General features: G+C 71.8%; 49 protein-coding genes and 1 pseudogene (1 of these 50 running past the window's edge). 25 read left to right on the top strand and 25 right to left on the bottom strand.

Annotated elements, in window-relative coordinates; translation table 11 throughout:
* The 5 genes from AB0J69_RS16970 to AB0J69_RS16950 form a co-directional block, all read right to left on the bottom strand.
* Positions 1-647, bottom strand: partial view of a M55 family metallopeptidase gene (locus tag AB0J69_RS16970; protein WP_364117806.1) — the 5' portion only. 196 nt of this gene lie to the left of the window's left edge; 647 of the gene's 843 nt are visible here — the first part of the coding sequence; it begins with the start codon at positions 645-647; the stop codon falls past the left edge of the window.
* Between the two features lie 31 nt (positions 648-678).
* Entirely contained in the window at positions 679-1,887 is a 1,209-nt protein-coding gene (locus AB0J69_RS16965) for a DUF6395 domain-containing protein (RefSeq protein WP_364117804.1), read from the bottom strand.
* Positions 1,878-2,240 (bottom strand): hypothetical protein, encoded by a 363-nt coding sequence (locus AB0J69_RS16960; protein ID WP_364117803.1) that lies wholly within the window; start codon positions 2,238-2,240, stop codon positions 1,878-1,880. Before AB0J69_RS16960 ends, AB0J69_RS16965 begins: the two co-directional genes overlap by 10 nt.
* A 99-nt stretch (positions 2,241-2,339) precedes the next feature.
* On the bottom strand, positions 2,340-3,113 hold the full coding sequence (locus AB0J69_RS16955; RefSeq protein WP_364117801.1) for an enoyl-CoA hydratase-related protein: 774 nt from the start codon (positions 3,111-3,113) through the stop codon (positions 2,340-2,342).
* Positions 3,114-3,146: 33 nt separating this feature from the next.
* Positions 3,147-3,803, bottom strand: coding sequence for an endonuclease (locus AB0J69_RS16950; protein WP_364117800.1), 657 nt, complete (start codon positions 3,801-3,803; stop codon positions 3,147-3,149).
* Positions 3,804-3,989: 186 nt separating this feature from the next.
* On the opposite strand from AB0J69_RS16950, the gene AB0J69_RS16945 reads away from it, so the two are divergent.
* Complete coding sequence (locus AB0J69_RS16945; protein ID WP_364117798.1) at positions 3,990-4,274, top strand: Fe-S cluster assembly protein HesB; 285 nt, start codon at positions 3,990-3,992, stop codon at positions 4,272-4,274.
* Between the two features lie 93 nt (positions 4,275-4,367).
* Here the strand turns inward: AB0J69_RS16945 and AB0J69_RS16940 are convergent, their stop codons facing one another.
* Positions 4,368-5,057 carry a rhodanese-like domain-containing protein gene (locus AB0J69_RS16940; protein WP_364117796.1) on the bottom strand — a complete coding sequence of 230 codons (690 nt, stop codon included), beginning with the start codon at positions 5,055-5,057 and terminating at the stop codon, positions 4,368-4,370.
* 82 nt (positions 5,058-5,139) lie between these two features.
* Here AB0J69_RS16940 and AB0J69_RS16935 point away from each other — a divergent pair, with 82 nt between their 5' ends.
* Complete coding sequence (locus tag AB0J69_RS16935; RefSeq protein ID WP_364117794.1) at positions 5,140-7,161, top strand: CehA/McbA family metallohydrolase; 2,022 nt, start codon at positions 5,140-5,142, stop codon at positions 7,159-7,161.
* Between the two features lie 360 nt (positions 7,162-7,521).
* Here the strand turns inward: AB0J69_RS16935 and AB0J69_RS16930 are convergent, their stop codons facing one another.
* The gene (locus AB0J69_RS16930) at positions 7,522-7,956 is read right to left on the bottom strand and encodes a PaaI family thioesterase (protein WP_364117792.1); all 435 of its coding nucleotides are present in this window, start codon (positions 7,954-7,956) and stop codon (positions 7,522-7,524) included.
* A gap of 191 nt (positions 7,957-8,147) precedes the next feature.
* Between AB0J69_RS16930 and AB0J69_RS16925 the strand changes: the two genes are divergently transcribed.
* Together AB0J69_RS16925 and AB0J69_RS16920 are read left to right on the top strand one after the other, a co-directional pair.
* Complete coding sequence (locus tag AB0J69_RS16925) at positions 8,148-8,363, top strand: hypothetical protein (RefSeq protein ID WP_364117790.1); 216 nt, start codon at positions 8,148-8,150, stop codon at positions 8,361-8,363.
* 303 nt (positions 8,364-8,666) lie between these two features.
* Complete coding sequence (locus AB0J69_RS16920) at positions 8,667-9,323, top strand: TetR/AcrR family transcriptional regulator (protein ID WP_364117788.1); 657 nt, start codon at positions 8,667-8,669, stop codon at positions 9,321-9,323.
* Positions 9,324-9,418: 95 nt separating this feature from the next.
* On the opposite strand, the gene AB0J69_RS16915 is transcribed toward AB0J69_RS16920, so the two are convergent.
* From AB0J69_RS16915 to AB0J69_RS16900, 4 genes are all read right to left on the bottom strand, one after another.
* Entirely contained in the window at positions 9,419-9,703 is a 285-nt protein-coding gene (locus AB0J69_RS16915; protein WP_364117786.1) for a hypothetical protein, read from the bottom strand.
* The gene (locus tag AB0J69_RS16910) at positions 9,700-10,365 is read right to left on the bottom strand and encodes an HNH endonuclease family protein (RefSeq protein WP_364117785.1); all 666 of its coding nucleotides are present in this window, start codon (positions 10,363-10,365) and stop codon (positions 9,700-9,702) included. The genes AB0J69_RS16915 and AB0J69_RS16910 overlap by 4 nt, the downstream gene beginning before the upstream one ends.
* A gap of 74 nt (positions 10,366-10,439) precedes the next feature.
* On the bottom strand, positions 10,440-11,318 hold the full coding sequence (locus AB0J69_RS16905; RefSeq protein ID WP_364117783.1) for a 2-hydroxy-3-oxopropionate reductase: 879 nt from the start codon (positions 11,316-11,318) through the stop codon (positions 10,440-10,442).
* Positions 11,315-12,121, bottom strand: coding sequence for a TIM barrel protein (locus AB0J69_RS16900; protein ID WP_364117781.1), 807 nt, complete (start codon positions 12,119-12,121; stop codon positions 11,315-11,317). The genes AB0J69_RS16905 and AB0J69_RS16900 overlap by 4 nt, the downstream gene beginning before the upstream one ends.
* 162 nt (positions 12,122-12,283) lie before the next feature.
* Between AB0J69_RS16900 and AB0J69_RS16895 the strand changes: the two genes are divergently transcribed.
* Positions 12,284-13,039, top strand: a complete 756-nt coding sequence (locus AB0J69_RS16895; protein ID WP_364117779.1) for a hypothetical protein — start codon at positions 12,284-12,286, stop codon at positions 13,037-13,039.
* Entirely contained in the window at positions 13,032-14,174 is a 1,143-nt protein-coding gene (locus AB0J69_RS16890) for an XRE family transcriptional regulator (RefSeq protein WP_364117777.1), read from the top strand. The genes AB0J69_RS16895 and AB0J69_RS16890 overlap by 8 nt, the downstream gene beginning before the upstream one ends.
* Positions 14,175-14,198: 24 nt before the next feature.
* On the opposite strand, the gene AB0J69_RS16885 is transcribed toward AB0J69_RS16890, so the two are convergent.
* Together AB0J69_RS16885 and AB0J69_RS16880 are read right to left on the bottom strand one after the other, a co-directional pair.
* Positions 14,199-14,666 (bottom strand): Rrf2 family transcriptional regulator, encoded by a 468-nt coding sequence (locus AB0J69_RS16885; RefSeq protein WP_364117775.1) that lies wholly within the window; start codon positions 14,664-14,666, stop codon positions 14,199-14,201.
* Between the two features lie 25 nt (positions 14,667-14,691).
* Positions 14,692-15,756, bottom strand: coding sequence for a serine hydrolase domain-containing protein (locus AB0J69_RS16880; RefSeq protein WP_364117774.1), 1,065 nt, complete (start codon positions 15,754-15,756; stop codon positions 14,692-14,694).
* A 230-nt stretch (positions 15,757-15,986) separates the two neighbouring features.
* Between AB0J69_RS16880 and AB0J69_RS16875 the strand changes: the two genes are divergently transcribed.
* From AB0J69_RS16875 to AB0J69_RS16855, 5 genes are all read left to right on the top strand, one after another.
* Positions 15,987-16,709 (top strand): helix-turn-helix domain-containing protein, encoded by a 723-nt coding sequence (locus tag AB0J69_RS16875; protein WP_364118028.1) that lies wholly within the window; start codon positions 15,987-15,989, stop codon positions 16,707-16,709.
* Between the two features lie 104 nt (positions 16,710-16,813).
* Complete coding sequence (locus AB0J69_RS16870) at positions 16,814-17,791, top strand: zinc-binding dehydrogenase (protein ID WP_364117772.1); 978 nt, start codon at positions 16,814-16,816, stop codon at positions 17,789-17,791.
* 47 nt (positions 17,792-17,838) lie between these two features.
* Complete coding sequence (locus AB0J69_RS16865; RefSeq protein ID WP_364117770.1) at positions 17,839-19,584, top strand: ABC transporter ATP-binding protein; 1,746 nt, start codon at positions 17,839-17,841, stop codon at positions 19,582-19,584.
* Positions 19,581-21,371 carry an ABC transporter ATP-binding protein gene (locus AB0J69_RS16860; RefSeq protein WP_364117768.1) on the top strand — a complete coding sequence of 597 codons (1,791 nt, stop codon included), beginning with the start codon at positions 19,581-19,583 and terminating at the stop codon, positions 21,369-21,371. Before AB0J69_RS16865 ends, AB0J69_RS16860 begins: the two co-directional genes overlap by 4 nt.
* A gap of 88 nt (positions 21,372-21,459) precedes the next feature.
* Positions 21,460-23,373, top strand: a complete 1,914-nt coding sequence (locus AB0J69_RS16855) for a peptidoglycan recognition family protein (protein ID WP_364117766.1) — start codon at positions 21,460-21,462, stop codon at positions 23,371-23,373.
* On the opposite strand, the gene AB0J69_RS16850 is transcribed toward AB0J69_RS16855, so the two are convergent.
* Both AB0J69_RS16850 and glgP read right to left on the bottom strand, forming a co-directional pair.
* Positions 23,336-24,232 carry a MurR/RpiR family transcriptional regulator gene (locus AB0J69_RS16850; RefSeq protein WP_364117764.1) on the bottom strand — a complete coding sequence of 299 codons (897 nt, stop codon included), beginning with the start codon at positions 24,230-24,232 and terminating at the stop codon, positions 23,336-23,338. The genes AB0J69_RS16855 and AB0J69_RS16850 overlap by 38 nt on opposite strands.
* A gap of 21 nt (positions 24,233-24,253) precedes the next feature.
* Positions 24,254-26,836 carry an alpha-glucan family phosphorylase gene (gene glgP / locus AB0J69_RS16845; protein ID WP_364117762.1) on the bottom strand — a complete coding sequence of 861 codons (2,583 nt, stop codon included), beginning with the start codon at positions 26,834-26,836 and terminating at the stop codon, positions 24,254-24,256.
* A 244-nt stretch (positions 26,837-27,080) separates the two neighbouring features.
* On the opposite strand from glgP, the gene AB0J69_RS16840 reads away from it, so the two are divergent.
* From AB0J69_RS16840 to AB0J69_RS16830, 3 genes are all read left to right on the top strand, one after another.
* A complete protein-coding gene (locus tag AB0J69_RS16840; RefSeq protein ID WP_364117760.1) occupies positions 27,081-29,177 on the top strand; it encodes an alpha-1,4-glucan--maltose-1-phosphate maltosyltransferase in 2,097 nt (698 codons plus the stop codon).
* Positions 29,178-29,248: 71 nt separating this feature from the next.
* Positions 29,249-30,949, top strand: coding sequence for a maltose alpha-D-glucosyltransferase (gene treS / locus AB0J69_RS16835; protein WP_364117758.1), 1,701 nt, complete (start codon positions 29,249-29,251; stop codon positions 30,947-30,949).
* A 3-nt stretch (positions 30,950-30,952) separates the two neighbouring features.
* Positions 30,953-32,284, top strand: a complete 1,332-nt coding sequence (locus tag AB0J69_RS16830; protein WP_364117756.1) for an aminoglycoside phosphotransferase — start codon at positions 30,953-30,955, stop codon at positions 32,282-32,284.
* A gap of 27 nt (positions 32,285-32,311) precedes the next feature.
* On the opposite strand, the gene AB0J69_RS16825 is transcribed toward AB0J69_RS16830, so the two are convergent.
* On the bottom strand, positions 32,312-33,178 hold the full coding sequence (locus AB0J69_RS16825; RefSeq protein WP_364117755.1) for an NAD(P)-binding domain-containing protein: 867 nt from the start codon (positions 33,176-33,178) through the stop codon (positions 32,312-32,314).
* Positions 33,179-33,273: 95 nt separating this feature from the next.
* Here AB0J69_RS16825 and AB0J69_RS16820 point away from each other — a divergent pair, with 95 nt between their 5' ends.
* A complete protein-coding gene (locus tag AB0J69_RS16820) occupies positions 33,274-36,390 on the top strand; it encodes a BTAD domain-containing putative transcriptional regulator (RefSeq protein ID WP_364117753.1) in 3,117 nt (1,038 codons plus the stop codon).
* A 17-nt stretch (positions 36,391-36,407) separates the two neighbouring features.
* On the opposite strand, the gene AB0J69_RS16815 is transcribed toward AB0J69_RS16820, so the two are convergent.
* Entirely contained in the window at positions 36,408-37,115 is a 708-nt protein-coding gene (locus tag AB0J69_RS16815; protein WP_364117751.1) for a DUF4328 domain-containing protein, read from the bottom strand.
* 194 nt (positions 37,116-37,309) lie between these two features.
* Here AB0J69_RS16815 and glgB point away from each other — a divergent pair, with 194 nt between their 5' ends.
* From glgB to AB0J69_RS16795, 4 genes are all read left to right on the top strand, one after another.
* On the top strand, positions 37,310-39,472 hold the full coding sequence (gene glgB / locus AB0J69_RS16810) for a 1,4-alpha-glucan branching protein GlgB (RefSeq protein WP_364117749.1): 2,163 nt from the start codon (positions 37,310-37,312) through the stop codon (positions 39,470-39,472).
* Positions 39,473-39,571: 99 nt separating this feature from the next.
* A complete protein-coding gene (locus AB0J69_RS16805; protein WP_364117747.1) occupies positions 39,572-41,566 on the top strand; it encodes a S8 family serine peptidase in 1,995 nt (664 codons plus the stop codon).
* Positions 41,567-41,760: 194 nt separating this feature from the next.
* Positions 41,761-43,152, top strand: coding sequence for a S8 family serine peptidase (locus tag AB0J69_RS16800; protein WP_364117746.1), 1,392 nt, complete (start codon positions 41,761-41,763; stop codon positions 43,150-43,152).
* Positions 43,153-43,316: 164 nt separating this feature from the next.
* Positions 43,317-44,672 carry a S8 family serine peptidase gene (locus AB0J69_RS16795; protein WP_364117744.1) on the top strand — a complete coding sequence of 452 codons (1,356 nt, stop codon included), beginning with the start codon at positions 43,317-43,319 and terminating at the stop codon, positions 44,670-44,672.
* Positions 44,673-44,856: 184 nt separating this feature from the next.
* On the opposite strand, the gene AB0J69_RS16790 is transcribed toward AB0J69_RS16795, so the two are convergent.
* Complete coding sequence (locus AB0J69_RS16790; RefSeq protein ID WP_364117742.1) at positions 44,857-45,582, bottom strand: dienelactone hydrolase family protein; 726 nt, start codon at positions 45,580-45,582, stop codon at positions 44,857-44,859.
* Positions 45,583-45,795: 213 nt separating this feature from the next.
* On the opposite strand from AB0J69_RS16790, the pseudogene AB0J69_RS16785 reads away from it, so the two are divergent.
* The 3 genes and pseudogenes from AB0J69_RS16785 to AB0J69_RS16775 all read left to right on the top strand — a co-directional run.
* Positions 45,796-46,023: pseudogene (locus tag AB0J69_RS16785) on the top strand (DUF664 domain-containing protein); the annotation flags it as partial.
* A 121-nt stretch (positions 46,024-46,144) separates the two neighbouring features.
* Positions 46,145-47,293, top strand: coding sequence for a histidine kinase (locus AB0J69_RS16780; RefSeq protein WP_364117740.1), 1,149 nt, complete (start codon positions 46,145-46,147; stop codon positions 47,291-47,293).
* 119 nt (positions 47,294-47,412) lie between these two features.
* Complete coding sequence (locus AB0J69_RS16775) at positions 47,413-48,057, top strand: response regulator transcription factor (RefSeq protein ID WP_364118026.1); 645 nt, start codon at positions 47,413-47,415, stop codon at positions 48,055-48,057.
* Here AB0J69_RS16775 and AB0J69_RS16770 read toward each other — a convergent pair.
* Entirely contained in the window at positions 47,947-48,798 is an 852-nt protein-coding gene (locus AB0J69_RS16770) for a DUF2306 domain-containing protein (RefSeq protein WP_364117738.1), read from the bottom strand. The two genes, AB0J69_RS16775 and AB0J69_RS16770, sit on opposite strands and share 111 nt — an antisense overlap.
* A 180-nt stretch (positions 48,799-48,978) precedes the next feature.
* On the opposite strand from AB0J69_RS16770, the gene AB0J69_RS16765 reads away from it, so the two are divergent.
* The gene (locus AB0J69_RS16765; RefSeq protein ID WP_364117737.1) at positions 48,979-49,968 is read left to right on the top strand and encodes an NAD(P)-dependent alcohol dehydrogenase; all 990 of its coding nucleotides are present in this window, start codon (positions 48,979-48,981) and stop codon (positions 49,966-49,968) included.
* Here the strand turns inward: AB0J69_RS16765 and AB0J69_RS16760 are convergent.
* Positions 49,958-50,116 (bottom strand): hypothetical protein, encoded by a 159-nt coding sequence (locus AB0J69_RS16760; RefSeq protein WP_364117735.1) that lies wholly within the window; start codon positions 50,114-50,116, stop codon positions 49,958-49,960. The two genes, AB0J69_RS16765 and AB0J69_RS16760, sit on opposite strands and share 11 nt — an antisense overlap.
* A 29-nt stretch (positions 50,117-50,145) precedes the next feature.
* Here AB0J69_RS16760 and sppA point away from each other — a divergent pair, with 29 nt between their 5' ends.
* Complete coding sequence (gene sppA, locus AB0J69_RS16755) at positions 50,146-51,843, top strand: signal peptide peptidase SppA (RefSeq protein ID WP_364117734.1); 1,698 nt, start codon at positions 50,146-50,148, stop codon at positions 51,841-51,843.
* A gap of 21 nt (positions 51,844-51,864) precedes the next feature.
* Here sppA and AB0J69_RS16750 read toward each other — a convergent pair whose 3' ends face one another.
* From AB0J69_RS16750 to AB0J69_RS16730, 5 genes are all read right to left on the bottom strand, one after another.
* Positions 51,865-52,353, bottom strand: a complete 489-nt coding sequence (locus AB0J69_RS16750; RefSeq protein ID WP_364117732.1) for a flavin reductase family protein — start codon at positions 52,351-52,353, stop codon at positions 51,865-51,867.
* Positions 52,354-52,428: 75 nt separating this feature from the next.
* On the bottom strand, positions 52,429-53,358 hold the full coding sequence (locus AB0J69_RS16745) for an ABC transporter substrate-binding protein (RefSeq protein WP_364117730.1): 930 nt from the start codon (positions 53,356-53,358) through the stop codon (positions 52,429-52,431).
* Between the two features lie 38 nt (positions 53,359-53,396).
* The gene (locus AB0J69_RS16740) at positions 53,397-54,089 is read right to left on the bottom strand and encodes an ABC transporter permease (protein WP_364117729.1); all 693 of its coding nucleotides are present in this window, start codon (positions 54,087-54,089) and stop codon (positions 53,397-53,399) included.
* Complete coding sequence (locus tag AB0J69_RS16735; RefSeq protein ID WP_364117727.1) at positions 54,086-54,766, bottom strand: ABC transporter permease subunit; 681 nt, start codon at positions 54,764-54,766, stop codon at positions 54,086-54,088. The genes AB0J69_RS16740 and AB0J69_RS16735 overlap by 4 nt, the downstream gene beginning before the upstream one ends.
* Positions 54,759-55,817, bottom strand: a complete 1,059-nt coding sequence (locus AB0J69_RS16730) for an ATP-binding cassette domain-containing protein (RefSeq protein WP_364117725.1) — start codon at positions 55,815-55,817, stop codon at positions 54,759-54,761. Before AB0J69_RS16730 ends, AB0J69_RS16735 begins: the two co-directional genes overlap by 8 nt.
* Positions 55,818-56,122: 305 nt before the next feature.
* Between AB0J69_RS16730 and AB0J69_RS16725 the strand changes: the two genes are divergently transcribed.
* Complete coding sequence (locus AB0J69_RS16725) at positions 56,123-57,625, top strand: hypothetical protein (protein WP_364117723.1); 1,503 nt, start codon at positions 56,123-56,125, stop codon at positions 57,623-57,625.
* The last annotated feature ends 46 nt before the right edge of the window (positions 57,626-57,671 follow it).

Genomic DNA, 57,671 nt, shown 5'->3' with positions numbered 1-57,671 from the left:
GGCACCACGTAGGGCGTGAAGTCGGTCAACCGGCCGAGCCCTCGCTGCATGGCCTCACGGATGCGGGCCTGGGCCACGATCGGCGGCAGCAGCTCGGCCGAGAACTTGTCGATGCCCTTCTTGACCGCCACCGTCTCCACGTCCCCGAGCAACTCCCGGGCCTCGTCGCCGACGGCCTCGTCCCCGGTGACCACCACGACCGGCACCCCGTGGAACCCGGCGCACGCGGCGACGAGCCGGGTCTCGCCGCACAGCTCGCCGTTGAGGTAGACGTTCTGGATCTCCTTGCCCATCCAGGTGTGGTTGAGCACGCCGTGCGGCACGCCGGCGCGGGCGTGGTAGCCGACGAAGCACGCCGCCTGGAACGACCCGTCGAGCCCCTGGGCCATCCGCTGCGCCTTGCCGGGGCCCCTGATCAGGCTCGCCCGGGGGTCCAGCAGGTCGATCCGGAGGTTCTTGGTGGACCCGTGGGCGTCGTTGACCAGCACGCCGCTCGCCCCGGCCGCGAACGCGCCCTCGATCGCGGCGTTGGCGTCGGCGGTCATCAGCTCGCAGCCGCGCTCGTAACCCCGCTTGCCGGCGTGCATCTCCTCGGGGTCCGTCAGCCCCGTCACGCCCTCCATGTCCACCGACAGATAGACCTTCACGCCGCCACTCCATTCCTCGCCCGTCGGCAGATCAGGCGCCCCACGACTCCACCTTGCGCACCTCGTCCCCGGTCATCAGCCCGACGTTCGCCTCGACGAACGCGCGCGCCTCGGCCCGCCACCGCTCGGGGATCTCCTCCAGGGCCGGCGGGTAACAGTGTTCCAGCCAGCTCGTCGACTCCTCCGTGACGTCGAAGTAGTCGAGCACCGGGGCGAACAGCGTGTTCTCGATCCCCGGGACGCGCGCCAGCCCGTACTGGATCATCTCCTGGCCCCCGTACGGCGGCTTCTTGAGGTATTTGCGGGCCACGGCGCGGTCGGCGGTGATCGGGGTGTCGAGCGGGCGGCGCTCCACGGCCGCCTGGATGAGCTCCTTGTACAGGCACTTGCCGCAGTTGCGGCACGGGCCGTCGGTGCCGCGCAGGCACCAGCGGACCTGCTCCTTCAGGGGCGAGCTCAGGGCCAGGCGCATGGTGACCGCCTCGCTCACCCCGCCGACGGGCAGCACGATGTGCACGCCGGCGGCCGCGAACAGGCGGCCCCACCTGCCGTGCGGCGACCACATCGGGTTGTCGGGGGTGAAGCGCCACAGGTAGCGGCCGCCGCCCAGCCAGCGGGAGCCCAGCTCGTAGCCGAAGCCCAGGCCGCCCAGGTCGAGCTGGTCGGCGAGGAGCAGCGCGCCCGCGGCCACCGCGTGGTGCTCGGGGTAGCCGGGGCGGGGCTCGGCGAGCGTGTACTCCAGGTCGGAGGTGACCGTGCTCAGCTCGCGGCCGGTCTTGGCGGCCAGCTTGGCCAGGACGTCGGAGCGGTAGTGGGGCCAGCGGTTGGGCACGCGCGGGTGGGCGACCCGGCGGAAGTGCACGAACGGGGCCTCGGGGAAGATCGTGGCCGCCGCCACCGAGTCCGCCCCGCCGCTGTACGAGATCGCGAGCCTGGCTCCGGGCCGTCGCGGCTCGGCCCCCACCGGGCCGGCGTCGACGCCCCAGCCCGCGTGCAGTGCCTGGGCCACCTCCGCCGAGATGGCCCGGTCGAACGTGATCCGCTTCCTGGTCCACGGGGCCACGACCGTCCAGGCGGCCACGGCGTACAGGTCGGGGTGGGCGTCGCCCGGAACCCCGCCGACGGAGCAGGAGTTGATCGCCAGCTTGATCGGGTGCTCGTCGGACGCCTTGCCGGTGATCCCGTCCTCCGGGTCGAGGCGGAAGGCCAGGTTCGCGCCGCCGGTCCAGGTCACGCGCACGGCTGCTCCTCGGGACGGCCCGGCTCGCCGCGACCGGCGCGCAGCTCGTCGATGGCCTGCCAGACCAGGACCTCGTTCTGCAGGACCCCGTCCAGGGCCTTGGCCGTCTCCTGCGCGAGCCGGTGGGTGTCGTCGATCTTCGCCTTGTCGATCACGGGTCCGGGCGCCGGCGGCCGGGCCTTCCGCAGCCGCTCCACCTCGCTCTGCAGGGTCGCCACCTCGCGCCTCAGGGTCTGGACCTCCCAGAGCGCGTCCCTGATGTCCTGGCGGTGGTCGGCGATGGAGATGTAACGGGAGTCGAACCACGTGCGCACGGCCGTGCGGAGCCGCGCGGGGACCAGGACGCGCATCATGAAACGCCACCATAGTGGCAAACCAACATCGGTAAGGACGAGCCTTACCGAATGTGTTGACTTCTCGTTGCAGGTTGCCGGCGCCGCCCGGACGTGGTCCTACCGGCCGGTGAACTTGGCCTTGGACTTCTCCGCGAACGCCCGCATTCCGATCTTGGCGTCGTCCGTGGCGAACAGGCCGGCGAACTGCAGCCGCTCGATCTCCAGCCCCGTGTCGAGATCGGTCTCCAGGCCCTGGTCCACGGCCTGCTTGGCGGCCCGCAGGGCGACCGTCGGGCCGCCCACGAAGGTGGCCGCCCATTCGAGGGCGGCGGTGTAGACCTGCTCGTCGGGCACCACCCGGTCCACCAGGCCCATCGCGAGGGCCTCCGGGGCGGGGACGTGGCGGCCGGTGAAGATGAGGTCCTTGGCGCGGGCCGGGCCGATCAGGCGGGGCAGCCGCTGGGTGCCGCCCGCGCCGGGGATGAGGCCGAGCAGGATCTCCGGCTGCCCCAGCTTGGCCGACTCCCCCGCGACCCTGAAGTCGGCGCAGAGGGCGAGCTCGCAGCCGCCGCCCAGGGCGTAGCCGGTGATGGCGGCGATGACGGGCTTGCCGATGCGGGCGATCGCGGCGAAGCAGTCCTGGAGGGTGCGGGAGTGGGCGGACATGTCGGCGTACGACATGTCGGCCATCTCCTTGATGTCCACGCCGGCGGCGAACACCCGCTCCCCGCCGTACAGGATCACCGCCTGCACCTGCGGATCCGCGTCCACTATGGCGCCGGCCTCGGCGATCTCCAGCTGTACCTGCCCGTTGAGGGCGTTCATCTTCGGACGGTCAAGACGGATCGTGGCAATCTGGTCGGCCACCTCGACGCTCACAAACTCACCCATGTGCCCGAACCTAACAGCCCGTCCGTTTCATGGTCAGCGCGCCGCAGCCGACTTGACCTCGTCCACGGATTTCTTGCTGCGCGAGACCCGGACGAGAGCGGCGGACAGGCGTGCCAGCTCGTCGCCGGAGTGGGTCAGCTTCGCCAGCGGGCCGGCCTGGCGCGGCAGCCCGAGCTTGCCCGCGCCGTCCAGCACCCGCTTGTCCAGGTGCGGCGCGACCTGCGGCCAGACGGCCTGGACCTCGCGCAGGAAGATGTCGGCCCCCGTCGGCCCGATGCCCGGGAACTCCATCAGCAGCGACGCGATCCGCCGGTCGTCGCCCTTGGCCTCGTCGCGCAGGCGGCGCAGGTCGCCCTTCCACCGGTCGATGAGCAGGTCGGCGCCGTCGCCGAGCATCGTGGCGGTGCGCTCGTCGTAGCGGCGGTAGTGGCCGCGGCCCAGCGCGTCCACCCGGTCCTGCCAGCTCGCCTCGCGCATGCCCTTGGGCGTGGCGTACCCGGCGGCGAACAGCTCCCTGGCCGCGGCGACGGCGACCTCCGCCGAGATGCGCGCGCTGAGCAGGGTGGCCAGGACGAGCAGCTGGTAGAGCGGTTTCGGCTGGTCGGACAGCTTGATGCCCGCCTCGCGGGCGAATGTGCGGCCGTAGCGGTCGAGCAGGGCGTCCAGTACGGCTCCCTCGGTCTTACCCATGCCGCCTCCGCTACCCGGGAGTCATCCCGGCATTCCGGCCGATGATCGGGCCGATGATCGGGCCGATGATCGGGCCAGTGATCGGGCCAGCGGTCGGGCCAGCGGTCGGGCCAGCGGTCGGGCAGGTGTTTGGGCCATGAGGCCGGGGGGAGGCGGAGGGTTCCGAACAGGACAAAGGAGCAGGTCGTGCTGACATTGACCGACAACGCCGTCGTCGCCATCCGTGACCTCATGGTCGGTGAGGACGTACCCGCCGACGCGGGGCTGCGCATCGCCCCGAAGGCGGACGAGGCCGGGACTCTGGAGGTCTCCCTGGCGAGCACGCCGCAGGCGGGAGACCAGGTGGTCGAGAAGGAGGACGTGCGCGTGTTCGTCGCCGAGGACGCGGTGCCGATCCTCGACGACAAGTCGCTGGACGCCCAGCCGGGCAGCCCTGGGCACCCGATGTTCCGGCTCGACCGGCGAGGCTGAGCGCGCCTGCCGGCCGTTCCGTCCCGATCGGGACCGGGCCTGAGCGTGCTCGCCACGCTGACGTCCCCGATCGGGACCGGGCCTGAGCGGGCCTCAGCCCCGGTCGGACTCGTTCTCGGGCGGGCGGGAGTCGCCGAGGCCGAACACACCCACCAGCGTCCCGTCCGCCTGGGTCACCACGACGTGGTCCACCTTCGCCCGGTCCATGCGCTGGACCAGCGGTTCGAGCTCCTCGCTCGGGCGTACGGTGGTGGTGCCGAGCCGCATGGCGCTCTCGGCGGTGTCGTCGAGGTCGGCGCCCTTGAGCTCGCGCGAGCCGATGATCCCCTGGACGACGTCGTCCTCGTCCACCACGACGGCCAGCCCGGCCGGGTCGGCGATGATGCGCTCGGTGAGCGAGCCCAGCGGGTCGTCCAGCACGGCGGTCACCGGGTCGCGGCGCACGTTCTGGGACACCAGGGCGGCGTGGCCGTCGTACGGCAGGTCGGCGGACAGCCAGTCCATCTTGCCCACGCCGTAGTCGTACACCTCGCCGAACCCCAGCCGTTCGAGGCGGTGGGCGGCGCGCGGGCTCAGGTCGCAGAGCCAGTCGTGGCAGTAGACGATGACCGGGCGCTCCCGGTCCAGCGTGCCGGCGGACTGGTCGAGGCCGCGCAACGGCAGGTTGATCGCCTGTGGCAGGTGTGCCCAGGCGTATTCACGCTCGGGCAGCACCTCGACGAGCTGCGCGTCGCGGGTGGCGAGCAGGTCCTGTACGGCTTCGCGATCGATGATGTGCGTCATGACCTCCCCGTACCCCGAGATGGGGGACGCAGCGGACGATTCGTGTCACGATGACGGCGCGTCCAATTCCAGGGAGTGTCCGATGTGTGACGATCCGCTGCTTCCCGCGCCCGTGGCCGCCGCGCTGGCCGAGTACCGCGCGTTGCGTGACGCGCACGACGCCCGCTGGGGTGAGCCGCCCCTGTCGTACGTCGTCCAGGCCTGGGCCACCGTCTTCCTGTCCGGCCACCACGGTTACTGGGCCACTGCCCTGCGTCAGGTCGCCGAGTCCCACCCCGACCTGCCCGCGGCCGAGCTCGAGGACCACCTCGGCGAGGTGGATCCCGATCGGGTCGTGCGCGACGCGCTCGGCGGCGACGTGCCGGACAACCTGCCCGCGCTGCGGCTCACCCCCGAGGGGTGCGCCCTGGAGGCCGCCACGCGGGTGGTGCTGGGCGACGGCCCGTTCCGTACGGCGTTGCTGCTGGATTCGAGCCGGGACGAGCCGGTGACGGTGGTCGTGGACGGCACGCCGTACGTGGTGGCGCCGCGCGGGGCCAAGGTCGTCGAGGTGGCCGAGTCCGTCCTGGTGGGCGGGGAGCCGGTCGATCTGTCCCCGCTGAGCAGGCGGGCCCCGGCGGCCACGGTCCGGGTGCGGGCCGGGTTCCCGTGCCGGTGGAGCGTCACGGGCGCCAACGGGCAGGGCTGGTACCCGGAGGACGCGCCGCCGAAGATCGACGGGCTCCGGCGGCCGTACTTCCACGGGGACGACCTCGTGGTCGCCGTACCCGCGGAGCCGGTCACCGTGGCCGTGACCAGGGGAATGGAGTACACCTTCGCCGAGGTGACCGTGACCCCGGAGGCCGGTGCCGAGACGCTGGTCGAGCTGGCGCCCGAGCGGCTCTACGACGCGGCCGCCCGCGGCTGGTACGGCGGCGACCTGCACGTCCACCTCAACTGGATGGGCGAGGAGCCGGCCGCGCCCGCCCTGGCCGCCGCCGCGCAGCACGGCGAGGACCTGCACGTGCTCAACCTGGTGGCGGGCAACGTGGCGAGCGAGCGCGTCTACGACGTGGAGGCGCTGAGGCACTGGGCGGGCAAGGACCTGCCGTGGTCCGACGACCGGCACCTGGCCAGGCTCGGCGTCGAATATCGCAACGACCTGATCGGGCACCTGACCGCGTTCGGGCTGCGCGAGCCGCCGCGGCGCTACCACACGGGCTTCCAGGGGACGGCGGACTGGCCGCCCAACTCCGTGGCGCTGGAGGAGTTGCGGGCGCTGGGCGGGATCACCGGTTACGGGCATCCGTTCCACACGCCGTTCGGCGACGACGACCCGCCGGACGTGGTGCTCGACCGCGGGCGCTCGTGCTCGGCCAGGGAGATCGTGGCCGACGCCGCGCTGGGCCTGATCGACACCCTCGACGTGCTCAACCACTCCTCCATCGCGGCCACCGCCGCCGTCTACCGCCGCCTGATCGGCGCCGGGAACCGGCTCGCCGTCACCGCCGGGACCGACGCCGTGCTGTCGTTCTGCCGCCGCGGCACCGCCTCCGGCCCGCCCGGCTGGGAGCGGGTGTACGCGAACGTCGCGGGCCCGCTGACGGCCGAGTCCTACGCCGAGGCGATCCTGCTCGGGCGCACGTTCGCCACCACCGGGCCGTGGCTGGAGCTCACGGTCAACGGGTACGGGCCGGGCGACACGCTGGAGCTGGCCCCGGGGCAGCGGGTGGAGATCGTCGTCTCCTCGATCGGGCCGGAGGTGGAGTCGCTGGAGATCCGCACCGCGGACGGCGTCCTGGCGCAGGGGCCTCCCGGGCGGCTGGTGGCCACGACTGTGGCGGGCGAGCCGACGTACGTGGTGGCCGTGGCCACCGGCGGGCCGCACCCGCGCACCATGCACCGCGGCGCCTACGCCCACACCAGCCCGGTGTACGTGAACGTCGCCGGCGGGCACGTGGCCAGGCAGGCGGACGTGCGGTGGTGCCTGGCGTGGCTGGACCGGCTGGAGGTGGTGCTGCGGGAGTTCGGCACGTTCGAGACGGGCGAGCAGCTCGGCGACCACCTCGACCTGTACGAGCGGGCCAGGAAGGTCTACCGGGGGCGCCTGACGTCCTGGTCATGAGGTGAGGCCGGCCCTCGTGCCGGGCGCGGTCTTACCCGGGCGGCGGCTGCCGCCCGGGCCGGCCGCGTCGCTGGCGGTGCCGGTGGGGGTGCTCGCGGGGCTGGTGCAGGTGCTCGGGCTGCTGCGCTGGCCGTACGCCGTGCCCGCCCTCGCGCACGCGGCCGACCCGCGCGCGGCCGAGACGACGTTCGCCGCCCTGCACGGCTATCTCGGCACGGGGGTCGGCGAGACGCTCGGCTATCTGCTCACCGCCGCCTGGACGGTGCTCGTGCTGTCGGCGCTCTCGTGGCGGCCGCGCTGGTTCGGGGTGCCGCTTGATTGTTCCCCGCCCGCGCTACTTGATCGCCCTCCCTCCCGCGCTCAGCCCTGCTTGATCGGCTGGATGTGTGCCGTCGCGGTCGCCACGGCCACCGGCTCGCCGTCGGGTCCGAGCAGCTCGCCGGACATGAAGCACACCTGGCGGCCCCGGCGCACGACCCGGCCCCGGCCCACGAGCCTGCCGGGACGGGCCGGGCGCAGGAACTGGACGTGCAGGTCGAGCGTCGGCGCGAACTGGCCCGGCGGCAGCGTGGCGACCAGCGCCGGGCCGAGCGTGTCGTCGAGCATCGCGGCCAGGAACCCGCCCTGGATCGCGCCGACGGGGTTGGTGAAGCTCTCGCCCGCCTCGAAGGCCACCTCGATCGTCCCCCGGTCGGGGTCGATGCCGAGCAACTCCCAGCCCAGCGTCGTGGCGGCCGGGGGCTGCGGGGCCCTTCCGGCGAGCACGTCCCAGAACGGGCCTTGTCGTGTTTCCATGAGGGCGATTCAACGCCACGCCACCGACAAACCCGGGCCGTGCTCCCAGGCCGGCAGGTGCACGTCGGGTGGCAGCAGCTCCACCGGGCCCATCGCGAGGCCTCGGTGGCGGGGGGCATGGGAGTCGGCGAAGACGGGGGCCGTGGCGCGGGCCGGTCAGGCGACCGCCAGCCGATCCGCGCGAGGCCCCGGTGCGGACCGGGCGGGACGCCGCCATCGGGCCCGCACTCCCCTCCCTCCCCAGGAACCGCTTCCCCGGCTGGAACGTGCCGTCCTCGATCGCCGCGGCAGCCGTCATGCCGGTGCTCGCCAGCGCCGCCGCCGTCTCCGGGGCGGGCCCGTCCGGTCCGCGGGCCACGGAAGGGGCCGTCGGCCCGGAACGTCGCGCGTTCGGCCGGGGCGCCTGAGGCGACGGCGGGCAGGGCGAAGCGTGCGGCGTACGACGGGGGCGCGCCGAAGCCGAACAACCCACGGCGTACGTCGTGATGCCGGGGCCGAGCCCGGCACGTACGGGAAGGCGGTCGCGAACGCGTGCCTGACAGGTCGCGGCAGGTCTTCGGCGCTGAAATTCCCGGACGGTCCGTACGCCCGCGTGACCAGGGTTTTCGTGTCGATCACACTTCCGCCCATCCAGAACAGGAGAAAAATCCTCCGCTTTCTGACGTTAGGCTGCAGCGAGAAGTGAAGTCAAGCGAGAGGCGGCTGACCGCATGGGCGCGCCGGGCCAACTGAGAGCGGACGCCAGAAGGAATCGGGAGCTGATCGTCGACACGGCCCGGGGGGTGTTCGCCGAGCAGGGCCCCGGCGCGACGATGGACGAGATAGCGCGGCTGGCCGGCGTGGGCGCCGGCACGCTCTACCGGCACTTCCCCGACCGCGACAGCCTGATCCACGCCGTACTCGCCGACGGCCTGGACCGCATGATCGCCCTGGCCGAGGAGGCGCGGGCGGAGGAGACGTGGGCCTGGGACGCGCTCAGCCGGTTCGTGCGCGGCTGCGCTGGACTGCGGCTGGACCTGCTCGTGTCGGTCGCCGGCGCGCAGGTGCACGACGTGGCCGCCACGCCCGAGATCGACGCGGGCCGGACGCGCCTGCTGGAGGCCCTCGACCGGGTCGTGAACGCCGCCCACGCCGAGGGGGCGCTGCGTCCCGACGTCGGAGCGGGAGACGTCATGGGGGTGGTCGGGCTTCTAATCCGTGGCCTGCCCGCGCTGCCCGCCGACCTGGGCGAGGAGCTGCGGGAGCGGGCGGTGCGGCTGGTGCTGGCCGGCATGCGCGCCCATCCGGCGCCGGTGCCGCCCGGCGAGGCGATGACCGCCGAGGAGCTGATCCGGCGCCTCTCGGAGAAGGAGAAGGCCGGGAGCTGAGCTGCGGGGCCCCGGCGACACGGGGTCGCCGGGGCCGTCTTCAGCCGGCCGGGCCGTCCTCGGGCGACCGGGGCCGTCTTCCAGTGCTGGGCCGTTCAGGTGGCCGGGCGGAGGTCGGCGAGGCCGTTGGGCATGCCGCGCTCGACGGCCTGGACGATCTCCTTGTGGAGGTGCGGTCCGGGATCGGCGGCCGGGCCCAGGAGGCTGCCCTCGATCTCGTACCACTCGTCGGCGTCCAGGTACTGGATGCGCACCGTCACCTGATCCCCGGCCACCTCCGTGCGCACGGTCACCTCGCCGGTGATGACGCCGACCTCATCCGTCATCACCCCGCCGGGACCGGCGAGGACGGTGCTCTCGTACGTTTCGGCGCCACTCACGCGCCTCCATCCTCGTGGCAGGTCGACACCATCTCCAGGAGCGCGTCCCGCTCGGCGTCGGTGATGGTGAGCTGGTACCGGGCCTTGATGTCGATCCAGGCCCGGCTGTACGTGCACCAGTAGCTGCGCAGCGGTGGCCGCCACTGGTCGGGGGACTGGTCGCCCTTGGACCGGTTCGAGGCGGCTGAGACCGCGATGAGCTGGGGCCCGTCCAGGTCGTTGGCGAAATGCCTGCGCTGCGCGTCGGTCCAGGCGTTCGCGCCCGAGCGCCACGCCTGGGCCAGCGGCACCATGTGGTCGATGTCGAGGGCGGAGGAGCTGGTGAACTCCTTGCCGTCGTACTCGCTGTACCAGGTGCCCGAGATGGCGCGGCAGCTCTCGTCCTGCTTGACGTCCACGCCGTCGCGGGCGAGCACCGTCTCGCGGGTGTCGCAGGAGTAGCCCTGCCGTGCCCAGTGCGGGAAGCGGGCGCGGCTGTAGCCGGCCATCGAGCGCGGCTCGGCGACGACGAGCTGCTGGAGCTCCGCGTACGCGGCCGGAACAGACAGGGGAGGCGGGAGTTCGGCGGGAGCGGCGCTCGCGCCGGCGGCCGGAACCAGTGCCAGGAAGGCCGCGGTCGCGGCGGTCGCCGCCCGGGAGGGCCATGATCCAAATGAGAACATGGCCAACAACTAACAGCGATGATTACTCTAAGTAGTCACTCTTGTCACTTAGAGTGATGGATCTGGGACTCCTTTTACTCGGCCCCCGAGAGCCGCTCCACACCGCGCAGCAGCGCCGAATGGTCCAGCGCGCCGTCGCCGGTGGCGTTCGCCGAGGCCACGAGCTGGGCCACCAGCGCCGCCAGCGGCAGCACCACGCCGGCCTCGCGGGCCGCCGAGGTGACGATGCCCATGTCCTTGTGGTGCAGGGCGATGCGGAAGCCGGGCTCGAAGGAGTGGGCGACCATGTTGGCGCCCTTCTGCGCCAGCACGGCGGACCCGGCCAGGCCGCCCCCGAGCACCTCCAGCGCCGCCTCCAGGTCCACCCCGTACGCCCGCAGGAACACCACGGCCTCGGCCAGCGCCTCGATGTTGGCGGCGACGATCAGCTGGTTGGCGGCCTTGACCGTCTGGCCCGAGCCGCTCGGCCCGACGTGCACGACGGTCTTTCCGACCGCGTCGAAGATCGGCCTGGCGGCCTCGAAGGCGTCGGCCTCGCCACCCACCATGATCGACAGGGCCGCGTTCCTGGCGCCCGCCTCGCCGCCCGAGACCGGGGCGTCGAGATGGCGCAGGCCCCGCTCCCCTGCCTGCTCGGCCAGCTCGCGCGTGACGTCGGGGCGGATCGAGGAGAAGTCGATGATCAGCGTGCCCGGCGCGGCGTGCGCGAAGACGCCGTCCGCACCGGTCAGCACGTCCTGGACGTCGGCCGAGTCGGGCACCATGAGCGCGACGACCTCCGCGCCGGTCACGGCGTCGGCGATCGACCCCGCCACCCGCCCGCCGGCCTCGGCCAGCGGTGCGGCCTTGGCCGGCGTGCGGTTGTAGCCGGCCACGGCGTGCCCGGCCCTGACCAGGTGCACGGCCATGGGGCTGCCCATGATGCCGAGGCCGATGAAGGCGATGGCGGTCACGTCGATGATCCTTCCGGGTCTGCGGCGCGGTCCTGGCGGGGGAGCCAGGCGAACGCGTCCGGGCCCTCCGAGCGGTATTCGAGGCCGACGTACCCGTCATATCCGGCGGCGCGCACGTCGTCGATCCACCGCCGGAGCGGCAGCTCGCCCTCGCCAGGGGCACCCCTTCCCGGGGCGTCGGCGATCTGGACGTGGGCGATGCGCCCGGCGTACCGCTCGATGGCGGCGGGCACGTCGTCGCCGTTGACGGCCAGGTGGTAGAAGTCGGCGAGCAGGCCCACGTTGGGCACCTCGCCCAGCCGGTCGAGCACGGCGACGGCGTCGGCGGCGGTCAGCAGGGGGTAACGGGGCGCGCCACTGACCGGTTCGAGCAGCACGGTGCCCCGTACGCCCCGCGCGCAGGCCGTCAGCAGCTCCACCGCCTGGTCGTCCTGCTCCTTGGGGTCGGCCCCGTCGATCCGGTTGCCGTAGAGGGCGTTGAACGCGCGGCAGCCGAGCCGCTCGCCGATGGCCGCCACCACCGGGATGTTGTCGAGCAGCTCGCGCGAGCGGCCGGGCCACGACACCAGGCCGCGGTCGCCGGCGGGCATGTCGCCGGCGAAGAAGTTGAGGCCCGTGAGCCGTACGCCCGCGTCCTCGACGGCGCGGACGAACCCCTCCACCTCCCGGTCACCGGGCACCGCCACCGGCCATGGCCACCAGAACTCGACCGCCGTGAACCCGTCGGCCGCCGCCGCGGCCGGCCGCTCCAGCAGCGGCAGGTCCGTGTAGAGGATGGAGCAGTTGACGGTCCACCTGGTCACGCGCGGGCCTCTTCCGATCGTTCGCGCAGGCACCCTGGGCCTGGTCGAGGCGCATTGTCATACAGATGTGCGAGACGGACAAGTCACGGGTGTGTCGCACGGGCATCATGAAGCCGGAGCGGGTCTATGATGTTGGAAAATAAAGCGGCGGGAGGGTCGGGCATGCGGGTGTCCCAGTGGGCTCACGAGACGTTCGGGCAGCGCGTCCCCCTGATCAGGCAGGGCGTCGCGGAGGCGCTGTCGGTCGCGCTGGAAAACGCCCGCGACGCCCAGAAGGTCGCGCAGACCGACCACCTGCACCCGTTCGGGTTCACGCTCATGTCGCGCAAGTTCGAGGCGCTGGCCGAGGCGTTCGGCGACCAGGGCGACGTGCGGATCGTCAAGCCCGGCGGCTCCCAGCACGAGCTGGTGGTGGTGAACGGCAAGCTGCTGTTCCCGTTCCGCTACGCCAAGGACCGCTCGGTGAGCGTGATGAGCGCCCGCATCGGCGACGGGCGGCCGTCGGCGCTGGTGCAGGCGCTGTTCAACCGGTTCGGGCCGGAGCCGCGGATGCGGCAGCTGGCCCTCCACGACGTCGCGCCGCACGCGGTCCCGGTCGCCGAGGCGCTGGGCGACCTGCCCGAGGACACCAGGCTGGTGCTGATCGCCTATGCCTGCAACGCGCACGCCGGGCTGCTGGACGCCTGGTGGGGCGAGGCCGAGTTGCTCGACCGCCTCGGCAGCCTGCGCTGGCACCACTGCGAGGAGATCCCGCTGCTGCAGGAGGCCCACTCGCCCGCCCACGGCGACAGCGCGGCGGCGTTCGACCAGGGCGTCCTGCCCGCGCCCGAGCTCAATCCGCGCACCGGCGCCGCCCGGCTCGCGGCGCCCGTCAGCGAGGCCACCCCGATCAGGCCAGAAGCCGCAAGCGGTGCGTGATTCCCGGCCGGGCGGGCTGACTCCGCAGGCCGTCGCCGACGCCTTCGACGCCACGCGCCTCACCCAGGCCCGCCATCTGGCCGCGCTCACCAAGAAGGAGGTCGCCGAGCACCTCGGCGTCTCCCCCGCGGCGGTCGGGCAGTACGAGGCCGGTGTCACCCGGCCGCGGCCCGACCTGATCCCGCTGCTGTCCGAGGTGCTGTCGGTGCCGATGGCGTTCTTCCTGCCGGGGCGCCCGCACGGCAAGCTCGACGGCTCCATGGCCCATTTCCGCAGCCTGCGCTCCACCCGCGCCTACCAGCGGGCCAAGGCCGTGGCCTTCGTCGAGCAGGTGTGGGAGCTGGCCTACGCCCTGGAGAAGCGGGTCCAGCTCCCCGCCGTCGACCTGCCCGGCTTCGCGGGCGGCGAGATGCACTCGGCGCTGCCGCGCGACCCGGCGGGCGCGGCCCGCGCGCTGCGCGCCCACTGGGGGCTGGGCACCGGCCCGATCAGCCATCTGGTGCGCCGCATGGAGGCGCACGGCATCGTGGTGGCCTTCCCCCGCCACGACCCCGACGCGGTCACCGTCGACGCCTTCTCCACCTCCAGCCTGCCCCGGCCGATCGTGGTGCTGACCCCCAACAGGTTCGACGACATCTACCGCCACCGCTTCACCGCCGCCCACGAGCTGGGCCACCTCGTCCTGCACGGCGACACCGCCGCGGGCGACACCCAGCAGGAGCGCGAGGCCGACGCCTTCGCCGCCGAGTTCCTCACGCCCCGCGACAGCATCCTGCCCCAGCTCCCGCCGCGCGCCGACCTGCGCAGGCTGGCGGAGCTGCGGCAGACCTGGGGGGTGTCGGTCGACTCGTTGCTCTACCGCTGCCGGGAGACGGGGTTGCTGTCCGACTCGGCCGCCGGCCGGGCCTACCAGCGCCTCAACGCGCTGCGTGAGCAGCCCGGCTTCACCAACGAGCCGGTCTCCGGCTATCCGGGCGAGCAACCCGTCCTGCTGGCGCACGCCTTCGAGCTGGCGAGCGGCGGGAGCGGCCTGAGCGCCGCGACGCTGGCCCAGGAGCTGGCCTGGCCCATCGCCCGGGTGCGCGAGCTCATCGGCCTGCCCGACCAGCGGCCCTCCCTGAAGCTCGTCCCCTAGCTCCGTTCGACCCGTCCGACCGCGTCACCGAGGCCCGGGTCCTGCGGCGGATCCCACGCGACCGGGTGGACCGGCGTCGGCCGTAACGCCAGACAGCCCACCACCAGCGCCAGTGCCCCGGTGGAGGTCGGCGATGGTGGTCGCGGCCAGGCCGGCCTTCATGGCGCCCTCGGCCTGCCGCAGGTTGTCCGCGACGCGCCGGCGGATCACGTCGGGCCGCCCGCCGGTCAGCGCGTGGTCGATGTCCGTCCTGAACAGCTGGCGTTCCTGCTCGCTCGCCTGGAGCACGTCCGGCAGCGTGATCTTCTCGGACGGCCTGGCCAGCCTGATGCCACCCTTGGCACCCTCGCGGGTCTCGATGAGCCCCGCCCTGGCCAGGCTCTGCACGATCTTGGTCGCCGTCGGCGACGCTATGCCGAGCGCCGCCGCCGGCTCCCTGGTGGAGATGAAGTCGGTGCAACCCTCCTCCACCTTCACGGCGACGTAGACCACGACGGCGATCGCCTGCTAGCGCTCGTCAGCGGGTGTCGCCGGGGCAGAACTCGGCCTGGAGCAGCTCGGCGAACGTGCCGATCAAGTTGCCCCAGTCGCCGTTGACGTTGCTGACGACCAGGTGCTCGCCGTCGCGGCTGCCCATCGCGTACGTCCAGGAGCCGTTGATCGCGCCGCCGCCGCCCCAGACGGTCACCCCGCCGGGCAGCTCCTGCCAGAAGACGCCCAGCCCGTACGTGGTGTTCGGGATCCACTCGGAGCCCTCGGTGGAGACGCCGGTGAACATCTCCTCCTGCTGCGCGGGCGGGAGCAGCCGGCCGCCCAGGAGGGCGCCGAGGAACCGGTGCAGGTCGTCGGCCGTCGACACCATGCCGCCGGCGGCCCAGGCGCCGGAGGCGTTCAGCTCGGTGACGTCGTGGATCTCGGCGTCGGGCTCGGTGAGCAGGAGCTTGGAGTAGTGGCGGGAGTGGGGGCCGCGCAGCTCGGTGTCGTCGCCGGGGACGTACGTGCCGGCCAGGTCGAGCGGGCGGGCGATGCGCCGCTCGACCTCCTCCGCGTACGTCCGGCCGGCGACCCGCTCGATGATCAGCCCGGCGAGCACGAAGTTGGTGTTGGAGTAGCCCCAGCCCGCACCCGGCGCGAACGCGGGAGCGTGGCTCACTGCGATCTTGACCAGCTCCTCGGGCCGCATGCGATCGAAGCGGCGCTCCAGGACGGCCGGGCCGACGTACTGGCCCATGATCTTCTCGTCCATGGTGTAGTTGAAGATCCCGCTGGTCTGGTTGAGCAGCCGCCTGATCGCGATCTCGCCCCCGTTGGGGATCGCGCCGGGCAGCCATCGTTCCACGGTGTCGTCGAGGCTCAGCGCGCCATCGGCGGCGAGTTGCAGCACCACGGTCGCGGTGAACGCCTTGGTGAGGCTGCCGATCCTGAACCGGTCCTGCGGGCGGCGCTCGCGGCCGGTCTCGAGGTCGGCCACGCCCGCCGTACCGAACCAGCTCTCGCGCCCGTCGCGCACGTCCGCGAGGATCCCCGGCACCCCGCCGTCGGCCACGGCCCCGTCGAGCACCTTCTGCACTGCGTTACTCATTCGCGTCTCCCCTGATTCGCGATACTACGTGTTCGGACAAGTACAAAAGCTACGTTGCATTCATACTTTCCGTCAATCCGCCTTTGGCGGCATGAGCGGCATATCAGCAGGTTGAACGGGGTGAAGATTGCAATGGGGCTGCGCCCGAACGCAATGGAGAAAGTTGCAATGGAGTGGGTTCGAACGCAATACTGGCCGGGAACGATCGAGCGAGTGGGAGGCGGGTGACGATGCCGGGAGGCAGGCTGACCCACGAGGACCGGCGGCAGATAGCGGCGGGCCTGTCAGAAGGGCTCGGTTACGCCGAGATCGCCAGGCGGCTCGGCCGGCCGACCTCGACCGTCAGCCGTGAGGTGCTGCGCAACGGCGGCCCCCAGGACTACCGGGCCGATCGCGCCCAGCAGGCGACCGCCCGGCGCGCCCGCCGTGGCAAGCCGGCCCCGGCGCCCGCCCGGCGGGCCACCCCGACGGCCTACGGGCGCGACCCCAGGGCGGTGCGGGCGTTCGAGGAGCGGATGACCGAGGTGCTGATGCTGACGGGCCTGCCCCGGATGACGGCCCGGGTCCTCACCTGCCTGTCCACCACCGACACCGGGGCGCTCACCGCTCGGGAGCTGGTCGAGCGCCTGCAGGTCAGCCCGGCCTCGATCTCGACCGCCGTCGCCTTTCTGGAGGAGCAGGAGCTGATCAGGCGCGAGCGCGACCCCCGCCGGCGGCGTGACCGTTACGTGGTGGACGACGACGTCTGGTACCGGTCCTACCTGGCCAGCGTGGAACGCAACGCCCGGCTCGCGGAGGCCGCCCGCGACGGGGCCCAGGTCTTCGGGGCGACCACCCAGGTGGGCGCCCGGATGGAGACCGTGGCCAGGTTCCTGCATCAGACCAACCAGGACATGATCCGGGCTGCCGAGCGCTGGAAGCACCTGTTCGGGCCGAACCGCCCAGCGCGGTAGGCGCCCGGCTTCCGGTCGCCGCACCTCCTGGACATCACCTGAGGGTTGACCTCAAGCATGGTCGAGGTTGCAGGCTCGGAGTACGCGACCTTCGGGAGAGAGCCATGCACGCCGTCGTCCTGCACACCTTCGGCCCAGCCGAGAACCTCAGCTACGAGATCGTCCCCGACCCCGAACCCGGTCCCGGCCAGGTGCGCATCGCCGTGCGGGCGGCCGGCGTGCACCTGGTCGAGACGATGATGCGGGCCGGCCTGTCCGGCGGGTCGACGCCGCCCCTGCCCGAGCTCCCGTCGATCTTCGGCGGCGAGGTGGCGGGAGTCGTCACCGCCGTGGGCCCCGGGGTGGACCCCGCCTGGATCGGCCGCAACGTGGTGACGTCGGCCGGCCGCCCGGGCGGGTACGCGGAGCTGGCGGTGGCCGACGTGGAAGCCCTGCACCGCATCCCCACCGGGCTCGGCCACGAGACGGCCGTCGCCATGATCGTCACCGGCTGCACCGCGCTGCAGTTCCTGGACGTGGCCGAGCTGACCTCCTCCGACGTGGTCCTGGTGACCTCGGCGGCGGGTGGCATCGGCCGGCTGATCGTCCAGTACGCGCACCGCCTCGGCGCCACGGTGGTCGGCGCGGCCGGCGGTCCCGCCAAGGTGGCGGCCGTCCGCGAGCTGGGCGCGGACCTCGCCGTGGACTACGACGAGCCCTCCTGGCAGCGGGCCGTCGCCGACCTGCTCGGCGGCCGGACGGTCACCGCCCTGCTCGACGGGGTGGGCGGGGACAGGGCGCGGGCGGCGTTCGAGCTCCTGGCCGACGGCGGCCGGTACGTCACCATCGGCAACGCCTCCCAGCAGGACTTCACGCCGGACCCGGAGGAGCTCAAGGAGCGCGGCCTGACCGCGACCAACGCCCTGCTGCTCCTGCTCGGGCGGCCGGACGAGCGGCCCGCGTACGAGGCCAGGGCGCTGGCGGCGGCCGCCGACGGCACGCTCGTCCCGGCCGTGCAGGCGTTCCCGCTCTCCGAGGCGGCGGCCGCCCACGCCGCGCTGGAGACCAGGCGGACGACGGGCAAGGTCGTCCTCGTGCCCTAGGGACCCCCTTCCCGGTCCACCGCGGCCGGGTCGTTAGTGTGCTGGACATGGCAGAGCGGATCATGGATCCCGGAACCCCCGACTGCCGTGGCGCGGGACGGTACCTGTGGTGGCTGGTCACGCGGCAGCGCGGCCGGGTCCTGCTCGGCGCGGTCCTGGGCACGGCCTGGATGGTGTGCCTGACGCTGCCGCCGTACTTCCTGTCCCGCGCCATCGACGACGGCCTGGCGACAGGGCACCTGCCCGTGCTGGCCGGGTGGGTCGCCGCCGTGCTCGGCACCGGTGTGCTGAACGCGTGGCTGGCCATCATGCGCCACCGGACGATGACGAGGGTGCGCATGGACGCCGCGTTCCGGACCGTGGAGGTGGTGGTCCTGCACGCGACGCGCCTGGGGGCGGCGCTGCCGCGCAAGGTGACGGCCGGGGAGGTGGTCACGATCGGGTTCGGCGACGCCGCCATGCTGGCCCAGACGCTCACCATCACCGGCCCGGGCGTCGGCGCGGTCCTGGCCTACCTCGTCGTGGCCGGGCTGCTGCTGTCCGTCTCGCCGCCGCTGGCCGCCGTGGTGCTGCTGGGCGTGCCGCTGCTCGCCGTGCTGCTCGGCCCGCTGCTGGGGCGGCTGCGCGGGGCCGAGACGGCCTACCGGGTGCGGCAGGGGGAGCTCGCCGCGCGGTTCGCGGACATCGCCGGAGGGCTGCGGGTGCTGAACGGCATCGGCGGCAAGGACGTGTACGCGGAACGTTACCGGCGCGGCTCGCAGGAGCTGCGCGAGCAGGGGTACCGGGTCGGGGCGGTGACGAGCTGGATCCACGCCCTCGGGGTCGGCCTGCCCACGCTGTTCCTGGGCGCGGTGACGTGGCTGGCGGCCCGGATGGCCGTGCAGGGGGACATCTCGGTCGGGGAGCTGGTGGCGGTGTACGGGTACGCCGCCGTGCTGGTGGTGCCCGTCGCGTTCTTCACCGAGGGCGGCTACGACCTCAGCCGCGGCCTCGTCGCCGCCCGCCGGGTGATCCACTTCCTGAACCTGGAGCCTGCCGCCGAGGGCGGAGACGCCGAGGCACCCGGGTCGCCGGCCACGCTGCGCGATCCCGCGTCCGGCGTGGAGATCGCGCCGGGGCGGCTGACCGCGCTGGTCAGCGCGCGACCGGCGGAGGCGGCGGCCGTCCTCGACCGCCTGGGCGGCTTCACCGGATCGGCCGCCACCTGGGGCGGGGTCCGCCTCCGCGACCTCGGCCGGGAGCGGGTACGTGAGCGGATCCTGGTGGCGGACAACGAGGCCGACCTGTTCGCGGGGGCGTTGCGCGAGATCATCGCGGGCAGCCGGGAGCCGGACGACGAGGCACTCCTCCGGGCCGTGCGCGCGGCCATGGGCGAGGACATCGTGCGGGCGCTCCCGTACGGGCTGGACTCGGTGATCTCGGCCCAGGGCCGCAACCTGTCCGGCGGGCAGCGGCAGCGCGTCCGCCTGGCCCGCGCGCTGCTCGCCGATCCGGAGGTCCTCCTGGCCGCCGAGCCCACCTCGGCCCTGGACGCCCACACCGAGGCGGCCGTCGCGGACCGGCTGCGCGCCGCGCGGGCCGGCCGCACCACCGTCGTCGCCACCACCTCGCCTCTCGTGCTGGATCGGGCGGACACGGTGTACTACCTGGTGGACGGCGTGGTGGCGGCCACGGGCGAGCACCCCGGCCTGCTGCGCGACGAGCCCGGCTACCGCCTGCTGGTGTCCCGCGGCGAGGCGGACGACGGGCCGGCCGATGGAACCGGCGTCCCGCCCCAGGAACTCGCCCGATGACCGCCACCCCCGATTCCGCCGGCGACGGCCGGTTGCCGGTCGCCGAGCCGGGGCGGACGCGCCGGGCCGCGTGGCGGCTCGTCCGCCTGGACGGCCGCGCCTTCGCCGCCATGCTCGCGCTCAACGCCCTGGCCGCCAGCGCGGGGCTGGCCGCCCCGTGGCTGCTCGGCCGCATCGTCGACGAGGTCAAGTCCGGCGCGACCGTCGCCGCGGTGGACCGGCTGGCCCTGGCCATCCTCGTCTGCGGCGTGGTCCAGCTCCTGCTGTCCCGCTACGCGAGCTTCGTCGGCCACCGGTTCGGCGAGCGTACGCTGGCCCGCGTCCGGGAGGAGTACACCGAGCGCACGCTCGCCCTGCCCGCCTCCGTGGTCGAGCGCGCCGGGACCGGCGACCTGACGACCCGGGGCACCACGGATGTCGCCTCGGTCGGCGCCACGCTCCGCGACGCCGGTCCCGACGTGGCCATCGCCGCCGTCCAGGCCGTCTTCATCCTGGCCGCCGTCTTCGCGCTCGACCCGCTCCTGGGCGCGTGCGGGGTGCTCGGCCTCACCGGCATCTGGTTCGCCTCCCGGTGGTACCTGCGCCGGGCGGTCGGGGCGTACCTGGCCGAGGGCGCCGCCAACTCGGCCCTCGCCGAGGAGCTCGCCGCCACCACCAGCGGCGCCCGCACGGTGGAGGCGCTCCGGCTCGAACACCGCCGCATCACGGCCGCCCGGCGGGCCATCGACGAGTGCCGCCGCACCCGTACCAGGACGTTGTTCCTGCGCAGCGTGCTCTTCCCGGTGGTGGACGTCTCGTACGCCATCCCCGTCGCCGCCGTCCTGCTGCTCGGCGGCGCGCTGATGACGCGGCAGCCGGGCGCCGTGACGCTGGGCACGGTGGTCGCCGCGGCCCTCTACCTGCGCCGGCTGGAGCAGCCGCTGAACACCGTCCTGCAGCAGCTGGAGCGCCTGCAGAGCAGCATCGCCTCCTTCTCCCGCGTGGAGGGGCTGGCCACGGCTCCCCTCAGCACGCCGGCCGCTTCCCCGGAGCCGGCCGGCGACCGGCTGGAGGTCCGCGGCGTGCGCTTCGCCTACGACGGCGGCCCGGACGTGCTGCACGGGGTGGACCTGTGCGTACGCCCCGGCGAGCGCCTGGCGATCGTCGGCCCCTCCGGCGCGGGCAAGACGACGCTGGGCAGGCTGCTGGCGGGCGTGGACGCCCCGCGGACCGGCTCTGTCACGGTCGGCGGCGTCCCCGTGGCCGGCCTCGACCCCGACCGGCTGCGCGAGCGCGTCGTCCTCGTCACCCAGGAGCACCACGTGTTCCTCGGCACGGTACGCGACAACCTGCGGATCGCCGCCCCCTCCGCCACCGACGCGGACCTGCGCGCGGCCCTGACCGCCGTGGGCGCCGACTGGATCGACGACCTCCCGGACGGCCTGGACACCGACCTGGGCCACGGCGCCCACCGCCCGGACGGCGCGCAGGCCCAGCAGCTGGCCCTGGCGCGCGTCGTGCTGGCCGACCCCCACACGCTGATCCTCGACGAGGCCACCGCCCTGCTGGACCCGGGAACGGCCCGCCACACGGAGCGCGCCCTGGCCGCCGTCCTCGGCGGGCGTACCGTCATCGCCATCGCCCACCGCCTCCAGACGGCGCACGACGCGGATCGGGTGGCGGTCATGCGGGACGGGCGGATCATGGAGCTGGGCACGCACGAGGACCTGGTCGCGGCCGGCGGCGGGTACGCGGACCTCTGGCATTCGTGGCACGGGGACCGGCCGCGACCAGATCGCCAAGGGTGAAGAATATCTTCGCAAAGATCTCGCCAGCGAAGGAAAATGTTGAGACGCTGAACTGCACGACGCACCCCCCAGTCCCGAGGAGTGGTTCATGCGCAGACTGCTGGCGATCTCTCTGGTCGCCCTGCTGCCCTTAAGCAATGTGAGCGCAGCTCACGCCCAGGAACCCGCCGACCGGCAGCAGGCCTTCGCGGCCGCCGCCGAGGAGTTCCAGGTGCCCGCCAGCGTGTTGCTGGGTGTCTCCTACCTCGAGTCCCGCTGGGACGCCCACGCGGGCCGACCCTCCAGCGACGCCGGGTTCGGGCCCATGCACCTGACCGACGCCGCCGCCTTCACCTCCGCCAACCACCACAGCGAGGGCGAGGAGGACGCCCGCGGCGACGACGGCCGCCCCCTGCCCCCGCCCGCCGAGCAGCCCGCGCCCACGGACATCCCGGCCTCGCTGCGCACCATGGAGCGGGCCGCCGCGCTGACCGGCGAGAGCCACGAGCGGCTGCGTACGGACGACGCCGCCAACATCCGGGGCGGCGCGGCGCTGCTGGCCGACTACCAGAAGGCGCTCGGCGCGCCGCTCAGCGACGACCCGGGCGAGTGGTACGGGGCCGTGGCCAGGTACTCCGGGGCCGAGGAGGCCGGGGCCGCCAAGTTCTTCGCCGACGAGGTCTTCGCGACGATCAAGGAAGGGGCCGAGCGGACGACGGACGACGGCGAGCGGGTCGCCCTGCCGGCCGTGCCCGGCCTGGAGAAGATCGAGAAGTGGCTGGAGAAGCTCGGCCTGCGGCCCACCCGCCCCGACGGCGTGGAGTGCCCGGCCTCGATCTCCTGCGAATGGATCCCGGCCGCCTACCAAGAGTTGCCGGACAACGACTACGGCCACTACGACCTGGCGAACCGGCCGTTCAGCCAGAAGGTCGACTACATCATCATCCATGACATGGAGGGATATTTCCTGCCCTCCATTCGCCTCAACCAGGACCCCAACTACGGCGCGAGCTGGCACTACTCCATCCGCTCCTCCGACGGCCACATCGCCCAGCACATCAAGACCAAGGACGTCGGCTGGCAGGCCGGCAACTGGTACGTCAACGCCAAGTCCATCGGTCTCGAGCACGAGGGCTTCCTGGCCGAGGGCAGCGCCTGGTACACCGAGGCGATGTACCGCTCGTCCGCCCGCCTGGTGCGCTACCTGGCGCTCAAGCACGGCGTGCCGCTGGACCGCGCCCACATCCTGGGCCACGACAACGTCCCGGGCACGCTCCCGACGACCGTGCGCGGCATGCACGAGGACCCGGGGCCGTTCTGGGACTGGGCGCACTACTTCCAGCTCATGGGGGCGCCGCTGCACCAGTTCGGCGGACCTCGGGCGGGATCGGTCATGATAAAGCCGGACTTCGCCACGAATAAGCCGTACTTCTACGGGTGCGACCGCAAGAACCCGTCAGCCGCCTGCCCGCCGCTCCCCGCCGGCACCGTCTGGCTCCGCACGGAGCCGCGGCCGGACGCGCCGCTGGTCAAGGACATCGGCAAGCACCCGACCGGCGACTCCCTCTACAGCGTGTACGACCACAGCGCCCGCGCCGGCACCGGACAGCGCTTCGCCGTGGCCGACCGCCAGGGCGACTGGACGGCCATCTGGTATCTCGGTCAGAAGGCCTGGTTCCACAACCCGGCCGACGCCCCGACCGCCGTCCCGTCCATGGGGCTCGTGGTCACCCCGAAGCCGGGCAAGGCGACCGTCCCGGTGTACGGGCGGGCGTACCCGGAGCAGGAGGCGTACCCGGAGGGGATCCCGTACCAGGCGGTGACCCCGCTGCAGTACACGTTCTCGGCCGGGGAGAAGTACACCCTCGCGGGTCCGGCCGCCACCGAGTACTACCGCGCGGTCACCTTCAACCTGGAGGACCACAAGGTGGTGCGGGGCAAGACCAGATACCTGGAGATCCAGTTCGGCCACCGCGTGATGTTCGTCAAGGCTGACGACGTGCAGGTGACGTTCTCCGGGTGAACTCCCTGACGGCTCGCCTGGTGCTCGCGAGCGCCTCCTGAGAGGCGTCGAACGTGCGCTGGGCGACGCCGACGAACACGCAGTCGACGACGAGGAGCTGGCTGATCCGGCTGGCCAGGGCGCCGGGACGGAACTCCGTCTCGCGCCCGGCGGAGATCAGCACGTGTTCGGCCAGCTCCGCGATGGACGAGCGGGGGTTGTTGGTGATCGCGACCGTGGTGGCCCCGGCCTCCTTGGCCCGGCGCAGCGGCTCGATCACGTCGGGGGTCTCGCCGGAGGTGCTGATGCCGATGGCGACGTCGCCCTCTCTCAGCAGCACCGCGCTGGTCAGCGCCAGGTGCGCGTCCTGGAAGGCGTGGCTGGACAGGCCGATGCGCATCAGCTTCTGCGCGACGTCCTCGGCCACCAGCCCGGAGGCGCTCACTCCGTAGGCGTCGATCCGCCGGGCGCCGACGATGGCGTCCACCACCAGCCCGAGGCGCTCGGAGGTGAGCTGGGCGATGGTGTCGTTGATCGCCTCCGACTCGGCCCGCGCCACCTTCTGGATGACCTCCGACAGGGGGTCGTCGGGGGCCAGGTCGCCGGGCACCAGCCGGTCAGGCTGCGCGGCGGCCGCGGCTAAGGCCAGCCTGAGCTGCGGGTATCCCGCGAAGCCGAGCAGTCTGGCGGTGCGTACGATCGTGGCCTCGCTGGTGCCCGAGGCGGCGGAGAGCTCCGTGATGGTGCTCCGGGCCACCGTCGCGGGGTCCTCCAGGATGAGGCGTGCGACGGTCTGGGCAGCCGGCGTCAGGGACGGCAGCACACCTCGGACCGTGGCCACCAGAGTGTCAGCCCGCAGGCCGTTCCCGCTGTCGTCCACCCCCTGATTATGCCCGGTTGTTTACCGCAGAGTTCCGTTCGTCATACCTGCAGGTTCCTCGGGGACGGCTATGAGCCCCAGCTCCGCGGGCGTGGCGAGGAGCGGGTGGTACGGGACGACCCGCACGGTGTACCCGAAGGCGCCCGTGCGGTCGAGCGGCACCGTGCCCGTGTAGTGCGCCCGCCGGTCGTCGTCCACCGACTGCGCCGACAGCTTGGCGTACACCGGGTGCACCAGCTCGTCGTGCGGCCCGACCTTGCCGTACGCGACCTCGACCAGCACGTCGTCCGGCTCCAGGTCGCCCAGCGCGATCGTGGCGTGCAGCTCGATGGCCGCCCCGACCTCCGGCATGTCCCCCACGCCGGCCGCCTCGACGTGCTCGACGCGCACCCCCGGCCAGGCCCTGGTCACCCGGACCCGCCAGGCGGCGAACCCCTTGGCCGGCGCGTAGGAGTCGGCGCTCAGCGCGCGGGCGGAGGCGGCGGCCGGGTTGTACAGGGTGACCACGTAGTCGCGCAGCATGCGCCCGGCCAGCACCTTGGGCCCGAGCGAGGCCAGCGTGTGCTTGACCATCTCCATCCAGCGCCGCGGCAGGCCGTCGAGCGCGCGGTCGTAGAACCGGTCGGACACCTCGTGCTCGATCAGGTCGTAGAGGGCGGCGGCCTCCAGCTCGTCGCGCCGGTCGGCGTTCGTCACCCCGTCGGCGGTGGGGATGGCCCAGCCGTTGGTGCCGTCGTACCACTCGTCCCACCAGCCGTCGCGGATCGACAGGTTGAGGCCGCCGTTCAGCGCGGACTTCATCCCCGACGTGCCGGACGCCTCCAGCGGGCGCAGCGGGTTGTTCAGCCAGACGTCACAGCCCTGGACCATGAGCTGCCCGAGCGCCATGTCGTAGTCGGGCAGGAAGACGATGCGGTGCCGGACGTTCTGCTGGTCGGCGAACTTGACGATCTGCTGGATCAGCTTCTTGCCGCCCTCGTCGGCGGGGTGGGCCTTGCCGGCGATCACGATCTGCACCGGCTTGTCCGGCGACAGCAGCAGCTCCGTCAGCCGCTCGGGGTCGCGCAGCATGAGCGTGAGCCGCTTGTACGACGGCACGCGCCGCGCGAACCCGATCGTCAGCACGTCGGGGTCGAGCGCGTCGTCGATCCAGCCCAGCTCGGCGTCGGAGGCCCCGCGCTCGCGCCAGGACCTGCGCAGGCGTACGCGGGCGCCGTCGACCAGCCGCTTGCGCAGCGTGCCGCGGATCTGCCAGATGTCGGCGTCGGAGATCTTCTGGATGCCCTCCCAGCCGCGGGCCCGCTCCAGCAGCGAGGGCAGCTCCCGCCCGGCCAGCTCCATGAGCTCCCTGCCGACCCAGGTCGGCGCGTGCACGCCGTTGGTGATCGACCCGATCGGCACCTCGTCCAGGTCAAATCCCGGCCAGAGATTCTTGAACATCTCCCGGCTGACCTCGCCGTGCAGCTTGGACACGCCGTTGACGCGCTGCGCCAGCCGCATGCCCATGACGGCCATGTTGAACCGGTGCGGGTCGGACTCCGCGCCCAGCGCGAGGATCCGCTCCACCGGCACGGTCGGCCAGGCGTTCGCGCCGCCGAAGTGGCGCTCGATCATGTCCACCGGGAAGCGGTCGATGCCCGCGGGGACGGGGGTGTGCGTGGTGAACACCGTGCCGGCCCGCACCGCCTCCAGCGCCTCGTCGAACGACATCCGCGCCTCGGTCAGCTCCCGGATCCGCTCCAGGCCGAGGAAGCCGGCGTGGCCCTCGTTGGTGTGGAACACCTCCGGGTCGGCGTGGCCGGTGATCTTGCAGTAGGCCCTGATCGCGCGTACGCCGCCGACCCCCAGCAGCAGCTCCTGCATGAGCCGGTGGTCGGTGCCCCCGCCGTAGAGCCGGTCGGTGATGTCTCTCGCGGCGGTGTCGTTGTCGGCCACGTCGGAGTCGAGCAGCAGCAGCGGCACCCGTCCGACCTGTGCCACCCACACCTGCGCGTGCAGCACGCGCTCCTCGGGCAGGGCCAGGCGGATCTTGACGGGCGTGCCCTCGGCGTCCTTGAGCAGGCTCAGCGGCAGTCCGCCCGCGTCGAGCGACGGGTAGTGCTCCAGCTGCCAGCCCTCCGGCGAGAGCGACTGGGTGAAGTAGCCGTGCCGGTAGAGCAGGCCGACGGCGAGGATGGGCACGCCGAGGTCGCTGGCCGCCTTGAGGTGGTCGCCCGCGAGGATGCCCAGGCCGCCCGAGTATTGCGGCAGCGCCGTGGCGATGCCGAACTCGGGCGAGAAGTAGGCGATGGCGCGCGCGCCGTCGGGCAGCGTCTGGTACCACCGCGGCGAGGTCATGTATTCGCGCAGGTCGTCGGCGGCGTCGGCGAGCCGCCGCAGGAAGCGGCGGTCGGCCGCCAGCTCGGCCAGCCTGGCCGGCGTGACGGCGCCGAGCAGCGCCACGGGATCGTGCCCGACCTGCTCCCAGAGATCGGCGTCGACCTCCGCGAAGAGGTCCATCGTCTCCGGGTGCCATGACCAGCGGAGATTGTGGACGAGCTCGCCGAGGGCGGCCAGCTCCGCGGGCAGGACGGTGCGGACGGTAAACCGGCGGATAGCTCTCACGTTTCTGCACCCTACGGGCTAGGAGGGACCTCTGAGTCCTTCACCCCCACGAAGCCCCTTCAAACCCCTTCCGGGAACAAGCATGAAGAGGGACTATTGGGGCAACTTTCCTCATTGTTGGGCTCTCCCGCAGACACTCTCGGGAGGTCTATCCGCTGCTGTCCACAATTTACATGCAAGGATCGTTCCTGCCAGGGAAAGCCTCCGGCGGCACCGGGAGTGCCGCCGCAAACCCTTGAATGCGATGATCGGACGAATTCCCATCACGGACATCTCCCCCGTCGTCGACTGCGGGCAGTGGCCCGCCAAGGCGGTCGCCGGCGAGACCTTCCAGGTCTCGGCGACCGTCTTCAGAGAGGGCCACGACGCCGTGGCCGCGGGCGTGGTGCTCACCGCGCCCGACGGGCAGCGCGGGCGCCTGAGACCGATGCGCGAGCTCGCCCCCGGTACCGACCGCTGGGGCGTGGACGTGTGCCTGCCGGCCGAAGGTGACTGGCTGTTCCGAGTGGAGGCATGGAGCGACCCGATCAGCACGTGGCTGCACGACGCGGAGATCAAGATCCCGCGCGGCATGGACGTCGATCTCATGTGCGAGGAGGGCGCCCGGCTGTTCGAGCGCGCGGCCAAGGCCGTACGCCCGGGGGACTGCCCGAACGGCCGGCCCGCGAAGAGCGGCGCGAAAACCGGCGCCAAGAACGGCCGGTCCAAGCAGAACGGCAACGGCGACAGCGCCTGCGGCCACCGGGCGGCGCTGCTGTCGATCTCGGCCACGCTGCGTGACGAGGACCTGGACCCGCGGGCCCGGCTGTCGATCGCCCAGCTTCCCGAGACCGCCGCGCTGCTGGACGCGCATCCGTTCCGGGAGCTGGTGACCAGGTCCAAGTCGCACAAGGTCAGGGTGGACCGGCGCCGGGCGCTGTACGGCTCCTGGTACGAGTTCTTCCCGAGGTCCGAAGGCGCGGTCGTCAACGAGCTGGGCATCTCCAAGTCCGGAAATTTCCAGACTGCTGCCAAGCGGCTGCCCGCCATCGCCAAGATGGGCTTCGACGTCGTCTACCTGCCGCCCATCCATCCGATCGGCACCACCTACCGCAAGGGCCGCAACAACACGCTCAGCCCCGAGCCCGACGAGCCCGGCTCGCCGTGGGCCATCGGCTCGGAGGACGGCGGCCACGACGCCGTGCACCCCGACCTGGGCACCCTGGACGACTTCGACGTGTTCGTCGAGCGGACCAAGGCGCTGGGGATGGAGATCGCGCTCGACTTCGCCCTGCAGTGCTCTCCCGACCACCCGTGGGTGAAGGAACACCCCGAGTGGTTCACGATCAGGGCCGACGGGTCGATCGCGTACGCCGAGAACCCGCCCAAGAAATACCAGGACATCTACCCGATCAACTTCGACCGGGATCCCGAGGGGATCTACATCGAGGTGAGGCGGGTGCTGCGGCACTGGATGGACCACGGGGTGCGCATCTTCCGGGTGGACAACCCGCACACCAAGCCGGTGGCGTTCTGGGAGCGGCTGCTGGCCGACATCCACCGGACCGACCCCGACGTGATCTTCCTGTCGGAGGCGTTCACCAGGCCGGCGATGATGCGCACGCTGGCCAAGACCGGCTTCCATCAGTCATACACGTACTACACCTGGAAGAACTCCAAAGGTGATGTGGAGACCTACCTCACGGAGCTCTCCCAGGAGACTTCCTGCTACCTGCGACCGAACCTGTTCGTGAACACGCCCGACATCCTGCACGAGTTCCTGCAGCACGGCGGCGTGCCGGCGTTCAAGATCAGGGCGGTCCTGGCCGCGCTCGCCTCGCCAGCCTGGGGCGTCTACTCCGGCTACGAGCTCGGAGAAAACGTGCCAGTACGTCCCGGCAGCGAGGAATACCTAGATAGTGAGAAATATCAGTACAAACCTCGCGATTGGGTAACGGCCGAACGTGAAGGAAGGAGCCTGGCTCCCTTCCTCACCCACCTGAATTTGTTCCGAAGAGCGCATCCTGCGCTGCAGGAATTGCGTAATCTACGGTTCCACAGGGTCGACCAACCGGACATCGTTTGCTTCTCGAAACGGCTCCCGGGCGCCTATGACACGGCCACACGAAGGCACGGACTGGGCGACGTCGTTCTGGCGGTCATCAACCTGGATCCACACCACACCCACGAGGCGACTGTTGATCTGGACCTGCCTGCAATCGGTCTCGACTGGACCGCGGAGTTCGTCGTGGACGACGAATTGTCAGGCGAATCGTACCGCTGGAGGCAGAGCAACTATGTACGCCTCGACCCCCACATCCAGCCTGCCCACATTCTCACCGTACGAGCCGCGCCACGGTAGAACTGAATTCAGCGGGGAGTCTTCAACGTGTGTGAAAGCGCCTCCCTCATGAGCCCCCAGCGGGGCGGCTCATGAGCTCCACACCCATTCCCAACACCTTTGACGAGGAAAAGCCGCGCGATCCCTACTGGTACAAGCGGGCGGTTTTCTACGAGGTCCTGATCAGGGGATTCGCCGACTCCAACGGCGACGGGACCGGCGACATCAGAGGTCTCATCAGCAAGCTCGACTACCTGCAATGGCTGGGCGTCGACTGCCTCTGGCTGCTGCCGTTGTTCGAGTCGCCACTGCGTGACGGCGGCTACGACATCGCGGACTTCATGAAGATCCTGCCCGAGTTCGGAGATCTCGGAGACTTCGTGAAGCTCGTCGACGAGGCGCACAAACGGGGCATGCGCGTCATCGCCGACCTGGTCATGAACCACACCAGCGACGCCCACCCGTGGTTCCAGGCGTCCCGGCACGACCCCGAGGGGCCGTTCGGCGACTTCTACGTGTGGTCGTCCACGGATGAGAAGTACCAGGACGCCCGGATCATCTTCATCGACACGGAAACGTCCAACTGGACCTACGACCCCGTGCGCGGCCAGTACTACTGGCACCGCTTCTTCCACCACCAGCCGGACCTCAACTACGAGAACCCGGCGGTGCAGGAGGCCATGCTCGAGGTCCTGCGGTTCTGGCTGGACCTGGGCATCGACGGGTTCCGGCTGGACGCGGTGCCCTACCTCTTCGAGGAAGAGGGCACCAACTGCGAGAACCTGCCGCGGACCCACGAATACCTGAAGCGGATCCGGACCGAGGTGGACCGGCTGTTCCCCGACCGCGTGCTGCTGGCCGAGGCGAACCAGTGGCCGTCCGACGTGGTGGAGTATTTCGGGGACCCGGTCGGCGGTGGGGACGAATGCCATATGGCCTTCCATTTCCCGCTGATGCCCCGCATCTTCATGGCCGTCCGCAGGGAATCGCGCTATCCCATTTCCGAAATCTTGGCGCAAACGCCGAAAATTCCGGAGCATTGCCAGTGGGGAATCTTCCTCCGCAACCACGACGAGCTCACGCTCGAGATGGTCACGGACGAAGAGCGCGACTACATGTACACCGAGTACGCCAAGGATCCCCGCATGCGGGCGAACGTCGGCATCCGCCGCCGCCTGGCGCCCCTGCTCGAGAACGACCGCAACCAGATCGAGCTGTTCACCGCCCTGCTCCTGTCGCTGCCCGGCTCCCCCGTGCTCTACTACGGCGACGAGATCGGCATGGGCGACAACATCTGGCTCGGCGACCGTGACGGCGTCCGCACGCCCATGCAGTGGGACCCCGACCGCAACGCCGGGTTCTCCGACTGCGACCCCGGCCGGCTCTACCTGCCGGTCATCATGGACCCGATCTACGGCTACCAGGGCATCAACGTCGAGGCCCAGCAGAAGAACGCCGGCTCGCTGCTGCACTGGACCCGGCGCATGATCGAGATCCGCAAGCGGCACCCGGTCTTCGGGCTGGGCGGTTACGCGGAGCTCAACTCCTCCAACCCCAGCGTGCTCGCGTTCGTCAGGGAACTGGGCGACGACCGGATGCTCTGCGTGAACAACCTGTCACGCTTCCCGCAGCCGGTCGAGCTCGACCTGCGCAGATTCGTCGGCGTCTCCCCCGTGGAAACCATGGGAGGCGTACCATTCCCGGCAATTGGCGAACTTCCGTATCTTTTGACGCTTCCCGGGCATGGGTTCTATTGGTTCACACTCCCGCCGGCCATCATCCAGGAGGAGTAGGACGTGCTTGACGAGCTCCTTGCCACGTGGATCGGCCGCCAGCGTTGGTTCGGTGGCAAGGGGCGCCCGATCGACGCTCTGTCGGTCGATTCGGACGTCGAGCTGACGCCCGGTCTCAGACACCTGATCGTCGCCGTCTGGCAGGAGGGCTCGCGTGACCGGTACCAGGTCCTGCTGGGCGAGCGGGACGAGATCCCCGACCGGCTGACGCACGCCCTCATCGGCACGGTCGGCGACACCTATCTCTACGACGCCGTCCACGACTCCGACCGCGCGAGCTGGCTCCTGGACGGCATGGCCCACGACGAGACCCGCAGCGGCCTGCGCATGCGCCACGTGCCCGGGGTCACCATCGACACCTCCCCGCGCAGCCTGGTGCTCGGCGCGGAGCAGTCCAACACCTCGATCGTGTACGGGGACGCGTACATCTGCAAGCTCTTCCGCCGGCTCATCCCGGGCGTCAACCCCGAGCTGGAGATCATCACCGCCCTGGCCGCCAGGAACGCGCCGCACATCGCGCAGCCGTACGGGTGGATCGAGACCGACCTCGACGGCACGGACACCACGCTCGCGATCATGCAGGAGTTCCTGACCCCCGCGAACGACGGCTGGGACCTGGCCCTGGCCAGCGTGCGCGACCTGTACGCCTCGCTGCCCGAGCTGCCGGCGTCCGACGCGGGCGGGGACTTCGCGGCCGAGGCGGTGCGGCTGGGCGGCGCCACCGCCCGCGTGCACCACGAGCTGGCCGCCGCCTTCCCCACCGACGTCATCGAGATTCACGAGCTCAAGCGGATGGCCGAGTCCTTCAGGCGGCGGCTGGGCCGGGCCGTGGCGGAGGTGCCCGAGCTGCGGCAGCACGTGAACGCCATCGAGGACGCCTACCACCAGGTGGAGCTGCTCACCAACGAGGTGCCCGTGCAGCGGGTTCACGGCGACTACCACCTCGGCCAGGTGATGCGCACGCCGACGGACTGGGTGGTGCTCGACTTCGAGGGCGAGCCGGGGCAGCCGCTGGCCGAGCGGCGGGCGCTGTCGTCGCCGCTGCGGGACGTGGCGGGGATGCTGCGCTCGTTCGACTACGCGGCCAGGCACCTGCTGGCCGGACACTCCCAGGCCGCAGAGCTGGAGCCCCGGGCGCAGGAGTGGGCCGACCGCAACCGGGCCGCCTTCCTCGACGGGTACACCGAGGGCGGCGGGGTGATCACGCGGGCGGACGCGGCGCTGCTGCGGGCGTTCGAGCTGTCGAAGGCCGTCTACGAGGTCGTCTACGAGGCCCGCAACCGGCCCACCTGGCTCCCGATTCCCCTGGCCGCCTTCCGCCCCCGCCCCACCTGACCCCCGGCGGCACATCCGTGAGGACGGTCAGAGCAGTTCCTCGATGAGGCCGGACAGGCCCTCGTGGCCGAGGCCGCGGGCTGTGCGCTGGTCGACGATCGTCTTCATGGGCAGCAGCAGGTCCGGCTTGACGCCCTGCTCGCGGAACGTGCGGACCAGGTTCTCCAGGCCCGCCCGGTTGACCTCCAGGTTGGAGACCTCCGTGCTGTGGTCGCCGGACTCCATCTTCGCGGCCCAGGCCGGCTGCTGGGCGGCCATCGCGTTCAGCCACGGGACCAGCAGCGACTCGACGAACTCCCCGAGCGGGAACTTCGCCGACGTCACCAGGGCCGCCGCCTCCAGGAGGCCGGCGATCTGGCCGTACATGCCGGTCAGCATGGCCAGGTCCAGCAGCGGCGCCATCCCGGGGTCGTCGCCGGTGAAGCGGGGCTCGGCCATGGCGGCCAGCGCCGGCTGGTACCGGTCGAAGGCCCGCTGGGAGCCGCTGTAGAGGATGAGCGCGCCCGGCTGGGCGATCATCTGGGGCACCGCCATGATGCCGCCGTCGAGGTAGTCACCACCGCGCCCGGCCACCCAGGACGCCGTCTCGCGGGCCTCGGCGGGCCGGCCGGTGGTGAGGTTCGCGATGACCCGCCCCTCCAGCGACGCCTGCCCCAGCACCTCCTCGACGGACGGGTAGTCGAGCAGGCACACGATCACCAGGGGGCTCGCCTCGACGGCCCGCGCCGGGGTGTCCGCGAGCGTGGCACCCTTGGCGACCAGGGGTTCGGCCTTGGCCGGCGTACGGTTCCACACGGTCACGCGGTGCCCGGCCGCCAGGAGGCCGCCGGCGAGCGCGGAGCCCATGAGCCCGAGGCCGAGAACGGAGATATTTTCCGGCATTTCAGCGTTCATTGTTGGTGTTCCTTGTTGCAGGAGGATGATGCGTCCACCTTCTCCGTGGGCGGTTATGGTCTGGTTCGGAGTCGGTTATGGGCGGGGATGGGCAGATGCGGTTCGGGGTGCTGGGGCCGATCGCGGTGTGGACGCCCGACGGGCAGCCGGTCCAGGTGATCGAGGTCAAGGTCCGGGCGCTGCTCGCCGGCCTGCTGATCCACGCCGGGCGGCCGGTCTCCGCCGACCGGCTGATCGAGGACCTCTGGGGTGACCGGCCGCCCGCCGACGCGCCCGCCGCGTTGCGGGTGAAGGTGTCGCAACTGCGCAGGGCGCTGGCCGATCGGGAGCTGGTGGCGTACCGGGCGCCCGGGTACGTGCTGCGGGCCGAGCCCGGGTCCGTGGACGCCGGGCTGTTCGAGGCGTTGCTCGGGCGGGCCCAGCGCGCCGACGACCTCCAGGCGCGCGCTTCGCTGCTGCGCGAGGCGCTCGGTCTCTGGCGCGGGAGCGCGTACGCGGAGTTCGCCGACGAGCCGTTCGCGCGGGCGGCGGTGGCCCGGCTGGACGAGCAGCGGCTGATGGCGGTGGAGGAGCTGGCCGAGGCCCGGCTCGGGCTGGGCGAGCACGGGCTGCTCGCAGCCGAGCTGTCGGACCTGGTGGCCGAGCATCCACTGCGGGAACGGCTGCGCGGCGTGCACGTACGGGCTCTCTACCGGGCAGGGCGGCAGAGCGAGGCGCTGGCCAGCTACGGGGAGCTGCGGCGGCGGCTGGCGGACGAGCTCGGGCTGGATCCCGGGCCGGAGCTGGCGGCCCTGCACCAGGCGATCCTGGAGCAGGACCCGGCCCTGGACGCGCCGGCGGCACGGCCCCGTACGAACCTGCCCGCCCCCCTGACGCCCCTGGTGGGGCGGGACGAGGCGGTGGCCGAGGTGCGGGCGCTGCTGCGTACCGACCGCCTGGTCACCCTCACGGGCCCCGGCGGCGTGGGCAAGACCCGCCTGGCCCTCGCCGCTGCCTCTGCGCCCCTTGTGACGGAGGGCTTCGAGGGCGGGGTGTGGCTGGTGGAGCTGGCCTCGCTCGGCGCCGGGGCGCAGGCGGTCGAGGTGGCCGAGGCGATCGCGGGCGTGCTGGGCGTGCGTGACGACTCACCGGGCTGCATCATGGAGCGCCTGCCCACCGCGCTGCGGGCCAAGCCGACGCTGCTCGTGCTGGACAACTGCGAGCACGTGGTGGAGCAGGTGGCCACGCTGACCGGTCAGCTCCTGCGGGCCGCCCCCGAGCTGCGCGTCCTGGCCACGAGCCAGGAGTCGCTGCGGATCGAGGGCGAGGCGCTGTGGAGCGTGCCGCCGCTGGGGCGGGAGGCGGCCGTGGAGCTGTTCGCGGCGCGGGCGGGCATCGCGCCCGACGCCGACGTCGAGGAGATCTGCGCGCGGCTGGACGGCATCCCGCTCGCGCTGGAGCTGGCCGCCACGAGGATGCGGGCACTGACCCCGAGGCAGCTGGCCGAGCGCCTCGACGACCGCTTCCGGCTGCTCGCCTCCGGGCTGCGCGGCGCGCCGGCCCGGCAGCAGACGTTGCGGGCGATGATCGACTGGAGCTGGGAGCTGCTGACGGACGCCGAGCGGGTGGTGCTGCGGCGCCTGGCCGTGCACGCCGACGGCTGCACGCTGGAGGCGGCCGAGGAGGTCTGCGCCGAACCCGGCCTGGACGTGCTCGACCTGCTGGCCCGCCTGGTCGACCGCTCCCTGGTGGTACGCACGTCGCCACGCGCCCCCGCCCCCGGAGACCGGCCGGGGTCTGCGCCGACGCCCCGCTACCGGCTGCTGGAGTCGGTCGCGGCCTACTGCCAGGAACGGCTGGCCGAGGCGGGCGAGCTGGCCGGCGTGCGGCTCCGGCACGTCCGCCACTACGCCGGCCTGGCCGAGCGGGTGGAGCCCGGCCTCCGCGGGCACGGGCAGCGCCGCGCGCTCGCCCTCCACGACGCCGACCACGCCAACCTGCGCACGGCGCTGGAGACGGCCGTGGCCGAGCGGGCGCCGGGCGAGGCGCTCCGGCTGGTCAACGCCATGGCCTGGTACTGGGTGCTGCGCGGCAGGCTGGGCGAGGGCCGCCGCGCGCTGGAGTCCGCCCTGTCCGTCGCCGACGCCTCGACCCCGGGCGCGGCGGAGGCCCAGGTGTGGCTGCACGGGCTCACCCTGCTGGCCGGGCGGCTCGTGGAGCTGGACGGCGGGCTGTTCGAGGCCATCGAGGACCCGCGGACGAGGGCGCGGGCTCGGTGGTTCGCCGGGTTCGCGCTGTTCGGGTACGACGACCTGTCGGCGAGCAGGGACCTGATCTCGACGGCGCTGGCGGAGTTCCGGGCGCTCGGGGACATGTGGGGCGCCGCCGCCGCACTCACCGTGCTGGGCCGGTACGCCGCCATGCGCGGCGACCTGACCACCCTGCGCGAGCACGCCGAGGAGAGCCTGACCCTGTTCGGGCGGATCGGCGACCGTTGGGGCGAGCTGCGGGCGACGGAGAACCTGGGCACATTGGCCGAGATCACCGGCGACTACGAGCGGGCGGCGGCGCTGCGCACGGAGGTGCTGGGGATGGCCGAGGAGCTGGGGCTGTGGAGCTCGGTCTCCGACGCGCTGTCCCGCCTGGGCCGCATCGCCATGCTGACCGGCGACCACGCGCGGGCCGACGACTACCACGAGCGGGCCAGGCGGCTGGCGGCGGCGCAGTCGAACCGCCCCGCCGAGGAGTTCGCCGAGCTCGGCCTGGCGCTGGGGGCCCGCAGGCAGGGCCGGCTGGACGAGGCGGAGCGGCGGCTGCGGGCCTGGCTGGACTGGGTCAAGGACGTGGCGGGCGACCCGGGCGCGGCGCTGATCCTGGCCGAGCTGGGGTTCGTGGCCGAGCTGCGCGGCGACGCCGCGGGCGCGCTGGAGCTGCAGCGCCAGGGGCTGACGGTGGCCCGCAAGGTGGGCGACCCCCGGGCGACCGCGCTCGCGCTGGAGGGCCTGGCGGGCGCGCTCGCCCTCGACGCGCGGCACGAGGAGGCAGGACGCCTGCTGGGCCGGGCCGCCGCCCTCAGGGAGTCGGCGGGCGCCCCGCTGCCACCGGGCGAGCGGGGCGACGTGGACCGGATCGCGGCGTCGGTGACCCGGGCCCTGGGCGAGGATGCCCTGGCCGCGGCCATGGCCGACGGGGCGGCGCGACCGCTGGAGGACGCCGTGCGCGATGCCGGGTAGCCCCCGCGGAGGACCGGTCAGTACGCCGGGTAGCCGCCCGGGACGCCCGCCATCGGGGCCGGGAACGAGCGCTGCTGCTCCTGGACGTCGGTGATCCTGCGTACGACGCCGATCGCCAGCGCGGCCGCGACCAGCATCAGCGCGATGCTCACCACGTCGAACCGCGCGGCCGCCGCCAGGCTGTCCAGCTCCTCGGCGTTGAACAGCAACCGCCCGGCCACGTTCGACACCGTGCTGCCCACGAGCCAGGCCGCCCACCAGGCGTTGATCAGGCCCTTCGAGCCGCCGGTGCGCGCCGAGGCGTGCCAGATGTCGTCCACGATCTGCTTCGGGAACCAGAAGGCGATGATCGGCACCGCCCACCCGAAGATCAGCCACGGCGCGGAGCGCCGGTGACCGCCCGGCGAGAGGAGCTCCGCGTTGGCCCGCACCCTGAACAACCACACCAGGAACGCCACGACGGTCACCACGTAGACGACGGTCTCCGCGACGCCGGACAGGCCGTAGACGAGGTCGCCGGTGCTGATCTCCGCCTCCGGCACGGAGTCGATGTCGGCGATCATGCGGTCGACGAGTCCCGCGTACCAGAGGTCGATCACCGCCGCGACGATGCCGACGGCGGAGTGGCACACCAGCGCCACGGCGGCGAAGATGGCGACGCCGCGGACCGGGCGTAACGGCGGTGGTGGCGGCGCGTACCCCTGGCCGGGGGGTTGTGGGTACATGGCGCGGGCCTTTCTGGAGGGGGACGCGAGCAGCGAACCAGTATGGCGAGCCAAGAACCCGGAAAGGATCTGTTGGCCACCCCGGCATCTTCTTGTGATAAACCCGGGATTTTGCACATCCGGTGATTGTCGCGGTGAAAGCGGGCAGTGCCTGGGATGGACGGTCATCATAGGGCAGTGTTGGGAGCATGCCGATGAGGACAGAGCTCGACCGCCTTGCGGGCGGGGCACATCACGATCCGCACTCCGTGCTCGGAGCGCACCCTGGCTCCGGCGGGGTGATCTTCCGCACGCTGCGCCCGCTCGCCGAACGGGTGCGGGTGGTGCTGGAGGACGGCTCTGCCCATGACATGAAACACCAGGCACACGGGGTGTTCGAGGTGACGGTTCCGGGCCTGGACAAGGTGCCCGGCTACACGTTGAGCGTCAAATACGCCGGGGCGGACCCGTACGAGGTGCGTGATCCCTACCGGCACTGGCCCACGCTCGGCGAGGTGGACCTGCACCTCATCGGCGAGGGGCGGCACGAGCGGCTGTGGGAGGCGCTAGGCGCGCGCGTGATGGAGCACGAGGACGTCCAGGGCACCGCGTTCGCCGTCTGGGCGCCGAACGCGCGCGGCATCAGGGTCGTCGGCGACTTCAACCACTGGGACGGCACCGCCTACCCGATGCGGTCGCTGGGCCGGTCGGGGGTGTGGGAGCTGTTCGTGCCGGGGCTCGGGGCGGGCCAGCGGTACAAGTACCAGGTGCTGGGCGCCGACGGCGTGTGGCGGGACAAGGCCGACCCGATGGCGCGGCGGACCGAGGTGCCGCCGATGACGGCCTCGGTGATCGACAAGTCCGACTACAGCTGGCAGGACGACGCCTGGATGGTCGAGCGGCGCGAGCAGCAGCCGCAGACCGGGCCGATGAGCGTCTACGAGGTGCACCTGGGGTCGTGGCGGCCGGGGCTGTCGTACGTGGAGCTGGCCGACGAGCTGTCCGAGTACGTCGCGGACATGGGCTTCACCCACGTCGAGCTGCTGCCGGTGGCCGAGCACCCGTTCGGCGGGTCGTGGGGCTACCAGGTGACGTCCTACTACGCGCCGACGGCCAGGTTCGGCACGCCCGACGAGTTCCGCCACTTCGTGGACCGCCTGCACCAGCGCGGCATCGGCGTGCTGCTGGACTGGGTGCCGGCCCACTTCCCGATGGACGACTGGGCGCTGGCCCGCTTCGACGGCACCCCGCTCTACGAGCACGCCGACCCGGCCAGGGGCGAGCACCCGGACTGGGGCACGTACGTCTTCGACTTCGGCCGCAGGGAGGTGCGCAACTTCCTGGTCGCCAACGCGCTGTTCTGGCTGAAGGAGTTCCACATCGACGGGCTGCGGGTGGACGCGGTGGCCTCGATGCTCTACCTGGACTACTCGCGGCGCGAGGGCGAGTGGACGCCCAACGTGTACGGCGGCAGGGAGAACCTCGACGCGGTCGAGTTCCTCAAGGAGATGAACTCGGTCTGCTACCGCGAGGCGCCCGGCATCATCACCGTGGCCGAGGAGTCGACCGCCTGGCCCGGGGTGTCGCGCCCGGTGCACCTCGGCGGGCTGGGGTTCGGCTTCAAGTGGAACATGGGCTGGATGCACGACACGCTCGAATACCTGCGCCACGAGCCGGTCTTCCGCCAGTACCACCACCATCAGCTGACGTTCTCGCTGCTGTACGCCTACTCCGAGAACTACGTGCTGCCGCTGTCCCACGACGAGGTCGTGCACGGCAAGGGGTCGCTGCTGGGCAAGATGCCGGGCGACGAATGGCAGCGGTTCGCGCAGTTGCGGGCGCTGCTGGCGTTCATGTGGGCGCATCCGGGCAAGCAGCTGCTGTTCATGGGCGGCGAGTTCGGCCAGGGCTCGGAGTGGTCGGAGGAGCGCGGGCTGGACTGGTGGGTGCTGGAGTTCGACGGGCACCAGGGCGTGCAGCGGCTGGTCCGCGACCTGAACCGGATCTACCGCGAGACGCCCGCCCTGTGGGACCAGGACGCCCGGCCCGAGGGGTTCCGGTGGATCGACGCCGACGACGCCTCAGGGAACACGTTCTCGTTCGTCCGCTACGCGAACGACGGGTCCGCGGTGGCGTGCGTGGTCAACTTCAGCGGCGGGCCGCACGAGAACTACCGGCTCGGGCTCCCGTACGCGGGGCAGTGGACGGAGACCGTCAACACCGACGCCTACGACTACTGGGGCAGCGGCGTGGGCAACATGGGGGCGGTCGTGGCCGGGGACGAGCCGTGGCACGGGCTCCCGTACTCGACGACGCTGCGGGTGCCGCCGCTCGGTGCGGTGTGGCTCACACATGAGGGGAGCACGCTGAACATTTGAGGTGCGCCCCCTGAAAGTTCGGTGAGAAACCGGCCCAGGGGCCTGTGCGCGTCGGGCAAATCACCCTAAACTCCGAGATCATCCCCCCTCGGAGGACGCGTGCGATTCCGCCCCTTGATCGTGAGCTCGATCGCGATGGCTCTGCTGCCGCTCTCGGCTCCGGCCTACGCAGACGACCCGACGCCCAGCCCCACCCCGGGCATCACCCAGACGCCGGTCGAGCAGCCTCCGGCCGAGGGGCCCGCCCCCGAGGAGACCTCCGCGGAGCAGGCCCCGGCCGAGGAGACGGAGACACCGGCCGGGCCCGCTCAGGGCAAGGTGGAGGAGGGCTTAGGCGTCGACGGCGGCACCGAGCGGGCCATCGTCGAGCTGACCGACCCGGTCGAGAACGCCCCCGTGGCGAGCCAGGCGGCGGCCGAGAGCGTGGAAGTGGTGCTGCAGCCGCAGAGCCAGTCGTTCATGGTCGTGGAGGGCACGGCGGAGGAGCTGGCCAAGCTCGCCGAGGACCCGCGGGTCTCCTCCATCCGCCGTGACCGCACGTTCACGCCGACGCAGGTCGCCCCGAACCTCACCCTGATCGGCGCCGACCAGGTGCACGCCAAGAACATCACCGGCACCGGCCAGGCCGTGGCCGTGCTCGACACCGGCATCGACGTGGACCACCCGTGGTTCCAGGGCCGGATCCTGGCCCAGGCGTGCTTCTCCGCCGTGGAGGACGCCGGCGTCGAGTCGCTCTGCCCGAACGGCCTGCCGCAGCAGACCGACGGCAACGCGGCGGACGCGACCACGGCGAGGTGCCTGGCCGACGGCGTGAACCTGTGCGACCACGGCTCCCACGTCGCGGGCATCGCGGCCGGCACCGGAGGCGTGGCGCCGGGCGCGGGCATCGTGGCGGTGCAGGTGTTCAGCCGGGTCAACGACGAGGACCTCTGCGGCGCGTCGGCGTGCCTGCTGGCGTACGAGTCGTCGCTGCTGCAGGCCATGGAGTACGTGACCACCCTGAACCAGCCGGTCGCGGCGGTGAACCTGAGCCTGGGCGGCGACCTGTCCGAGACCGACTGCGACGCCACCGCGGAGGGCGCGACCTTCAAGACGAAGATCGACGCGCTGCTGGCCAAGGGCGTCGCGACCGTGGTGGCCGCCGGGAACGAGTTCTTCGAAGGGACGTCGTACCCGGCCTGCGTCTCCACGGCGGTGACCGTCGGGGCGAACGACAACTCCGACGGCATCGCGGACTTCTCCAACCGGGGCGCGCTGCTCGACCTGTTCGCGCCGGGTGTGGACGTCGAGTCCTCAGTGCCGGACAACTCCACGACCGTCTACAGCGGCACCTCGATGGCGACCCCGCACGTGGCCGGCGCGCTGGCGCTGATGAAGTCGGCCTCGCCGCAGGCCCCGATCACGGAGCTGATCGACAAGCTGAAGACCTCCGGCCGGCCGTACGTGTACGACGCCAACGGCGCCCAGGTCACCACGCCGCGCCTGGACCTGGCGGCGGCCCTGGCCGGGGCGGGCACGCAGCCGCCCATCACGCAGACCCCGTCGCCCGTGCTGCCGGACGACCCCACGGACGGCACCGACCCCGCCCCCGGCGACCCCGGTGACCCGACGGACCCGGACCCCGAGCCCGAGCCCGAACCCACGTCGTCCACCAGCCCGGTCCCGCTGCCGACCGTCACGGTCACGGTGACCGTCACGCCGACCCCGGCGGCGACGACGGCCACGGTCTGCAAGCGCGGCACCGCCGCCACGAAGCTGCCGGCCAAGAAGTGGGCCGTGGAGATCCACCGCAGCAGCGGCACCATCCCGGACGCCACGCTCACCTGCTACCTGAAGCTGATCAGCAAGTCGAGCAAGGTGTTCCCCGAGCTGACGAAGGCGTCGTCGCTGGGCAAGGCGTACCGCGTGCTGAAGAACGCCAAGACCAGCAAGGCCAGGCTCGACAGCGCACTGCTGACGTCCTGGCTGAACTGGGCGCACGGCACGAACGGCACCAAGATCCTGACCGCCGCCGAGAAGGTGCGGCTGAGCAGCAAGCCGTCCACGGCCGCGCTGCAGAAAGCCACGAAAAACGTCCTCAAAACCGGCAAATAGCGAGATATACGAAAAAGGCCGGTCACTTCTGACCGGCCTTTTCTCTTCCGCCGCTTTAAAGCAAAAAAGCCTCCAACGTTTCTCTGAACTACATACGTCACTGACATCACAGTTGTCACAGGTGGGGATGTATGCGGCTGTAAGCAGCCGGGAGCCGGAAGCGCTTCACGGCTCCAGCCTCCGGGAGGAAACAAGTGAGGCTACGGTCTCTGCTGGTCGGCGCCACGACGCTGGCCATGACATCCGCCGCGCTCTACGCGGCCCCGGCACTCCAAGCCGACACCGCTGATACCGGCGACCCGGTCATCAGCCCCGCACTCGTCTCGGAGATCCAAACGAAGAGCCGGGTCCGGTCCATCATCCAGCTCAAGCCAGGCCAGAGCGTCCAGGCCGTGGCCAGCGACCTGGAGCAGGCCTCCGAGGGCAGCCGCGTCCTGGAGGCGGCCCAGTCGGAGCACTTCTTCGTCGCCGAGGTCGACGGCCGCACGCTGGACAAACTCAAGAAGGACGCCCGCGTCCAGGCCGTCTACAAGGACGAGCTGAGCATGCCCTTTCTCGACGCCAGCACCAGCCTGATCCGCTCGGACCGGGCGAACCAGGCCGGCTGGAACGGTACGGGCACCACCGTCGCCGTGCTCGACACGGGAATCGATCGCGACCATCCGTTCTTCGCGGGCCGGATCGCGGACGAGGCCTGCTTCTCCTCCTCGGACGCCAGCGACGGCACCGTCTCGCTCTGTCCGAACAGCCAGCCCAGCCAGACGGGCCCCGGCGCGGCCGACGCCGAGACGACGCAGTGCATCGTCAACGGCACCAACGCCTGCTCGCACGGCTCGCACGTGGCGGGCATCGCGGCCGGCAGGATGGTCGCGGGGGCGCCCGCCAGCGGCGTCGCCCCCGAGGCCCGGCTGCTGCCGATCCAGGTCTTCAGCCGCGTGGACAACCCGCTGACCTGCGCGCTCGGTGGCACCTCCGCGCCCTGCTTCCTCAGCTACACCTCGGACCAGAAGCTGGCGCTGGAGTACGTGGCGCGGGTGGTCAGGACGCACAACGTCGCCGCGGTGAACATGAGCCTCGGCGGCGGCCGGCCATGGGAAGAGGCGTGCGACGCCGACCCGACCGCGGCGGCGGTGAAACCGGAGTTCGACACGCTGGTGGGCCTGGGGGTGGCCCCGGTGGTCGCGGCCGGCAACAGCGCCTACCCGAACGCCGTCTCCGTACCCGCCTGCATCTCCACGGCCATCACGGTGGGGGCCACGGACGACTCCGACGCGCTCGCCGCGTTCACGAACCGGGGGTCGCTGCTCGACCTGTTCGCGCCGGGCGTGGGCATCAGCGCCTCGATCCCGGACGACGCGTACGGGGACAAGAGCGGCACCTCGATGTCCGCGCCGCACGTGGCGGGGGCGTTCGCGCTGATGCGGCAGGCGTACCCGGAGTTCACGGTCGCGCAGAGCCTGCAGCGGCTGCGGGACACCGGCACGCCCGTCCAGTTCGACGCCTCCGGAACCCCGATGATCACACCGCGCATCGATCTGGAACGTGCCACCACCGCGGCCCGCACCACCACGAACCCTCGCGCCTGACGGGACCCTGAAAGGGGGCCGGGACCACCGGCCCCCTTTCCCATGCCCGCGTGCGATTACCGGGGAGAACAAGAACCGATAACGGAACCCAACACCACCTCTGACATCAGTTGTCCGATTACTACACTTCTGTCGACAGAGCCCCCCGATCCCCGGAGGTACAGTTGAGACTCTCGTCTCTGCTGGCCGGCGCCATCGCGTTAGCCGCCGCCTCGGCAGCGCTGGTGGCCACACCCGCCCTCGCCGACCCCGAGTCCAAGATCGACCCCGCGATCACCGAGAGCGGCGAACACCGCGCCATCGTCCGCGTGCGGCAGCCGGCCCAGGTGAAGTCCGTGCAGGCCGGCGCGGAGCAGGTCGAGCAGGGCCGGAAGAACGTCAACGCGGAGCCGCCCTCCGAGGTGGCGGGCAAGCTGGACTTCTTCGTCTACCGCGGCACCCGCGCGGAGCTGGAGCAGATCGCCGAGCAGTCCGACGTGGTCTCGATCCGCAAGGACAGGCTGAACGAGCCGACGCTCGTGGAGAGCATCCCGCTGATCGGCGCCGACCGGGCCCACCGGTCCGGCTACACCGGCAAGGGCACGGCCGTGGCGATCCTGGACTCCGGCATCGACAACGACCACCCCGCCTTCGGCAACCGCATCGTGGCCCAGGCCTGCTTCTCGGCCGCCGACCCGGTCGACGGCTCCACGCCGCTGTGCCCGAACGGCAGCCAGTTCCAGATCGGCGACGGCGCGGCCAACGCCGAGACGGAGGCGTGCATGACGGGCGCCCCGCAGCCGCAGTACGGCCTGTGCTACCACGGGACGCACGTGGCCGGCATCGCGGCGGGCCAGCGCACGGCGGAGTTCGCCGCCAACGGCGTCGCCCCGAAGGCCCGGATCGTGCCGGTGCAGGTGTTCAGCCGCTTCGACAACTCGCCGTACTGCTCGGGCCGCCCGGTCTGCATCCTGGCGTACGACTCCTCGGTCCTGACCGGCATGGCCTACGCCGACCTGCTGGCCGACCAGTACAACATCGCCTCGGTGAACCTCAGCCTGGGCGGGGGCCAGTACGACACGGCCTGCGACACCGGCGACGGGGCCGACTTCAAGGCCGAGGTCGACAAGCTCCAGGCCAAGGGCACCGCGACGGTGGTGGCCTCGGGCAACAACGGCTTCGACGCCGCGGTGTCGTGGCCGGCGTGCGTCTCCAACACGGTCGCGGTGGGCGCCACGGACAAGCAGGACGCGGTGGCGAGCTTCTCGAACCGGGGGACGCTGCTGGACGTGTACGCGCCGGGCGTGGCCATCACGGCGGCGATCGCGGGCAACACGTACGCGGCCCTGAACGGCACGTCGATGGCCACCCCGCACGTCGCGGGCGCGCTGGCACTGCTGCACCAGAAGCGACCGCGCGCGACGGTGGACCAGCTGCTGGCGGCGCTGCAGCGTACGGGGAAGCCGATCACATATGTGAGCGCGGGCACGAACGTCACGACCCCACGCATCGACGTCTGGTCGGCCCTTCGCGGCCGGTAGGTAGGTTGCCCCCAGTCGGCCCACCCGTTACCCGCTCACCGGGTGGGCCGACGGAGTCCCCGAAGGCTTTCACAAGGGGTCCTCCGCGACCGGGCATGCATCGATCGCGTTGGCGACATGGACGCCAGAGGACGCAGAGCCCTCAGGCCGGCCGGCAGGCGTCACGAGCTAGAAGGCAACACCCCTACCCAAGGTGCCGAGCGAAGAACCGCAGCGCGTGATCCGTTTCATGCGCCGGGATCCCCCCGTGATCACCGGGGTTGGCGTGCAGCGTCTTGTCGCCCGAACCCAGAGCCTCGAACAGCGCAAAGGCCTGATCCCTAGGCACCCGCGTGTCATCCCATTGGACCAGGAACTGCACCGGCACAGTGACCCGAGCGGCGGCCCCGACCAGCTCGTGGACGCCGAGCAGACCCAGGACCGCAGCGCGGACCCGGGGTTCGGCGGCGATCAGCTGCACGCCGAGCCCACAGCCCATCGACACACCCCAATACCCGACCGGCCCCACCCCCACGTGGCCGAGCCCCTGGACCGCGGTCACGACCGCCTGCCAGTCGTCGACGGCCTGCCCGGCCAGCAGGTCGTGCATGGCCGCGACCAGCTCAGCCGGATCCTCTCCGGCGGCCATGCGGGCCCGCATGGCGCCGGCGAACTGGATGAACTGTTCGTCTTTCGGCCGGTCGCCGTGGTTGGGGGCATCGATCGCGACGACGGCGAAGCCCCCGTCGGCGGCGAACCGGTGGGCCCCGGCAAGTACGCCCGGGGCCTTCTTGTGCTGGCCGCCGCCGTGCCCCATCAGGATCAGCGGGCGGGGGCCGGTGGCGCCTCGCGGCGTGAACAGCACGCCGGGGATCTCGCCGAGGGAAAAGGACTGTTCGGTGACGCCGTCGGTCGACGTCTCAGAGGTCAAGCTGAAGCGCATAGCGTTTCGAAGCCTTTCGGGATGCCTTGTGCGGGCGCTCCCTAGACCATGCACGCGAGGGAGCCCCGACCTGTCACAGCGTTGATCGGTCTCACCTCCTCCAGTCGTGGTGCCGTACGGCGCCGCCGAACCTATCACAGACCGCCATTCCCGACGCCGTGACTCCCGCCCACGCACCACGGCGCGTTCGATGTGGCGGGTGCGGACGCGCAGATGGTCGCCCAGGCGTGGGAGACGTGGCGGGCGGAGGTCGCGTTCGCCGACCGCTTCGTCGACGCGGCGCCAGACCTCGAGGTCGTCGGGCACGAACCTGGGGAAGGGCCCGTGTCACTGCGCTGGGTGCTGGTGCACATGGTGGAGGAGTACGCCCGGCACAACGGGCATGCGGACTTGCTGCGGGAACAGATCGATGGAGCGGTAGGGCTCTGACGGGTCAACATCGGCGGTGCGGCTCGCCGGAAACTGGACCGCCTCGCCCTGGTGGCGTTCACACCGAATGGGCCACTTCGGACTGATCCATACCGGCACCCTCTCTCGTACGATGATGGACGTGCACGGCCTTCTCCGCTCCGTGTGGGATGAGCCCCGTCCGCCCCACGCCCCCCGCCGGTTGTGGCGGGACTGGCTGCTCGTCGGGCTGCTCGCCGTCGCCGTCGTGCTCGAAGGAGCCCTGCGGACGGACCTCCAGTGGCGGCCGTTCTCGGCGATCTTCGCCGCGGTGATGCTGCCCACGCTGTTATGGCGCCGTACAAGACCGCTCCTCGCCCTGGCCGTCCCCGTCGTCACCTCAAGCGTGATCCAGCTTCTCACCGGCGCCGATCCGGCCGAGATGTCCGCGTCGGCCTACCTGCTGATCCTCCTGTACGCGCTGTCCCGATGGGGGTCGGGCCGCGAGGCGCTGCTCGGGCTCGGGCTGATCAGCGCCGCGATCGTCGCCGCCGTGGTCGCCGGGCACGTCGTCTCCGCCGACATCGTCGGCGCGTTCACCGTCGTCTTCGCGGCGTTCGCGCTGGGCGGCACCTTCCGTTACCGGGCCAGGGCCAGGATGCGGGAGCTCGATCAGGTCAAGCTGCTCGAACGCGAGCAACTGGCCCGCGACCTGCACGACACCGTCGCCCATCACGTCTCCGCGATGGCGATCCGCGCCCAGGCAGGGATCGCGACGGCGGCCTCCAGCCCCGACGCCGCCGTCGACGCGCTGCGGGTGATCGAGGCCGAGGCGTCGCGTACGCTCACCGAGATGCGCGCCATGGTCCGCCTCCTGCGCCGGGACCAGCCATCCGAACATGCCGAGCTGGCGCCGAACCCGCACCTCGATGATCTCCGGCAGCTCGCCGGGCAGACCCGCGTCGGGCCGTCCGTGAACGTGGAGATCGACGGGGACCTCGACGGCGTTCCGGCGTCCGTCGGGGCCGCGATCTACCGGATCGCGCAGGAGTCGGTCACGAACGCCAGGCGGCACGCCAAGCACGCCACCAGGATCGAGGTCCGCGTGGCCGCCGACGACACCTCCGTGCGCCTGCGCGTGAGCGACGACGGTGACAGCACCGCCGCCCGTACGGCCGTCACCCCCGGGTACGGCCTGCTGGGCATGATCGAACGCGCCGACCTGCTGGGCGGCACCTGCGAAGCGGGCCCCAACCCCGGCCGCGGCTGGACCGTGACCGCCGAACTGCCCCGAACGGGAGCCACCACATGACCACGAACGGGACGAGCGGGAGCGGCCACATGACCACGAGCGCGACCGACGGCAGCGGCCACACGACCACGAGCGCGACGGAGGGCGGGACCGGCCCGGCGCCGGAGGCCGGCATCCGGGTGATCGTGGCCGACGACCAGGAGATCGCCCGTACCGGCCTGCGGATGATCCTCGACGCCCAGCCCGGAATCGAGGTGGTCGCCGAGGCCGGGGACGGCGTACGGGCGGTCGAGCTGGCCCAGCGCCTGCGGCCGGACGTCTGCCTGTTCGACATCCGCATGCCGCGCTGCGACGGCATCGAGGCCACCCGCCGCCTGGCCGGGCCCGACGTGGCCGACCCCATCGCCGTCGTCGTCATCACCACGTTCGACCTGGACGAGTACGTCTACTCGGCGCTCCGGGCGGGGGCCCGCGGCTTCCTGCTCAAGGACGCCGGCCCCGACCTGCTCTCCCAGGCGATCCGCGCCGCCGCCGCCGGTGACGCGCTCATCGCCCCCAGCATCACCGCCCGCCTGCTCGCCTCGTTCGCGGGCACCGGCCCCGCTCTGCCCCGGGTGCAGCCGATCGAGCCGCTCACCGACCGGGAGGAACAGATCCTGGTCACCGTGGCGCGCGGCCGGACCAACAGCGAGATCGCCGACGAGCTGCACATCTCACTGAGTACGGTCAAGAGCCACGTCGCCAGCCTGATGACCAAGCTCGGCGTCCGCAACCGGGTCGAGATCGCCATGTGGGCGTACGAGACCAACCGCGTCCGGCACTGACCGTCCCCCGGGGCGACGCCCCCTGCGGATGATCCACTCGGCCACGACGACGTTGATGACCCAGGCCGCACCCAGGAGCAGCGACCGGGTGAGGTCGTCGGGCGGGCCGTAGACCGCCAGCCAGATCGCCTGGGTCACCGCCTGCGTACCGGCGCCGAGGGCGATCGCGTACGCGCGGATCATCCAGGCGCGGTGGCGGCGGACGTCCCGGCGGAGGACGGCGGCGAGCCCGAGCACGATCGAGACCAGCATGGCCGACCCGAACACCAGCCGGAACGCGCCGAGCAACCCCTCGTCCCCGGGCGGGAGCGTGGAGAACAGCGTCATCCACAACCCCGACAGCGCCGCCGCCAGCCCGCACCCGACCAGGATTCGTCCGGCACGGCGATGCCACCCGGGCCTGCGCCGCCGGAACCGGGGCGCGAACTGGAACGCCCCGAGCACGCTGTAGACGCTGACCGCCACGATGTGCACCAGCACCGGTACGGGCGAGGCGAAGAACCGGGCGTTGGCCGCCGTGACCTCGGCCCCGCCGGCCAGCTCGGTCATGCGGACGGCGCCGGCCAGCACCGGGACGAAGCTGAGCACGATCAACCCGGTCGGCACGAGCCACCCCGCTCTGGAGCCCCGGGCCGCGCGGGCCTCGGGTCGGGCCCGGGCCGCACGGGGGGCGGGACGGGACACGTGAGCGCCGGGACGTCGGGGGGTCGGGGTCGGGGTCGTGCTCTCGTCGCTGCTCATGCCCCGATGGTGACCGCCGCGCCCCCGCCGCCTCATCGCCCCAACGGCCCGAACCGGATGGGCCGATCAGCCAGGCGAAAGCTCGTACTTTCGGCCGTTGAGCCTTCCCGCAGGTCATGCCCACACTGATGCCCGTCGGCACAGCTTCAAGCAGCAGCCACCGGATGAGGAGAGACTGCCATGAAAGCGTTCGTCCTACGGTCGTACGGTTCCCCCGACGCCCTCGAGCTCACCGACGTCGACAAGCCCGCACCCGCCCCGGGCGAGGTGCTGGTACGGGTCCGCGCCACCAACGTCCAGCCCTGGGACTGGCACCTCATGCGAGGCGAGCCGTACGTGGCCCGCGTGATGCCCGGCGGCCTCGGCCTGCGCAAGCCGAAGATCACCATCCTGGGCGCGGACGTGGCCGGGGTCGTGGAGGCGGTCGGGAAGGGGGTGACGGAGTTCGGGCCCGGTGACGAGGTGTTCGGGATGCCGCCCAAGGGAGGCGCTCTCGCCGAGTACGTCTGCGTACCGGAGAGCGAGGTGGCGCCCAAGCCGGAGAACCTGTCGTTCGAGCAGGCGGCGGCGGTGCCGCTGGCCGCCATCACGGCCCTGCTCGGCGTGCGCGACCACGGGCGGACCAGGCCGGACCACCGGGTCCTGGTCAACGGGGCCTCGGGCGGCGTGGGGACGTTCGCGGTGCAGGTGGCCAAGGCGTACGGCGCGCACGTCACCGGCGTGTGCAGCAGCCGGAACGTGGACCTGGTCCGGTCCCTCGGCGCGGACGAGGTGATCGACTACACGAAGGAGGACTTCACCCGCGGCGGCCGGCCCTACGACGTGATCATCTACAACGCGGGCACCCGCTCGTTCTCGGAGTGCCGGCGCGTGCTGAAGCGGAAGGGGGTCTGCGTCCTCGTCGGCGGCTCGGCCAGCCGATGGCTGCAGCCGGCCGGCCGCATCTTCGCCACGCTCGCCATGTCGGCGTTCGTCCCCCAGAAGGCGGCGATGGCGGACGTGGTGGGGAACAAGGAGACCAGGCGGAACCTGATCGAGCTGACCGACCTCATCGAGGACGGCAAGGTCACCCCGGTGGTCGACCGCACGTACCCGTTCGAGGACGTCTCGGCGGCGCTCAGGTACTCGGAAGAGGGCCACGCGCCGGGCAAGATCGTCATCACGATGTGACGGGCGCGTACAGCTCCTCGACGCCGACCAGGCGGACATCCCCGGGAAGCTCCGCCTGGAACCCGGCCCCGCTGTGGCAGGCCAGCACGGTCTCGCCGGCGTCGTACCCCTTCACCGACGACAGGTCCCGCACCCGCCGCAGCCGCATTTCGAATTGTGTCGCTTAGGGTGGCTTCTATGGACGCAGGCAAGGCGATCTTCGAAACCGTCGACAAGCTTCGCCAGCGGCGCACGGCCCCGCTGGTGCTGGAGCTCGATCTCACAGAGGGCCTCACCGAGGGGCCGCCGGCGGATCCGCTCGCCGCCATACTGTCCATGCGCAAGACGCGGCTGGCCGACGTCCTGTCCGGGCTCAGGCGGGCCAGGCAGGATCCCCGGGTCAAGGCGCTGGTCGTGAAGATCGGCGGCAACCCGCTGGGGCTGGCCATGGCGCAGGAGTTGCGGCAGGCCGTGATCCAGTTCCGGGCCTCGGGCAAGCTGACCGTCGCGTTCGGCGAGACGTTCGGGGAGTTCGGCGGCGGCACCGTGCCCTACTACCTGGCCACCGCCTTCGAGCGGCTCTACCTGCAGCCGAGCGGTGACGTCGGGCTGACGGGCGTGGCGCTGGAGCAGCGCTTCGTCAAGGGCGCGCTGGGCAAGCTGGGCGTCGGGTACGAGGTGGGCCAGCGGCACGAGTACAAGACCGCGGCCAACACCTTCACCCAGGACCACATGACCGACCCGCACCGCGAGTCCATGGCCCGGATCGTCGAGTCCGTCACCGAGAGCCTCGTCGCGGGCATCGCCGACGGCCGCCGGCTGGATCCGGGCAAGGTGCGCGAGCTGATCGACCGCGGCCCGTTCACCGCCACCGAGGCGGAGGAGGCCGGGCTGGTCGACGGCCTGGCCTACCGGGACGAGGTCTACGACGAGGTCAAGCGGGCCGCGGGCGAGGAGGCCCACCTGCTGTACGTCTCCCGCTACGCCCGCAGCGCGGCCGTGCGCAAGCTGCCGCAGCCGATGGCCGACGGGGTCGCGCTCGTCCACGGCATCGGCATGATCAGGACCGGCCGCAGCGGGCGCAGCCCGCTCGGCGGGAGCGGGGCGATGGGCTCCGACACGATCAGCGCCGCACTCCGCGCCGCCAGGCGGGACGACCACGTCAAGGCCGTGGTGTTCCGGGTCGACAGCCCCGGCGGCTCGTACGTGGCCAGCGACACGGTCTGGCGCGAGGTGACGCTGACGCGCAAGGTCAAGCCGGTGATCGTGTCCATGGGCGACCTCGCCGCCTCCGGCGGCTACTTCATCTCGATGGCCGCCGACGTGATCGTGGCCCAGCCGGGCACGCTGACGGGCTCGATCGGCGTGTACGGCGGCAAGCCCGTCCTTTCCGAAATGCTCGAAAAGATCGGCGTAAATTCGGAAATGGTGTCAGAGGGCGCCAACGCCGGCATGTTCTCCACCTCCCGCGGCTTCTCCCCCGAGCAGTGGGACCGGGTGAACGCCTGGCTCGACCGCATCTACGACGACTTCGTGGGCAAGGTGGCCAAGAGCCACGACCTCACCCGCGAACGCGCCCACGAGCTGGCCCGCGGCCGCGTCTGGACGGGCGCCGACGCGCACGCCGGCGGGCTGGTGGACGAGCTGGGCGGCCTGGAGGACGCGCTGGCCCTGGCCAGGAAGCGGGCCGGCCTGGCCGACGACGCCCCGGTGCGTACGTATCCGCGGCTCAACCCGCTCGAACGCCTGCGCGGCCCCGAGTCGAGCGAGGACAAGTCCGCGGCGCTTGCCCGGATCCGGCTGGACGCCTGGGGACCGCTCGCCCGGCTGTCGGCCGAGCTGGGCCTGCCCGCCGCCGGCCCGCTGATCCTGCCCGAGTGGTACGTCATCCGCTAGGCCCGCCCCTCCGGGCCCGGGCTAGGAGGTGGCGGTCGAGCGGTAGCGGCCGCGCAGGCGTACCAGGGGCTGGCGGGACGGGTCGACGTAGGCGACCGCCAGCACGGCGGCGATGAAGATCGTGTGATCGCCGGCCGGGACCACCTTGGTGGTCTCGGCCTCGATCGCGGCCACCCCGCCCTCGATCACGAGCGCCTCGGTGTGGGCGCCCCGGTGGTGCGGGGTGCCGGCCACCAGCAGGCGGGCGCTCGGCCGGCCGGCGGTGGCGAAGCGGCTGGCGACGGCGGCCTGGCCCGACGACAGCAGCGAGGCGGCCCAGCGGTCCTGCCGGAGCAGGACCTCGTTGAGGTAGCCGCGGCTGGCCAGGCTCACCAGCACCAGCGGCGGCTCCAGCGAGACGGACATCAGGGCGGACACCGTGGTGCCCAGGTCGTCGCGCCCGTCCCGCGCGGTCACGACGGCCACCCCCGCCGCCAGCTGGGCCATCGCCTCCGTGAAGAGCTCACTCATGGCGACGGATCCCTGGTGGGGGCAGAGCGGGGCGAGGGCCTCCAGGGATGGAGACCCTCGCGGGAGCGCCCTGTGTCAGCCCAGGCCGTTGGTGGTCAGCCATTCCTTGGCCACGGTCGCGGGCTCGTCCTTGTTGACGGAGATCTTCTGCATCATCTCCAGCAGGGACTCCGTCGTCAGCTTCGCCGAGATGCCGTTCAGGGTGGTCCTGATCGTGTCGTTGGCGGAGGCCTTGTGCAGCAGCGGGGTCACGTTCTGGGCGGGGAAGATGTTCTTGGTGTCCTGCAGCGGCACCAGGTTGTTCGCCGTCATCTTCGGGTCGGTGGTGAAGACGTTGCCGACCTGGATGGAGCCGTCCTTGATGGCGTCAGCCGTGGTCGGGCCCGTGGGCTTCCACTCCTTGAACTCCAGGCCGTAGACCTCCTTGAAGCGCGCCTCCCACCGCTTCTTGAACTCGGGCGGCCCGCCGACGGTCATGGTCTTGGAGACCTTGGCCAGGTCCTCGATCGAGTTCAGCGACTGCTTGGTCTGCGTGTCCTTGGAGATGGACAGGCTGTCCTTGTCCTCGGCCGGCGAGGAGTCGAGGACTTCCAGCTCGGCGGGCAGCTTCTCCTTCAGCGCCGTGTTCACCTCGTCGGTGGTCGCGGCGGTGGCCTTCAGGTCGATGAAGGCGAGCAGGTTGCCGTTGTACTCGGGGACGATGGTCAGCCCGCCGCCCTTGACCTGGTCGTAGACGGCCTCGCGGCTGCCGATGCGCGGCTTCTCCTCGACCTGCACCCCCTTGGCCTCCAGTGCCTGGGCGTAGATCGAGGCGAGCAGCACGCTCTCGTCGAAGTCGAAGGAGCCGACGACGGCCTTACCTCCAGCGGCCGAAGCCGAGCCGGTGGGAGCCGCGCTCGTCGTGTCGAGCGGGTTGCCCCCGGTGCCGCCACCGCCACCACCACAGGCGGCCAGCGTGAGCATCGCCGAAAGGAGGACTCCCGCGATGCCGTACTTGCGTCTCATCTTGCTTTTCCCTTCTAACCGGGAGGTAATACAGGAGACTATCGGACCTTCAGTCGCTGGCTCACCCCCGGAGAGACCGTCACTCTCTGGACGAGCGCGAACAAGACCTGCACCACGAGCGCGAACAGCACAATCAGTACTGAACCGCCGACGACGCTCGCGTAATCCTTGGTCGCGAAACCGTCGATCACATACCGGCCCAGGCCGCCTAGCCCGGTGTAGGCGGCGACCGTGGTGGTGGCCACGACCTGGATGGCCGACAACCGGCAGCCGAGCAGGATCAGCGGCAGCGCGACCGGCACCAGCACCCGCCCGAGCACCTGGCCGCCGCGCAGGCCCATCCCGTACGCGGCGTCGCGCAGCTCCGGGTCGACCCCCTTGATGCCCTCGAACGTGTTGACCAGGATCGGCGGCACCGACAGCAGCACCAGCGGGATGATCACCGGCCAGATCGACGACGTGCCCAGCAGCAGCACGAACATCACCAGCAGGCCCAGCGTGGGCAGCGCCCTGGCCAGGTTCGCGGAGATGACCACGACCAGCTCGCCCCGGCCGGTGTGCCCGATCAGCAGGCCCAGCGGCACGGCGATCAGCACCGCCAGCAGCAGCGCCAGGGCCGAGAACTCCAGGTGTTCCAGCAGGCGGGCGGGGATGCCGCCGGGGCCCGACCAGTTCTCGCCGGTGCCGAAGAACTCGCCGAGCCAGCCGAGGAAGTCGGTCAGCCAGCTCACGACGCCGCTCCCTTCCGTGCGCGTACCCAGGGGGTGAGCAGCCGCTGCGCCAGGACCAGCAGCCCGTCGGCGACCAGCGCCAGCGCCACGATCAGCACGATGCCGACGATCACCGGCGGCATGAACGGGTTCTGGTACGCCCGCGTGAACAGCCCGCCGAGCCCGCCCTGCCCGATCAGCGCGCCCACGCTGACCAGGCTGATGCTGGAGACCGCGACCACCCGCAGCCCGGCCAGCACGACGGGGACGGCGATCGGCAGCTCGACCAGCAGCAGCCGGCGCAGCGGCGTGAAGCCCATGGCGACGGCCGACTGGCGTACGTGGTCGGGCACCGAGTTGAGCCCGTCCACCACGGCCGGGATCAGCACGGCCATGCCGTAGAAGGTCAGCGGGATGATCACCGTGGTCTGCGAGAGCCCGGTCACCGAGATCAGCAGCATGAAGACCGGCAGCGACGGGAGCGCGTACACGACGTTCATGAGGCCCGAGGTGGGCTGGTAGAGCCAGCGCCAGCGCACGGAGGCCAGGCCCAGCGGCAGCGCGATGACCAGCGCGAGCACGATCGGCACGAGCGACATGGTGAGGTGGTCGGTGAGCAGGTTCCTGATGCTGTCGACCCGCCCGGTGTCCCAGTTGCGCCCGATCCACTCCCAGATGGAAGGAGGACCATCACCCATCTGCCGCCTCCGCCAGCGCCTCGTCGAGTGCCTCTCTGGTGGCCACGCCGACGACCTTGCCGTCCTCGTCCACGGCCACGGCACAGCCGGACGGCGACAGCAGCGCCGCGTCGAGGGCCGTGCGCATGGTGTCGCGGCCGTGCAGGAACGTGCCGTACGGCTCCAGCTCGCCGCCCCCCGCCCCGGTCCGCCAGCCGACCGGCCGGCCGTCGCCGGTGACGACCAGCAGCCACGGCTCGGCCGAGCCGCCGTCGGAACCCTCGGGAACGGTCAGGTCCGTGCGCAGCCGCAGCCCCCCGGTGGAGATGAACTGCAGGCGCCTGATCCCCCGGTCGTGCCCGAGGAACTCGCGCACGAAGTCGTCGGCCGGCTCCGACAGGAGCGTCTTCGGGTCGGCGAGCTGCGCCAGCCGGCCGCCCACCCGCAGCACCGCCACGCGGTCGCCGAGCTTGATCGCCTCGTCGATGTCGTGGGTGACGAACACGATGGTCTTGTTCAGCTCGCTCTGCAGCCTGAGCAGCTCGTCCTGCAGGCTGGTGCGCACGATGGGGTCCACGGCGCTGAACGGCTCGTCCATGAGCAGCACGGGCGGGTCGGCGGCCAGCGCCCTGGCCACGCCCACGCGCTGCTGCTGCCCGCCGGAGAGCTGGAACGGGTAGCGCCCGGCGAAGCCCGGGTCCAGCCCGACGCGCTCCAGCAGCTCCATGGCCCTGGCGCGGGCCTTCTTCCGGTCCCAGCCGAGCAGGTAGGGCACGGTGGCGATGTTGTCGACGATCTTCCGGTGCGGGAAGAGGCCGGCCTGCTGGATGACGTATCCGATGCCGCGCCGCAGCGTCGGCGGGTCGATGCCCTGAACCGGCACGCCGTCGAGCAGGATCTGCCCCTCCGACGCGTCGATCATGCGGTTGATCATCCGCAGTGAGGTCGTCTTCCCGCAGCCGGAAGGCCCGACGAGCACGGTGATCTCACCCGTGGGCGCCTCAAGGCTGAGGTGGTCCACGGCGACCGTTCCGTCCGGATAGCGTTTGGTGACAGACTCGAATGTGATCACGCGCGAACTCTCGCTTCGGGCTCCAGGTGGCAGGGCCGCAGCCCCCCTGCCACGACCGCCGCATGATCTCTTGAACCCACAGACTACGGCGATCCCGACCGCCGTGTCCCCCCGGGCATTCCTTAAACGCTTCACTTGACGTTTCCGATTGATCTGCAGATTCACATGAAAATCCGCATCTGGTAGTGCGCCGGACCATCGTGTGTTGGCATGATTACCCTCACCATTCCTGACGCATCAGCTCACAACTTCCTGACGCGCCCCCTCACCCTCAGCGTCCGCAAACTGCAAGAGGATCCGGCCCCGTGTCTCAGCCGCTCACCGATCAGCGCCAACGCGCCGACCTGATCGCAGAGCTCTACGACCTCTATGCCGCCGGGCTGTTCGCGTACTGCGCTGACCAGCTCGGCGACCTCGGCTCGGCCTCCGACGTCCTGGTTTCCGTGCTCACCAGCGTCCCGGCCGCCGCGCCGCCCCGCGCCGCTCTCTACGCCTTCGCCCGCCGCGAGATCCACCGGCGGGACATCGTCTACTCTCCCCCCGCCGTCGATCCGCTCATCGACCCGGCCACGGCACTCGTCGAGCGCTCCCTGCGCGAGCTGCGCCCCCACCAGCGCGAGGTGCTGGTGCTGTGCGCGGTCTGCGGTCTGAGCAAGGCCGAGCTGGCCTGGGTGCTGGACGTCGCACCCGACACCGCCGAGGAGCTGGCGGTGGGGGCGGGGCACAGCTTCAGGCAGTCGCTGGGTGCGGCGCTGGCCTCGACGGGGGTCCGCGTGCCCAAGCCGGTGGCGGACGTGTACGGCGCGCTGCGGGTCTCACCGCTGCCGGACGTGCTCGGGCGGCTGCCCTGGCCGCTGCCGCCGGCCGCGCTGCGCATCCACTTCGCGGGCTCCCGTACGGCGGCGCCCGGGCCGCTGTTCGTCAAGCCCCGCTGGCCCAGCCCGCCGATCTGGCCGCAGCCGCTGGCGGAGTCCGACCCGGCGACCAGCACGGTGATCTTCCCCACCGAGCTGCTGACGCCGCCCCAACCCTCGCGGGTCGCCGAGCACGAGGCGACCACGGCCCCGATGCCCAAGCTCCGCGACGGGCTGTCGCTGCCGAGGGATGTGCTGGACCCGGCCCTGCCGCTGCGCGACCCGCTGGGCTCGACCCGGGCCTTCAAGAACCCGCCGGCCACCGCGCAGGAGCGGCCGTTCTTCATGGCGGCGCCGGAGGCCACGGGGGCCGAGCCGTTCGCGACGGGCGACGTGATCCTGCCGAAGGACGCGCCGGACCCGTACATGACCGGCGACGTCCTCGTCCACAAGGGGCCGGCCCGCCCCCTCCCCCCGCTGGAGCGGGTCGAGCGCCGTCCGGCGGCGCCCCGGCCCAAGCCCGCGCCGGAGGAGTTCCGGCGGCCGCCGTCGCTGTGGAAGAGCGGATCGGTGTCCCGGACGGAGGAGCCCGTCCGGGAGCCCGCGGCCCCGCTGTTCCAGCCGCGCTCGAAGGCCGCCCCCAAGGCCGCTCCCCAGGTCCCCGAGGCCCCCGGGGCCGATCCCGTCACCGAGCCCGTCTACCGGCTGCCGGAGCTGGAGAAGAAGCTCTCCGAGGCGGACGCGCGACCCGATCCGTCGTCCTCGATGCTGGCCCCGCGCCCGGTGCGCGCCCGGCCAGCCCCCAAGCGGCGCCCCGAGACGGGCCGCCCGCAGAAGGTGCGCCGCCGCCAGGACCGCCACTACGACTGGGTGTGGGAGCTGATCGGGTTCCTGCTCTGCGTGGCGATCGCGATGATCGTGTTCTTCTCCATGCCGATCTTCGTGGACCCGTGACCGGCCTCGCGTGAACGGCGCTCGCGGCGCGTGCCGCGAGCGCCGG

Origin of the sequence: Nonomuraea sp. NPDC049709 (assembly GCF_040674815.1) — a bacterium.
GTDB lineage: Bacteria > Actinomycetota > Actinomycetes > Streptosporangiales > Streptosporangiaceae > Nonomuraea.
The sequence above is the reverse complement of the archived record's forward strand: the minus strand, read 5'-3'. Positions and strand labels throughout refer to the sequence as shown.

Bases quoted from the DNA above. Each gene is read 5' to 3' on its own strand.
- AB0J69_RS16960 (WP_364117803.1), bottom strand. From the start codon at position 2,240: ATGATGCGCGTCCTGGTCCCCGCGCGGCTCCGCACGGCCGTGCGCACG.
- AB0J69_RS16955 (WP_364117801.1), bottom strand. From the start codon at position 3,113: ATGGGTGAGTTTGTGAGCGTCGAGGTGGCCGACCAGATTGCCACGATC.
- AB0J69_RS16950 (WP_364117800.1), bottom strand. From the start codon at position 3,803: ATGGGTAAGACCGAGGGAGCCGTACTGGACGCCCTGCTCGACCGCTAC.
- AB0J69_RS16940 (WP_364117796.1), bottom strand. From the start codon at position 5,057: ATGACGCACATCATCGATCGCGAAGCCGTACAGGACCTGCTCGCCACC.
- AB0J69_RS16935 (WP_364117794.1), top strand. From the start codon at position 5,140: ATGTGTGACGATCCGCTGCTTCCCGCGCCCGTGGCCGCCGCGCTGGCC.
- AB0J69_RS16930 (WP_364117792.1), bottom strand. From the start codon at position 7,956: ATGGAAACACGACAAGGCCCGTTCTGGGACGTGCTCGCCGGAAGGGCC.
- AB0J69_RS16920 (WP_364117788.1), top strand. From the start codon at position 8,667: ATGGGCGCGCCGGGCCAACTGAGAGCGGACGCCAGAAGGAATCGGGAG.
- AB0J69_RS16910 (WP_364117785.1), bottom strand. From the start codon at position 10,365: ATGTTCTCATTTGGATCATGGCCCTCCCGGGCGGCGACCGCCGCGACC.
- AB0J69_RS16895 (WP_364117779.1), top strand. From the start codon at position 12,284: ATGCGGGTGTCCCAGTGGGCTCACGAGACGTTCGGGCAGCGCGTCCCC.
- AB0J69_RS16880 (WP_364117774.1), bottom strand. From the start codon at position 15,756: ATGAGTAACGCAGTGCAGAAGGTGCTCGACGGGGCCGTGGCCGACGGC.
- AB0J69_RS16875 (WP_364118028.1), top strand. From the start codon at position 15,987: ATGCCGGGAGGCAGGCTGACCCACGAGGACCGGCGGCAGATAGCGGCG.
- AB0J69_RS16870 (WP_364117772.1), top strand. From the start codon at position 16,814: ATGCACGCCGTCGTCCTGCACACCTTCGGCCCAGCCGAGAACCTCAGC.
- AB0J69_RS16865 (WP_364117770.1), top strand. From the start codon at position 17,839: ATGGCAGAGCGGATCATGGATCCCGGAACCCCCGACTGCCGTGGCGCG.
- AB0J69_RS16860 (WP_364117768.1), top strand. From the start codon at position 19,581: ATGACCGCCACCCCCGATTCCGCCGGCGACGGCCGGTTGCCGGTCGCC.
- AB0J69_RS16855 (WP_364117766.1), top strand. From the start codon at position 21,460: ATGCGCAGACTGCTGGCGATCTCTCTGGTCGCCCTGCTGCCCTTAAGC.
- AB0J69_RS16840 (WP_364117760.1), top strand. From the start codon at position 27,081: ATGATCGGACGAATTCCCATCACGGACATCTCCCCCGTCGTCGACTGC.
- treS (WP_364117758.1), top strand. From the start codon at position 29,249: ATGAGCTCCACACCCATTCCCAACACCTTTGACGAGGAAAAGCCGCGC.
- AB0J69_RS16825 (WP_364117755.1), bottom strand. From the start codon at position 33,178: ATGAACGCTGAAATGCCGGAAAATATCTCCGTTCTCGGCCTCGGGCTC.
- AB0J69_RS16820 (WP_364117753.1), top strand. From the start codon at position 33,274: ATGCGGTTCGGGGTGCTGGGGCCGATCGCGGTGTGGACGCCCGACGGG.
- AB0J69_RS16815 (WP_364117751.1), bottom strand. From the start codon at position 37,115: ATGTACCCACAACCCCCCGGCCAGGGGTACGCGCCGCCACCACCGCCG.
- glgB (WP_364117749.1), top strand. From the start codon at position 37,310: ATGAGGACAGAGCTCGACCGCCTTGCGGGCGGGGCACATCACGATCCG.
- AB0J69_RS16770 (WP_364117738.1), bottom strand. From the start codon at position 48,798: ATGAGCAGCGACGAGAGCACGACCCCGACCCCGACCCCCCGACGTCCC.
- AB0J69_RS16765 (WP_364117737.1), top strand. From the start codon at position 48,979: ATGAAAGCGTTCGTCCTACGGTCGTACGGTTCCCCCGACGCCCTCGAG.
- AB0J69_RS16760 (WP_364117735.1), bottom strand. From the start codon at position 50,116: ATGCGGCTGCGGCGGGTGCGGGACCTGTCGTCGGTGAAGGGGTACGAC.
- sppA (WP_364117734.1), top strand. From the start codon at position 50,146: ATGGACGCAGGCAAGGCGATCTTCGAAACCGTCGACAAGCTTCGCCAG.
- AB0J69_RS16750 (WP_364117732.1), bottom strand. From the start codon at position 52,353: ATGAGTGAGCTCTTCACGGAGGCGATGGCCCAGCTGGCGGCGGGGGTG.
- AB0J69_RS16745 (WP_364117730.1), bottom strand. From the start codon at position 53,358: ATGAGACGCAAGTACGGCATCGCGGGAGTCCTCCTTTCGGCGATGCTC.
- AB0J69_RS16735 (WP_364117727.1), bottom strand. From the start codon at position 54,766: ATGGGTGATGGTCCTCCTTCCATCTGGGAGTGGATCGGGCGCAACTGG.